This is a genomic window from Variovorax sp. J22R115 (assembly GCF_030317005.1).
GTDB lineage: Bacteria > Pseudomonadota > Gammaproteobacteria > Burkholderiales > Burkholderiaceae_C > Variovorax.
In genome coordinates, this window is record NZ_JASZYM010000007.1 from 170,014 (window position 1) to 225,216 (window position 55,203).

Below are 55,203 nucleotides of genomic sequence, written 5' to 3' on the forward strand. Positions count from 1 at the left end.
GCATCGGCAGCAGCGCGCTGGTTCCGGCGGCGTGCGCCGCGGTCTCCGGCGCCACGACACCTTCCATCTCGCCGGTGCCGAACTTGGACCCTTTGCGCGACATCTTCTTCGCCAATCCGTAGCTCATGAACGAAGCTGGCGTGGCGCCACCCGGCGTGATGCCCATCCAGATGCCGACCAGGGCGCTGCGAAGGGAGGTGACCCAGTACTTCGGGAGCTGCTTCCAGGTCTCGAGCACGACCTTGGGGTCGATCTTGGCGGTCTTGCCGGAGAACTTCAGCCCTTCTTCCATCGACAACAGGATCTCGCCGATGCCGAACAGGCCGATCACGGCGATCAGGAAGTCGAAGCCGCGCATCAGCTCGGACTGCCCGAATGTGAGCCTCAACTGACCCGTCACGGTATCCATCCCGACACTGGCCAGCGCGAAGCCGAGCGCCATCGACGCCAGGATCTTGAAGGGCGATCCCTTTCCCATGCCGACGAAGCTGCAGAAGGTCAGGAGGTACACGGCGAAGAACTCGGGCGAGCCGAACTTGAGCGCGAACTTGGCCACCAGCGGCGCCATGAACGTGATCATCACCACCGCGAGGAAGGCACCCACGAACGACGAGGTGAATGCAGTCGTCAGGGCAGCGCCGGCGCGTCCATCCTGGGCCATCGGATAGCCGTCGAAGGTGGTCGCCACCGACCACGGCTCACCGGGGATGTTGAACAGGATCGAGGTGATGGCCCCACCGAACAATGCACCCCAGTAGATGCACGACAGCATGATGATGGCCGAGGTCGGCGACATCGTGAATGTGAGAGGAAGCAGGATCGCCACCCCGTTGGCACCGCCCAGGCCGGGCAGCACGCCGATGAGTACCCCGAGAATGATCCCGACGAACATCAGGAGGATGTTCATGGGGGTGAGGATCACCGAAAAGCCCTGCATCAGGGCACTGACTTCTTCCATGGTGTGCGTTCTCCTAGGAACTCAGTAGCCGAGAAAACGAAGGGGGTCGAGCGAGCCTTTGAAGAGTGGCACCTTGAACCAGACCTCGAACATCAAGAAGAAGACCACGTTGACGGCCACCGCCACCAGCGTGCTCTTCAGGGGCGAGTAGTGGCCCAGGAAGATCATGAACAGCGCGATGTAGATCGCCGATGCAACGTACAACCCGAGGAAGGTGACAGCGAGTACATACACCGTCGCCGGCACCAGGACCGACATCACCCGCTTCAACTGCACCGGATCCACGAACACCTCGGTGTTCCTGTTCTTGCCGAGCAAGGCCTGGTAGAGGATGCCCACGGCCGACACCGATACGATCACGCCAATCCAGAAGGGGAAGTAGCCCGAACCCGGACCGTCGCTGGTCCAGCCGGCGCCGAGCCTGCGACTCTCGACGATCACCACGATGCCGATGACCAGCAGGACCACCGCGACGGCTGCGTCGACCACATAGGTCGCGATGCCTGTGCGCGGGGCGGCAACGGACTCTTCGCTCTGCTCCATGGAGCCTCCAATCAATTTGTGGCGGGATGAGGGGCGGGCGGCCTTGACACGCGCCCCTCTGAACGATCGATGGAAAGCAGGGGCTTACTTGCTCGCGCCCGCCATGAATCCGGCTTCGGTCATGAGCGTGCGGTGGGCGGCCTCGGCCTCGCCAAGCCACTTGGTGAATGCATCACCGGTCATGAACGTCGGATTGAACGCGCCCTTCTCCATGTACTCCTTCCAGTCCGGCGTCGCGGTGATCTTGGTCAGCAGATCGACGTAGAAGGCCTTCTGATCGGCCGTCACGCCGGCAGGCATGAAGATGCCGCGCAGCATCGTGTAGTCGGTCGGAACGCCGGCTTCCTTGCAGGTCGGGATGTCGTTCCAGGATTGGGTATCGGTGACCTTGCCCTTGTACGGCATGCGCTGGGCGTCGAAGACACACAGCGGACGAAGCTGGCCGGCCCGCCACTGGGCGACCGCTTCGATCGGATTGTTCACGGTCGAATTCACGTGATTGCCCACCAGTTGCACTGCGACTTCGCCGCCGCCCTTGAAGGGGACGTAAATGAACTTGATGCCGGTGGCCTTCTCGAGTGCAACCGTGATGATCTGGTCTTCCTGCTTGGAGCCCGTGCCGCCCATCTTGAACTTGTTCGGCCCCGCCGCCTTGACTGCCGCGACGTACTCGCTGGCGTTCTTGTAGGGCTCGCTTGCGTTCGTCCACAGGACGAACTGGTCGAGCGCCATCATCGCAACCGGGCTCATGTCCTTCCAGTTGAAAGGCACGCCGGTCGCCATGGGCGTCGTGAACAGGTTCGACAGCGAAATGACGATCTTGTGGGGGTCGCCCTTGGCTTCCTTGACCGCCAGGAAGCCTTCTGCGCCGGCGCCTCCCGACTTGTTGACGACGATGAGCGGTTCCTTCATCAACTTGTGCTTGACGATGATGCCCTGCATCAGGCGCGCCATCTGATCGGCTCCACCGCCTGTCCCGGCGGGAACGATGAACTCGACGGGTTTGGTGGGCTCCCAGGCCAAGGCAGGCGCTGACACCGCAAGCAGTGCCGCCGCAACCGAGACGGCGACGGCGGAAGTCCTTGCGGCGCCGGAAAACGAGCGCGAAAAAAGGTTCTTGATCATGTTGTCTCCTGTAGGTCGTGGATTCACACGTTGTTCTTTTTGGCGGAACCTGATCTCAAGTTCCGGTGGGTAGTGATGCTGCGACGCCAACGTGGAAACGCGGCTTGACCGTGGTCAATTTTCCGAAGAATCGGCATCGGGGTTACCCGCAGCAATGTGGCGCCCGAGAGTCGCGCCCTCCCGCCTGTCGGGCGCAGAATGTTCGCGCGCGGATTCCCCGCCCAGAACATCGGAGACGACCATGGCATTCAACGGTTCGACCATCGCGGCACTACTGGACGGCGCCGTATCGAAGGGCGCCTTGCACGGCGTTGCGGCGGTGGTGGTCGACCGCAACGGCCAGCTGTTCCAGCACGCTGCCGGCGAAGCGAGCGCGCGCACCTTGTTCCGCAACGCGTCGATGACGAAGGCCGTGGCCACGACGGCAGCACTGCAACTCGTGGAGCAGGACGACTGAGCCTCGACGCCACCGTTCAGTCCATCCTCCCGGAGTTCGGCCGTCATCGAGACGCTGATCGGTTTCGAGATGGCGGTGTACCAGCAGGTGGGTGCCGCGGTGCCCGCGGCCTGAGTTGAGATCCCCCAAGACGACTACGCCGCGACGTCGAAGAACGCCAGCTTCCTGGCGCGCGGCAGCGCCTTGAGCCTGGCTTCTGCTCGCAGTGCATCGCCCTTGGTGGGATATTCGCGGGCTGCAAGCACCCGCACCGGAGGCCGCGCGCGTGTGAACCTGGCGCCCAGTCCGAATACGTGCCGAAAGAAGCGCTGCTCCACGTCGAGCGCGATCCCCGCGTAGTACACGCCGTCCTCGCATTCCAGGAGGTAGAGCCAGTAGGGCTTGGGTGGTGGGTCAGGCAGTGTTCGAGGCACGCGTCGATTGTGCAGGGCGGTTCGCGAAGCCATCCCCACAAGCCTGCTGTATGAGCATGCAGTATTCCTTCCCGCATATCGCTTCAGGCGCCTTCCCAATTTCTGCTGCAAACCTAAACTGGCCCCATCAAAATTGAGAACCTATTTCGTACATGGAGGTGTCATGAATCCGTTCAACGACGATGCAGCCCAGTTGAGGGCCGAGGCAACAAGAGCCGATGCGCTGGCCCGACGGGCACAGCGTGCAGCCAACGAGGCATTCAGAGTGTTCCTGAAGGACGATGGCGCTCCGGCGCCCGATCAGGCCATCGAAACGGCAAAGACGAGCGCCCGGGCCGCCCAGGAGGCGTGGCGCAAGTACGTGCAATACATCGCGCTGAACGGCGGGCACCTGCACCTCTGCTAGCTACGTTTTCGCACCCGCTGCCTGCTGGGTGAAGGAAAGCGCCAGGAAGTCGACGAAGGCCCGGACCCTCGCCGCCAACTGGTGGCGCTGCGGATACACCGCGTAGATGTCCGCGTCCGGTGTGAAGTACTGCGGCAGGACCTGCACGAGCCGACCGTTGCGAAGGTAGCGTTCGATATCCCACTCGGCCCGCATGAGGATCCCGTGGCCGTCCAGGGCCCAGTTCACGGCGATCTCGCCATCGTTGGTGGCCAGGTTGCCCCGCGTCTTCACCGCCTCGGTGTTCGCATTGCGGCCTCTTCCGCTCGCCAGGCGCCACACGCCAAAGGCTTCCTCGCCCTGGCGGATGCCGATGCAGTTGTGCTTCGTCAAGTCGTTCGGAACCTTCGGAATACCCCGCTTTGCCAGATAGGACGGAGCCGCGCACAGCAGGCGGCGGTTGGCCGCGATGTTCCTGGCGATGATCCGGCTGTCCGGCGGAGCGCCGAAGCGCACGCAGACATCGAACAGGTCCTCGGTCGGCGATGGCGGATTGACCGACAACTGGAGCTGCACCTCCACCTGCGGGTACTTGCGCACGAAGCGCGAGATCAGCGGCGCCACATGGCTGCGGCCGAAGCCCAGCGTGGCATTCACCCTCAGCAGACCTTTCGGCGTCGCCTTCGAGAGCCCGAGCAATTCCTCCATGCCGTCGATCTCGCCGAGGATGCGTCGCGCATGCTCCAGGTACAGCTCGCCTTCGGGCGTGAGGCTCATGCGGCGCGTCGACCGGTTGACCAGCAGCACACCGACACGCGACTCCATCAGCGCGAGGTGCTTGCTTACGGCGGGGGTCGTGATGCCGAGTTCGCGTGCCGCGGCGCTCAGGCTCCCGGCGCTGGCAAGCGTTGAAAAGAAGCCGAGGTCCGCTGGCTGGATTCCGCTGCTCATGGGTGCGCCTCCACTGTTGAGTTCAGGTTAACAATGGATTCACTTTAGCGCCGTGCCAAGGGGGCGTCGAGTTCTTACAGTACCCATACCCCTTCACCACCCACCCAACGGAGACAAATTCATGAAGACGTACAAGATCGCGACCATTCCCGGCGACGGCATCGGCAAGGAAGTCGTTCCGGCGGGCCAGCAGGTCCTCGAGGCCCTGGCCTCGGCCAGCAGCAGCTTCAAGTTCGAGTTCGAGGACTTCGACTGGGGCGGCGACTACTTCCGCGAGCACGGCGTGATGATGCCGGACGACGGCCTGAACGCCCTGCGCGACAAGGACGCGATCCTCTTCGGCTCCGCCGGCGATCCGCACATCCCCGACCACATCACGCTCTGGGGCCTGCGCCTGAAGATCTGCCAGGGCTTCGACCAGTACGCCAACGTGCGCCCCACCCGCATCCTGCCGGGCATCGACGGCCCCCTCAAGCGCTGCGGCCCGGACGACCTCAACTGGGTCATCGTTCGCGAGAACTCCGAAGGCGAATACTCTGGCGTCGGCGGCCGCGTGCATCAAGGCCACCCGATCGAAGCCGCGACCGACGTTTCGATGATGACCCGCGCCGGCGTCGAGCGCATCATGCGCTTCGCCTTCAAGCTGGCGCAGTCCCGCCCCCGCAAGCTGCTGACCGTCATCACCAAGAGCAACGCCCAGCGCCACGCAATGGTGATGTGGGACGAGATCGCGCTGCAGATCTCGAAGGAGTTCCCGGACGTTACCTGGGACAAGGAACTGGTCGATGCATCGACGGCCCGCATGATCAACCGCCCGGCTTCGCTCGACACCATCGTGGCGACCAACCTGCACGCCGACATCCTGAGCGACCTGGCGGCCGCGCTCGCCGGCAGCCTGGGCATCGCGCCCACCGGCAACATCGACCCCGAGCACCGCTATCCATCGATGTTCGAGCCCATCCACGGCTCGGCCTTCGACATCATGGGCAAGGGCCTCGCCAACCCGGTCGGCACCTTCTGGTCGGTTGTGATGCTGCTGGAGCACCTCGGCGAGACCGACGCCGCCCAACGCGTCATGAAAGCAGTCGAAGCGGTGACGGCCGACGTCTCGCTGCACACCCGCGACCTCGGCGGCACGGCAACGACGGCGCAAGTCACCCAGGCCGTGTGCGACCAAGTCACCGGCCGCGCGCAACGCAAGGCGGCCTGACGGCCCCTGACCCCGGCCACCACGCGGCGGCCGGGTCTTCCTTCCTGTACTGAGTGGCCGCGCGGGCACGCGCCGCCTCTCCACCCAAAGCAGCCGCCTAGCGCTGCCGGGGCGAACTCGTGCCCACACATCCATCAGGAGACAAACCATGCGCCGCTTCTTCGGAAAGCTGTACGTCCAGGTACTCATCGGCGTGTTCGCCGGTGCAGCTCTCGGCGTCTTCATGCCCAACACCGGCAGCGACTTCAAGCCCTTGGGCGACATCTTCATCAAGCTGATCAAGATGGTGTTCGCACCAATCATCTTCGCCACCGTGGTGCTGGGCATCGCCCGGATGGAGAACATGAAGGAGCTCGGCCGCGTCGGCGTCCGGGCCCTCATCTATTTCGAGATCCTCTCGACCTTCGCCCTCGCGCTGGGGCTGATCGTGGTCAATGTCGTGGGCCCGGGCAAGGGCATGAACATCGATCCGACGCAGCTCGACACCAAGGCGATCGCAAGCTACACGGCCGCCAGCGCCAAGCCCGAAGGCTTCGTCGACTTCGTCCTGCACCTGGTGCCGACCAGCGTCATCGATGCTTTGGCGCGCAACGACATCCTGCAGATCCTCGTCTTCGCCACGATGTTCGGCGTCGCGCTATCCCACATCGGCCCGCGCGCCAAGCCGGTGGTGGACTTCCTCGACTCGTTCACGCATGGCGTTTTCGCGATCGTCGGGATGATCATGCGGCTGGCCCCCTTGGCGGCGTTCGGCGCCATGGCCTTCACGGTGGGCAAGTACGGCCTCGGCTCCGTCGTCTCGCTCGGCAAGCTGATGGGCACGATGTACCTCACCTGCTTCCTGTTCATCGCGCTGGTGCTGGGAGTGATCTCGCGGCTGTCGGGATTCAGCCTGTGGAAGTTCCTGAAGTACATCAAGGACGAACTCTTTACGGTGCTCGGCACCAGCTCGTCGGAATCCGTGGTGCCGCAGTTGATGCGCAAGCTGGAGCACGCCGGCGTCTCGAAGCCGGTGGTCGGCCTGGTCGTGCCCTCGGGCCTGACCTTCAACCCGGACGGCCAGTGCATCTACTACACGATGGCGGCCATCTTCATTGCCCAGGCCACCAACACGCCACTGACGTTGACGGACCAGCTCGTGGTGCTGGGCGTGCTGATGCTGACGTCCAAGGGTTCCGCCGGCGTCACCGGCTCCGGATTCATCACCCTGGCGGCAACGCTCGCATCGATGGGCAAGATTCCCGTCGCCGGCATGGTGCTGCTGCTCGGCGTGGATCGCTTCATGTCGGAAGCGCGCGCCATCACCAACACCATCGGCAACGCGGTGGGCACCATCGCCATCGGCCGCTGGGTGGGGGCAGTCGATCGTCAACGCCTGGCACAGGTGCTCGACGGCAAGAGCGATCCGGAAGACCTGGACGCGCTGTACGAAGGCGACGACGAAGCTGCCAACGACGTGAAGCCAGTGCACCCCGTGGGCGGCGTGCGGATCGCGGCTTGATCCCGACGAGTGCAGCCATGAATCCGAACGACTCCCGCAACGTGCTTCGCGCCATGTTCGACGCCGCGATCGCTGCCGCCCAACCCGCGCTGTGCGTTCCGCGCCATCTGCCGGCGCCGCCGAAAGGCAGGCTGTTGGTGATCGGCGCCGGCAAGGCCTCCGCGGCGATGGCCCGGGCCGTCGAGGACCACTGGCACGGGCCGCTCAGCGGGCTCGTGGTGACGCGCTACGGGTACGCGGTGCCATGCGAACGCATCAAGATCGTCGAAGCGGCGCACCCGGTGCCGGACGCAGCCGGGGAAGCCGCGGCCCGTCGCATGCTGGAGATCGTCCGGGGCCTCACGAGCGACGACCTGGTGCTGTGCCTGATCTCGGGCGGCGGCTCGTCGCTGCTGCCGCTGGCGCTGCCGGGCCTCACGCTCGAAGACAAGCAGGCGCTCAATCGGGCATTGCTCGCGAGCGGCGCCAGCATCAGCGAGATGAATTGCGTGCGTCGCCACTTGTCCGCCATCAAGGGCGGCCGGTTGGCGGCGGCGTGTCATCCCGCACGGGTGCTGAACCTGCTGCTGTCCGATGTGCCAGGCGACGATCCCGTCGACATCGCCTCCGGGCCCACGGTGCCCGACCACACCACCTGCGCCGATGCGCTGGAGATCCTTCGCCGGTACGAGATCGACGTGCCGCCGCGAGCGCTGGCGCTGCTCGAAACCGGCGAGGGCGAGACGCTGAAAGCGAACGACCCACGCCTGCCGCGCATCGAGACCCGTTTCATCGCGACGCCGCAAATGGCGCTGGAAGCCGCAGCGGCGGTTGCCCGCGACGCGGGACTGAAGACCTGCATCCTCGGCGACGCGATCGAAGGCGAGGCGCGCGAGGTCGCACGGACCATGGCCGGCATCGCGCGGCAGGTGGCACGCCATGGCCAGCCGGTGGCCGCGCCGTGCGTGCTGCTGTCCGGCGGCGAAACCACCGTCACCCTGCGCGGCCGCGGCCGAGGCGGGCGCAACGTCGAGTTCCTGTTGGCCCTGGGCATCGCGTTGAACGGCGAGCCTGGCATCCACGCATTGGCCGGCGACACCGACGGCGTCGATGGACAGGAGGAGATCGCCGGCGCGCTGCTGGCGCCCGACACGCTGGCCCGCGCCCGGGCGCAAGGCTTGAGGCCGCGCGAGCGCCTCGACGACAACGACGGACACGGCTTCTTCGAGGCGCTCGGCGACTCGGTACTGACCGGGCCGACGCTGACCAACGTGAATGACTTTCGCGCGATCGTGATCGCTGCCGAGCCCGGCAGCACCGACCGCGCCACCAGGAGAAACTGAGATGCGAAGAAACAAGCACGCGAAGATCGTCGCGACGCTGGGCCCGGCGAGCGACGAGCGGCAGACCATCCAGGCGCTGTTCGACGCCGGCGCCGATGTGTTCCGGCTCAACTTCAGCCACGGCACGCACGAGGACCACAAGCGCCGACTCGACCTGATCCGCGAAGTCGAGCGCGAAAGCGGACGGCCCATCGGCGTGCTGCTCGACCTGCAGGGGCCGAAGCTGCGCATCGGCACCTTTGCCGATGGCCCGGTGAACCTCGTCGAAGGCAAGGCCTTCCGGCTCGACCTGGACGCGAAGACACCGGGCAACGCGACGCGCGTGGCGCTGCCGCATCCCGAGATCTTCGCGGCGCTCGAAACGGGAACCGACCTGTTGCTGGACGACGGCCGGCTGCGGCTGAGGGTGGAGAAGTTCGGCAAGGATTTCGCCGAGACGCGGGTGGTGAACGGCGGCAAGCTGTCGGACCGCAAGGGCGTGAACGTGCCCGGCGTGGTGCTGCCGCTCTCGGCCATGACGGAGAAGGATCGCGCCGATCTGGCCTATGGCTTGACGCTCGGCATCGACTGGGTCGCCTTGTCATTCGTGCAACGACCCGAGGACGTCGTCGAGGTTCGCAACATCGTGGATGGCCGAGCGGGCATCGTCGCCAAACTCGAGAAGCCGGCGGCCATCGCATCGCTCGACGCCATCGTCGTGGAGACGGATGCGGTGATGGTCGCCCGGGGCGACCTGGGCGTCGAGATGCCTGCCGAGCAGGTGCCCTCGATCCAGAAGCGGATCATTCGCGCCTGCAGGCGGGCCGGCAAGCCGGTGATCGTCGCGACCCAGATGCTGGAGTCGATGGTCACGGCGCCGGTGCCCACGCGCGCCGAGGCCTCGGACGTCGCCACCGCGATCTACGAAGGCGCCGACGCGGTCATGCTGTCGGCCGAATCGGCCAGCGGACGCTATCCGGTCGAAGCCGTGAAGATGATGAGCAGCATCATCGCGCACACCGAGAGCGACCCGAACTATCGCATCGCGATCGACTCATCGCGCGCCGAGCCGCTGGCCCGCACCGCCGACGCCATCGGCGCGGCCATGCGCGACATCACGGGCCTGCTCAACGCCGCAGCCACCGTTGCCTACACGAGCTCGGGCTATTCCGCGCTGCGCATGGCGCGCGAGCGGCCGCGCGCTCCCATCATCGGCATGACGCCACGGCTTGCCACGGCACGCCGACTGGCGCTCGCCTGGGGCGTCCACGCCGTGCTCTGCCACGAGGTGGTGGATGTGCCGGAGATGAGCGATCTCGCCAGTCGCACCGCCCTCAGGGAAGGCTTCGGCGCAGCGGGCCAGACCATCGTGATTTCGGCGGGCATGCCCTTCGGCACTTCCGGCACCACCAACCTCCTGCGCATCGCGCAAATCTGAGCGGAGCAACCATGGCATCGATCCAGCAAATCCGCGGCTTCGAGATCCTGGACTCTCGCGGCAATCCCACCGTCGCCGCCGAAGTCCTGTTGTCCGACGGCTCCCGCGGCCTGGCCGCGTCCCCTTCCGGCGCTTCGACTGGCGCACGCGAAGCCATCGAGCTGCGCGACGGCGATCCGAAGCGCTATCTCGGCAAGGGCGTCCTCAAGGCGGTCGGCCACGTCAACGGCGAACTGAGCAAGGCTCTGGTCGGCCGTGCCGCCGAAGACCAGGGCGCGCTCGACCGCCTGATGATCGAACTGGACGGAACGTCGACCAAGTCGCGGCTCGGCGCGAACGCGATCCTCGCGGTGTCGCTCGCGGCGGCCAAGGCCGCTGCGGCTTCCGGCGGCAAGGCCCTGTATAGCCACATCGGCGGTGACCGCAAGCCGGTGCTCCCGTTGCCCATGATGAACATCATCAATGGCGGCGCGCATGCCGACAACAACGTCGACATGCAGGAGTTCATGATCGTCCCCGTCGGCGCGCCGAGCTTCTCGGAGGCCATGCGCTGGGGCGTCGAGGTCTTCCACTCGCTCAAGGGCCTGCTCAAGGGCCGCGGCCTGTCGACCGCCGTGGGTGACGAGGGAGGCTTCGCGCCGGACCTGCCGTCGAACGAGGCGGCCATCGAGGTCATCCTTGCCGCGATCGAACAGGCGGGGTTCAGGGCCGGAGCGGACATCGCCCTCGGACTGGACGTTGCAAGTTCGGAGTTCCACAAAGGCGGCCGGTACGAACTGGCATCGGAGGCCAGGCACTTCGACTCGGCGCAGTTCGTGGACTACCTGGCTCGCTGGGTGGCTGCCTATCCCATCGTGACGATCGAGGACGGCATGGCCGAAGACGACTGGGATGGCTGGGAACTCCTCACCGCGAAGCTCGGCCGCAAGGTGCAACTGGTCGGCGACGACCTGTTCGTCACGAACACGGAGATCCTGCAGCGCGGCATCGCGCGCGGTGCGGCGAACTCGATACTCATCAAGCCGAACCAGATCGGCACCTTGACCGAAACGCTCGCCGCCATCGCCATGGCCGACAAGGCCGGGTACTCGGCGGTGGTTTCGCATCGCTCCGGCGAAACGGAAGACACCACCATTGCCGACCTCAGCGTGTGCACGGCAGCGGCGCAAATCAAGACCGGCTCGCTATGCCGCTCCGACCGCATGGCCAAGTACAACCGCCTGCTTCTCATCGAGGCCGAACTCGGCCGCGATGCCGTCTTCGCGGGTGGAGCGGCCATTTCTTCCGGCCGTTGAGCCGGCTTTCGATTATTGAATTCAAGTTAACGCCGGATTGAATTCCGACCCACGTCGAACACCCCGCGGCTGCCTACAGTCGCATCACACCCATAAGGAGACAAACCGTGAAGCCATCGAATTTCCGCCCCCGCACCGCCCTGACGGCCATCGCTTTCGGCTTCGCCGCATCGCTCGCCGCCGCGCAAGCCTGGCCCGCCAAGCCGATCACCCTGGTCGTGCCGTTTCCGCCAGGCGGCAGCTCGGACGCACTGGCGCGTGCCATCACCACGCCGCTGTCGCAAAGCCTTGGCCAACCCGTGATCGTCGAGAGCAAACCGGGCGCCGGCGCGACCGTCGGCGCCGACTACGTCGCCAAGGCCAAGCCGGACGGCTACACGCTGCTCATGGGTGCGGTGCACCACACCATCGCCACCAGCGTCTACAAGAAGCTGCCCTACGACTTCGAGAAGAGCTTTGCGCCGATCGCCACCGTCGCGATGGTGCCCAACGTCCTGGTGGTCAATGCCAAGTCGCCGGCGACCGACGTGAAGAGCCTGATTGCAATGGCAAAGGCTTCGCCGGGCAAGCTTTCGTACGGATCCAACGGCAACGGAACGGTCCAGCACCTGATCGGCACCCAGTTCTCGACCTTGGCCGGTGTCGAACTGCTGCACGTGCCCTACAAGGGCAGCGCACCCCTCACGACCGACCTGCTGGGCGGTCAGGTCGACATGTCCTTCGACACGCTCACGCCGCTGGTGCAGCACATCAAGGGCGGCAAGCTGCGTGCGCTGGCCGTGACCACGGCGAAGCGCTCCACCACCTTGCCCGATGTGCCGACGCTGGCCGAAGCGGGCATCAAGGACTTCAACCAGGGCACCTGGTTCGGCATCCTCGCGCCGGCGGCAACGCCCAAGGAGGTGGTCACGAAGCTGAACACCGAGATCGTGAAGATCATCCAGTCGCCGGAGTTCAAGAAGCGCATGGAAGAGATCGGTGCCGAGCCGGTCGGCGACACGCCGGCGCAGATGGCGGCTCAGATCAAGGACGACACCACCAAGTACTCGAAGCTGGTCAAGGACGCCAAGGTCGCCATCGATTGAGTCAGTGGCCGTGCGGGTTGGCGAGCACGAAGTCGGCTACCTGCATCAAGCCGGGAAAGATGCGCTGCGGCTGCGAATCGGCAATCGGCACGCCTGAGTTGTAGCCATAGGGCACGGCCCAGGCGGCCACGCCAGCGTTGCGCGCTGCGTCCACGTCGGTGCTCGAGTCACCCACATGCGCGGCGCGGCGCGTGTCGCCGTCAAGCGTCTCGACTACGTGGCGCAGCACGCTCGCATGGGGCTTCTTGTGCGGCAGGGAGTCGCCGCCGACCACGAGCTCGAACAGGCTTTCGAGCCGAGTGGCCTCGAGCACACGGCGTGCGTGGCGCAGTTCCTTGTTGGTCACGCAGGCGAGCCGGACGCCGGCTTGACGGAGCCGACTCAGCGCCTCGTGCGCGCCAGCGTAGGGCGCGCACATGCTGCCGATCGTGGCGTTCAGGAGGTGCTCGAAGCGTTCCAGCACGGCTTCGACGCGGACCGTCTCCGCCAGCGCCGGCTGCTCGCGGTACAGCCGTGCCAGCAGCTTGAGCATCAGTTGTCGGGAGCCGTCGCCGATGAGATGGGTGATCTCCGCCGTGGGGCGCCGCGCCACGCCGTGCACGTCGAGCGAGAGATTCACCGCCTCCGCGATCTCGGCGGCGGTGTCGACGAGCGTGCCGTCGAGGTCGAAGCTGACGATGTCGTAGACCATGCCGGGATCGGTTCACAGGGCGCTCAGGGCCGCCTTGCGCCGCTCCATCATTCGCCAGATGAAGGGCGTGAAGATCAATTGCATCGCCAACTCCATCTTTCCGCCTGGCACCACGATCGTGTTGGCGCGCGACATCCAGGAGTTGTTGATCATGTTGAGCAGATACTGGAAGTCGATGCCCTTCGGATTGGCGAAGCGAATGACCACCATGCTCTCGTCGGCCGACGGGATGTCGCGGGTAATGAAGGGGTTCGAGGTGTCCACGACCGGCACGCGCTGGAAGTTCACGTGCGTGTACCTGAACTGCGGACAGATGTAGTTCACGTAGTCGGGCATGCGGCGCAGGATCGTGTCGGTCACGGCTTCAGTGCTGTAGCCGCGCTGCGTCTTGTCGCGATAGAGCTTCTGGATCCACTCCAGGTTGATCACCGGCACCACGCCGATCAGCAGATCGGGATGCCGGGCGACGTTCACCTCGGGCGTCACCACGGCGCCATGAAGCCCTTCGTAGAACAGGAGATCGGTGCCCTCGGGCAGTGCTTCCCAGGGCGTGAAGGTCCCCGGCTCCTGATCGTGGGGTGCGGCCTCACCGGCGTCGTGCAAATACCTGCGGTGGCGGCCGACGCCGGTGTCCGCATAGTCGCGAAACAGTGCTTCCAGTTCCGCGAACAGATTGTTCTCGGCGCCGAAATGACTGAAGTTCCTGTTGCCCTCACGCTCGGCCTCCGCCTGCCGCAGCTTCATTTCCTTGCGGTCGTAGCGGTGGAAGCTGTCGCCCTCGATGATGGCGGCGTTGACTCGCTCGCGTCGGAAGATGTTCTGGAATGTTCGCGTGACCGACGTGGTTCCCGCGCCGGACGAACCGGTGATCGAGATGATGGGATGGCGTTCAGACATGGTGTGGCCTCGAAGCAAGATCTCTCATTCGCGGAACAAGCTGTGCCTGGCGAACAACGGACTTGCCAGTCCGCCCCTGGCGGGCTCGGTGTGATACCGCTCGATGCGCTCGACCTCGATCTTCGAGCCGAACACCAGGCCGATGCGCTGGTGAAGCGACGTGGGTTGCACGCCCAGCACGGGCTGGCGCCCGGTGCTGGCGCGTCCGCCGGCCTGCTCCACGATGAATGCAATGGGGTTGGCCTCGTACAGCAGGCGCAGACGGCCCGGCTCGGCCGGGTCCTTCGAGTCGCGCGGGTACAGGAAAACGCCGCCGCACATCAGGATTCGATGCACCTCGGCCACCATCGAGGCGATCCAGCGCATATTGAAATCCTTGCATCGGGTGCCGGTCCTGCCAGCGAGGCATTCGTCGACGTAGCGCTTGACCGGCGCTTCCCAGAAGCGGCTGTTGGAAGCGTTGATCGCAAATTCCTGTGTCTCGATCGGCACCTGGATGTGCGGATGGGTCAGCATGAATTCGCCCAGGTTCGGGTCGAGCGTGAACCCTGCCACGCCGTTTCCCACCGACAGCACCAGCATCGTCGTCGGCCCGTACAGTGCATAGCCCGCAGCCACCTGGACCGCGCCAGGCTGCAGGAAATCGGCCTCGGTCACATCGCGACCGCTGTCGACCACTTCCTGTGGAGCGCGCAACACACTGAAGACGCTGCCGACCGAGACGTTCACTTCGATGTTGCCGGAGCCGTGCAGCGGATCGAACACCAGCAGGTACTTGCCGCGTGGATGCTGCGGAGGGATCTGGTAGGGCTCATCCACCTCCTCCGACGCCATGCCGGCGCAGTGCCCTCCCCACTCGTTCATGCGGGTGAAGATCTCGTTGCTGATGACGTCCAGAGGCTTCCGGGTTTCGCCCGGCTCGCTCGCCGCGCTACCGAGCTCGCCGAATGCCACGGCGCGTGCGATCGCCTTGGCCGCGAGCGCCACGTCCAGGATCAGCGCGTTGAAGTCGCCGCTCGCCCCGGGAAAGCGCCGGCGCTGTTCGATCAGGTATTGCGTGAGCGTGGATCGGTAGGATAAAGGCATGGTCGTCTTTCGATTCGTGGACCCGGATTCAGCGCTGTGCGCTTGCGTGCCAGCTCCTCAGCTCGGCCACCGTCTTGCCCTGCAGGTCGGACAGGACATGCAGCGCTCCCGCGAAGTCGTGGTGCGTGGTGAAGGCGTTGGGGGTCACGATGGTTGGCAGTCCGGCATCGATGGCCGCCCTGAGTCCGTTGGCCGAGTCCTCGAAGGCCAGGCACTGCGCGGCGCGCACCTGCAGTCTCTGCAGCGCTTGAAGATAAGCCTGGGGATGCGGCTTCTTCCGAGGGGCGGTGGCGGCATCCTCGACGACCTGGAAGGTGTGTGCCCAGTCGAGCCCGATCGCCGATCGCAGCACGACCGCGATGTTGACCGGCGACGTGGTGGTCGCGATCGCCAGGCGCAGCCCCGCGTCGAACGCCGAGTCGATCAGATGCTGCACCCCGGGTCTAAGTTGCACGGCACCGTCGTGCACCCTGCGCTCGTAGGACGCGGTCTTGAGATCGTGAATGCGCTGCACGGTATAGGCCAGCGCGCCGGCGTCGATGACCTTGGTGTCGCCGCGCACCTGGCCCCAGTAGTGAAGGATGCGCTCCTTGCCTCCGGCGACCTCCAGCAGCTGCGTGTAAAGCGTCTCGTCCCAATGCCAATCGAGGCCGGCCTCGGCGAAGGCATCGTTGAACGCCGCGCGATGCGCGCTCTCGGTGTCGGCGAGCGTGCCGTCGAAATCGAAGATCAGGGCGCGCAAGGGTTCTGGCTTCACGGCGCATCCTTCTCGGCGTTTGCGAACACCCGGCTGGCGAGGATGTCGCCTGCCGCGATGGTGCTCAGCTCGGCCGCCCCGAGCTCGCGATCGCGGTCGGCGTACAGCCGGCTGGCCTGGCGCAGCCGCGCCCGGTCCAGCGCGTTGCGAACGCTGCGCGCGTTCGCGAAATGCGGTTGGGCGATGCGCAGGTGCAGGTAGTTGTCGAAGGCTTCGCGCGCTTCGGCGCCGAAGCGGTACCGCGTGGCCGAGAGCATGCGGTCTGCAATCTGCAGCAGCTCGGGCGTGGCGTAGTCGGGAAAGTCGAGGTGGTGCGCGATGCGCGAGCTCATCCCGGGGTTGGACTGGAAGAAGGTGTCCATCCGGTCCTTGTAGCCGGCGAGGATCACCACCAGGTCGTCGCGCTGGTTCTCCATCACCTGCAGGAGGATCTCGATCGCCTCCTGGCCGTAGTCGCGCTCGTTCTCCGGGCGGTACAGGTAGTACGCCTCGTCGATGAAGAGCACGCCGCCCATCGCCTTCTTCAAGACCTCCCGGGTCTTGGGCGCGGTGTGGCCGATGTACTGGCCCACCAGGTCGTCCCGCGTCACGCTCACCACATGACCCTTGCGCACATAGCCCAGCCGGTGAAGGATCTGCGCCATCCGCAGCGCCACGGTGGTCTTGCCGGTGCCGGGGTTGCCGGTGAAGCACATATGCAGCGAAGGCGCCTGCGCGACCAGGCCGTGCTGGGCGCGCAGCTTGTCGATCACCAGCAGCGCGGCGATGTCGCGGATGCGGCTCTTCACCGGCACCAGCCCGATCAGATCGCGGTCGAGTTCATCGATGACTCCCTCGACCTGGCTTTGCGCCAAGACCTCGGCCACCGTGCGCGCGGCCTGGGGCGGTTCATCCGGCGCGGCGGCGGCCGGGGCGCCCGGGATCGCGTACAGAGGTGCAGTCATGAGGTGCCCCGAAAGCCGTCGTTCAGGCGCCGGAGCGCTCGCCTTCGGGCTTGTCGGTCGCGTAGCTGCGCACCGTGTAGCGCATCGTGCGGCCATGGACCTCCTGGCGCACGAGGCTGAAGCCAGCCTCGCTGGCGGGCCGGTTGACGATGAAACTCATCGTGATGGTCTCGACGCCGCGTGTGGAGTCGAACGCCATCAGCCGGATGTAGTGATGAGGGAATGTCTTGCGGCACTCCTTCAGTTCGAGCACCACGCCCGCCGCGTCGCCCAAGTCGAACATCGGCATGCCGAACATCTCCCAGTAGGTGTTGCGCGGATGCGGGTCGTCGGTGTATTCGACGCTCCAGGCATAGCCCTTCTGGAGGCCGTAGTCGATCTGCAGCGCGATCTCGGCATCGGTGAGATCGGGCAGGAAGCTGAACTGGCCCTGGGTGATGCGGCCGGTCGGGTTGGTCATCATGATCGAGCCCTCTCAAGCCACCGATGCGGTGGTGGCGAAATCGCTGGTGTCGGTGGAAGCGTAGTTGAACGACACGTCTTTCCAGGTGTCGAGCGCCTGCTTGAGCGGCGTGCAGCCGCGTGCGGTGGCATGCAGGATCTCGGGGCCCTCGTTCAGGATGTCGCGGCCTTCGTTGCGTGCCTTGACGATCGCCTCGAGCGCGACGCGGTTGGCCACCGCACCGGCCTGGATGCCCGCCGGATGCCCGATCGTTCCGCCACCGAACTGCAGGATCACGTCGTCGCCGAACAGGTCGATCAGCTGGTGCATTTGCCCGGCATGGATGCCACCCGAGGCGACCGGCATCACCTTGCGCATGTCCGCCCAATCCTGGTCGTAGAACAGGCCACGCGGCAGATCCCGCTTCGTGAAGCTGTCCCGGCAGACGTTGTAGTAGCCCTGCACCGTCATCGGGTCGCCTTCGAGCTTGCCAACGGCCGTCCCGGTGTGCATGTGGTCGACCCCGGCCAGGCGCAGCCACTTGGCGATCACGCGGAAGCTCACGCCGTGGTTCTTCTGCCGCGTGTAGGTGCCGTGGCCGGCGCGGTGCATGTGCACGATCATGTCGTTGCGGCGCGCCCAGTTCGCCATGCTCTGGATCGCCGACCATCCGATCACCAGGTCGAGCATGACCACCACCGAGCCCAGTTCCTTCGCGAACTCCGCGCGTTCGTAGATGTCTTCCATGGTCGCGCCGGTGACGTTCAGGTAGCTGCCCTTGACCTCGCCGGTGGCCGCGCTGGCCTTGTTGACGCCGTCCATCACGTACAGGAACCGATCACGCCAGTGCATGAAGGGCTGCGAGTTGATGTTCTCGTCGTCCTTCATGAAATCGAGCCCGCCCTTGAGCCCTTCGTAGATCACGCGGCCGTAGTTGCGGCCCGACAGGCCCAGCTTGGGCTTGGTGGTGGCGCCGAGCAGCGGACGGCCGAACTTGTCGAGCCGCTCGCGCTCGACCACCAGGCCGGTCGGCGGGCCCTTGAAGGTCTTCACATAGGCGACTGGAATGCGGATGTCCTCGAGCCGTGCCGCCTTCAGTGGCTTGAACGAGAAGACGTTGCCGATCAGGCTGGCCGTCATGTTGGCGATCGAGCCCTCCTCGAACAGGATGAGGTCGTAGGCGACCCAGGCGAAGTACTGGCCGGGTTGGCCGGGCACCGGATCGACCTTGTAGGCCTTGGCGCGGTAGCTGTCGCAGGCGGTCAGCCGGTCGGTCCAGACCACGGTCCAGGTGGCCGTGCTCGACTCGCCGGCCACCGCGGCGGCGGCTTCGATGGCCTCGACGCCATCCTGTGGCGTGATGCGGAACAGGCAGAGAACGTCGGTGTCCTTGGGCCGGTAGCCGGGGTCCCAGTACCCCATCTGCCGGTACTTCAGGACGCCGGCGCTGTAACGCTTCTTGGCGTCGGTGATGACGCCTTGTTCGACGGGTAGGTTCACAGTGGTCTCCGGGCAGCGTTGGGTGGATGAACTCACTGTAGAAGTCGAAGCAATTAAGGTAAATTCAGACTTCTTTTGCTTTTAAGTAAGCATTTCCTTAATCATGAACATCACGTTCCGCCAGCTGCGGGTGTTCGCCGAGGTGGTGCGCCAGGGCAGCGTGCTGCGCGCCGCGGAGGCGCTGCACCTCACGCCACCGGCGGTGTCCATGCAGATCAAGGAGGTGGAATCCCAGGTCGGCCTGCCGCTGTTCGACCGCGCCGGCCGGCGGCTGTCGCTGTCCACCGCCGGCGAGTATTTCGCGGTCTACGCGCGGCGCCTGCTCGGCACGCTGAAGGATGCCGAGGACGCCATGGCGCGCTTCAAGGGCGTCGAATCGGGCGTATTGACGATCGGCATGGTCAGCGCGGCGAAGTACTTTCTCCCGCAGCTGCTGGCGCAGTTCCATGCCGAGCATCCCGCGGTCGAGGTGCGGCTGCGCCTGGGGAACCGCGAGCAGCTGGTGGCGCTGATGCAGGCGAACGAGGTGGAGGTCTCGGTGATGGGCCGGGCACCCAAGGAATGGCCCAATCGCGCCGAACCCTTCGCGATGCACCCGCACGTGCTGGTGACGGCCCCGAGCCACCCCTTCGCGAGGGCGGAGAACGTGCCCGCTGCCGCTCTGGCGCGCGAAGGATTCATCGTGCGCGAGCCGGGTTCGGGCACGCGCGCGGCGCTCGAGGAGTTTCTCGCCGTGCACCGCCTCCAGCCGATGCTGATCATGGAGATGCCGAGCGACGAGGCGATCAAGCAGTCCGTCATGGCCGGCCTGGGCGTGAGCCTGGTCTCGCTCCACACCATCGGTCTGGAATGGCGCAACGGGCTGATCGCCGCGCCGTCCGTGGAAGGTTTGCCGTTGATGCGGCGCTGGCACCTCGTGAATGCAGCAGCCAAGATGCTGTCGCCGGCAGCCGAGGCTTTTCGCTATTTCATCCTCGAGCGCGGCGAATCGCACCTGGCCGCGATGTTCAGCGAGACGGCACTGGCATGAGCCCCGTCGCGGCGCGCGCTTGCGGTTAGCATCCCCAAAGACACACGCAGTCAGGAAATCAATGCGGATCTTGCTCGTCGAGGACGACCGGGTGCTGGCGGATGCACTTTCGCGGGCGCTGGTGCAGTCCGCCCATGCTGTCGACGTCGTCACGACCGGCGAGGAGGCCGACCATGCCCTCGCCCTCGGCAAATATGACCTGGCCGTCCTGGACATCGGCTTGCCCGGGCTGAGCGGACTGGATGTGCTGAAGCGTCTCAGGGGCCGCAAGTCGACGATGCCAGTGCTGATGCTCACCGCCTTCGACACCCTCGCAGACCGTGTCCGCGGGCTTGATCTCGGCGCAGACGATTACCTGGCCAAGCCGTTCGATCTGCCGGAGCTCGAAGCGCGAGTCCGAGCGCTGCTGCGCCGCAGTACCCAGTCCACCCCCGACCTCGAACATGGTTCGCTGCGCTTCGATACCGTTGGCCGCCGTGTGTTCCACGACAAGCGGCCGCTGGATTTGTCGCCACGCGAACTCGCCTTGCTCGAACTGCTGCTGATGCGCGCGGGGCGTGTCGTGAGCAAGGAGCAAATGGTCAATCATCTCTATGGCTGGGGCGACGAGGTCGGCGACAACGCGATCGAAGTCAACGTCTACAGGCTGCGCAAGAAACTGGAGCCGCTGGGTTGCGAGATCCGCACCGTGCGCGGCATGGGCTACCTGATCGACAGCAGCGATGTGGAGGTCTGAGCCCCGGCTGCAGCGCAAGCTGCTGGCCTGGCTGCTCGGGCCGCTCACCGTCCTGCTGGTGCTCGATACGGCCGCCGCCTACTGGAACTCGCTGCGGTTCGCCAACCTGGCCTACGACCGTGCGCTGCACGAGATCGGCCGCGAGATCGCCCTGCACGTGAAGCTCGACGGAACGCGTCCCCGGCTCGAGCTCTCGGAGGCCGCGGCCAACATCCTGTTCGTGGATCCGGAAGACCAGCTCTTCTACCGGGTCATCGGCGAGAACGGCGCCGATCTGGGTGGCGATCCCCAGTTGCCTGCGGCGCGCGTTGGAAAGGCCGGCAAGCCGGACTTCTACGGCGATGCAGTGCGCGGCGAACCGGTGCGGATGATGGTGGCGTGGATGCCCGTCGGGCCGGATGCCGGGCCCCCGCAGGTTCTGGTGCAGGTGGCCGAAACGCTCAACAAGCGAGCGCGCCTGACCTGGGAAATGGTCGCGAATGTGGTGCTGCCGCAGCTGCTCCTGATCGTCATGGCGACGGCCGTGGTCTGGTTCGGGGTGTCGCGCGGGCTCGAACCGCTGCAGCGGCTGCGCCGTGCCGTATCGGACCGCTCGCACCTGGACTTGAGTCCCATCGACATTCAGGACGTCCCGGGAGAGGTGCGTCCGCTGGTGGACGACATCAACGAATTGATGGGACGCCTTGGGCGCACTTTCGATTTCCAGAACCGCTTCGTGGCCGACGCCGCTCATCAGCTGAAGACGCCGGTCAGCGGCCTGAAGGCCCAGATCGAGCTGGCATTGAGGGAAAGCGATCTGCACCGGGTGCGCCATTCGCTCGCGCAGCTCTATATCAGCGCCGACCGGCTGTCGAGGCTGGTGCGCCAGCTGCTTTCGCTGGCCCGCAACGAGCCCGGTGCGCTCGACTCCATGCAGTTGCAGCCGTTGGACTTGAACGCCCACGCCCTGGAGGTGAGCATGGACTGGGCACCCCAGGCCATCAAGCGAAACATCGACCTGGGCTTCGAAGGCGCCGAACATCCGCTGATGATCGACGCCGACCAGGACCGCTTGCGCGAGCTGGTCAACAACCTGATCGACAACGCGATCCGCTACAGCCAGTCGGGCGGTCGAGTGACCGTGCAGGCCGCCCGGATCAACGACGATCAATGTCGCCTGGCCATCAGCGACGACGGCCCCCGCATCCCCGTGGAAGAGCGCGCCCGCATCTTCGAACGATTTCACCGCCTCCTCGGTACGCAGGAGGATGGCAGCGGTCTCGGACTTGCCATCGTCAGCGAGATCGCCACGCTGCATGGCGCGCGCATCACGCTGGAGGAAGACATCGACGGCGTGGGCAACACCTTCAGCGTCTTCTTCCCTTTGCGCGCTGCCTGATTGGCGCAGCGGCACTCTGTAAGCTTGTTGACAGCTGGCAGACAACCGGCTGTCAGCGCCCCGGCAGAAAGGTGACAGGACAGGTCTCTACGCTCGAAAGGTCAGAACCGCTGTGGTTCGAACCATTGAACGAGGAGTCACCGTGTCGCTTTTTTCGAGTGCTGAATTCTGGATCGCACTGTCGCAGATCATCCTGATCAATATCGTCCTGAGCGGCGACAACGCGGTCGTCATTGCGATGGCCTCCCGCTCGCTGCCGCCCGCCCAGCAGAAAAAGGCCATCCTGTTCGGCAGCGTCGGAGCGATCGTGTTGCGCGTGGTGCTGACCTTCTTCGCCGTCTACCTGCTGACCCTGCCGTACCTCAAGCTGGTTGGCGCGGCGCTGCTGTTCTGGATCGGCATTGGCTTGCTTCAACAGGAAGACGAGGAAACGGGCCTGGAGGGCCACGCTGGTCTGGCTGCGGCCATCAAGACCATCGTGCTGGCCGATCTGGTCATGAGCCTGGACAACGTCGTCGGCGTCGCCGCTGCAGCCAAGGGAAATGTTCCGCTGCTCGTGTTCGGTCTGGTGATCAGCATTCCGCTGATCATCTTCGGCAGCACCTTGATCCTGAAACTGATGGATCGATTCCCGATCATCATCGTGCTCGGCGCCGCGCTGCTCGGCTGGGTGGCCGGAGAAATGGCCATTTCGGATCCGGCCATCGCTGGTTGGGTCGCCGATCGTCACGCGCTGCACACGATGGTCCCGGCCTTCGGTGCTCTGCTCGTGGTGGCGGTTGGCAAGTGGATGAGCAGCCGCCGCGAACAGCGCCGCGAAGAACTGCAGGCGACCAAGAAGCAGCCTGCCGTCTGAGGGTGCCGGCGTGACGCGTATCCTGGTACCCATCGACCCGGATCAGCCGGCCCGGACGCGCTCGGCCATCGAACAGGTCCTGCGCATGCGCCGGAACGACCGGGTGAGCATCCGCTTGCTGCGCGTGCAGCCCATGGTCTCTGGACATGTCGCGATGCTCTTCAACAAGCGCGAGCTGCTGGACTTGCAGCTCAGCGCGGGCGCCGAAGATCTGCAGTACGCGCAGAAGCTGCTCGATCTGGCCGGGGTGCCCTACGCCAGCACCGTGCTGGTGGGGCGCAGTGCCGAGACGATCGCCATGGCCGCACGCGACTACGGCTGCGACCGTATCGTCTTCGGCCGCGACGAACCGAGTCTGGCGGGAACGATCTTTGGCTCGCTGGCGCAGCAGGTGCGTCAACACCTGAGTGCGAGCGGTGACCCCCAGGTCATCAGTTCCTGATCATCCACCAATCAGCCAAGACCAACCACTACTCCACCGTCACGCTCTTCGCCAGGTTCCGCGGCTTGTCCACATCCGTCCCGCGCGCGCACGCCGTGTGATAAGCCAGCAATTGCAGCGGCACCACGTGCAGCAGCGGTGACAGCGCCCCGTAGTGCCCCGGCATGCGAATCACGTGAAGCCCTTCGCCGCTCTCGATGTGCGTGTCGCCGTCGGCCAGCACGTAGAGCACGCCGCCGCGCGCGCGGACTTCCTGCAGGTTGCTCTTGAGCTTTTCGAGCAGGGCGTCGTTGGGCGCAACGGCCACCACGGGCATCTCGCTCGTGACCAGGGCGAGCGGGCCGTGCTTGAGTTCGCCGGCCGCGTAGGCCTCGGCGTGGATGTAGGTCACTTCCTTGAGCTTGAGCGCGCCTTCCAGGGCGATCGGGTAGTGCAGGCCGCGGCCGAGGAAGAGCGCGTTCTCCTTGCGCGCGAAGTCTTCTGACCAGCTGATGATCTGCGGCTCCAGTGCGAGCACGGATTGCAACGCCACCGGCAGGTGCCGCATTTCCTTCAGGTATCGGGCTTCGTCGGCTTCAGGCAGGCGACCCTTGGACTGCGCCAGCGCGAGCGTGAGCAGGAAGAGGCCCGCGAGTTGCGTCGTGAAGGCCTTGGTCGACGCCACGCCGATCTCGACGCCGGCGCGCGTGATGTAGGCCAGCTTGCACTCGCGCACCATCGCGCTGGTCGCGACGTTACAGATGGTGAGGGTGTGCTCCATGCCCAGCGACCGCGCGTGCTTGAGCGCGGCCAGCGTGTCGGCGGTCTCGCCCGACTGGCTGATGGTCACGACCAGAGTCTTCGGATCGGGCACGGAGTCGCGGTAGCGGTATTCGCTCGCGATCTCGACCTGCGTCGGGATCTTCGCGATGCTTTCGAGCCAATACTTGGCCGTGCAGCCGCTGTAGTAGCTGGTACCGCAAGCCAGGATCAGCACGTTGTCGATTTCGTTGAACACGCGCCAGGCGGCCGCGCCCGGTGCGCCGTCGGTGCCGACGCCGTCGAAGAGCTCGGGCACGATACCTTCCACGCCTTCGAGCGTGTCCGAGATCGCGCGCGGCTGCTCGAAGATTTCCTTCTGCATGTAGTGGCGGTAGGGCCCAAGTTCCGCCGCGCCGCTGTGCGCCTGCACCGTGCGCACGACGCGGGTCACGGGCTTGTGGGCGCGGTCGACGATCCAGTACTTGCCGGGCTGGATGTCGACCACGTCGCCCTCTTCGAGGTAGACGATCTGGTCGGTCACGCCGGCCAGCGCCATGGCATCGCTCGCGAGGAAGTTCTCACCCTCTTCCTTGCCGGCGCCGAGGATCAGCGGTGAGCCGGCGCGCGCGCCGACCACCCGGTGCGGCTCGTCGCGGCAGATCGCAGCAATGGCGTACGCGCCCTGGAGCTGCTTGATGCTCGCCTTCACGGCTTCGAACAAGTCGCCGTCGTAGTGGCTGTCGATCAGGTGCGCGATGACCTCGGTGTCGGTCTGGCTCGCGAAGACATAGCCTTTCGCCTGCAGCGCCGCGCGCAGAGATTCATGGTTCTCGATGATGCCGTTGTGCACCAGCGCCACCCGTCCGGGCCGCGCGGCCTCCGCATCCGTGCCGGGGCCGTGGCTGAAATGGGGATGCGCGTTGTGCACCGCCGGTGCGCCGTGCGTGGCCCAGCGCGTGTGGGCGATGCCGGTGCTCCCTTCGATGTGCTCGTCACGTACCTGCGTCAGCAGTTCGGCCACGCGCGAGGTGGTGCGGGCACGTTGCAGGCCGCCCGCGTGGACGGCCACGCCGCAGGAGTCGTAGCCGCGGTATTCGAGGCGCTGCAAGCCCTGCACGAGGACGGGAACGATATTGCGCCCGGAAACGGCGCCGACGATGCCACACATATGAGCTGATCCTGCGATTGGAAGTTGGACCGATGGTAGGCCGACATCCGTGAAATTTCAGGTCAGTTTTTTCATATTATTTAACCCTTAATTTCTCGTTCATTGAATGATGGACTTTTATTCCACTATTATCTTTGTTGTGAAATTTTCAGACCTAGACGACATCGACTTGCGCCTACTCGACGCGCTGCAAGATGACGCGTCCCCAAGCAACCAGTCGCTCGCCGAGCGCTTCAACATCTCGCCGCCCACCTGCCTGCGACGCCTGCGCCGCCTGCGCGAGGCTGGATGGATCGAAAGCCAGGTCGTCATCCTGAGCGCCGACCGCATCGGCCCCCTGCTCACGGCCGTGGTCGAGGTCTCGCTGGACCGGCAGGACGCCTCCGCGCTCGACGCCTTCGAGCAGCGCGTCGCGCCGGACGATGCCGTGCAGCAGTGCTACCGCGTCTCGCCCGGCCCGGATTTCGTTCTGGTTGTCACCGTTCGCGACATGCCCGCCTACCAGGCGCTCGCGCAACGCCTCTTCACGAACGACGCCAACGTGCGCAACGTGAAGGCCTTCTTCAGCATCAAGCGCGCGAAGTTCGCGCCCCGCGTGCCTCTGCCGTCACTCGCCTGACCTCACCTGAGCGCGGCGCAACCGCCAATTGCCTGGATCCAGGAACACCGCGGAACCGGCTCCGCCGGGCCGCCGGTGTTGCCCCCGGCAGGGGGTGAGCGGCTACACGAAGTGAGCAAGCCTGGGGCGAGCTACTTTTTCGGTCGCTGCCAGTTCGGGAAGCTGGTTTGACGCGCCCGCGAGATGGTCAGCGCACCCGGCTCCGTGCTCTTGGTGACCGTCGAGCCCCCGCCGATCGTGCCACCGGCACCGATCGTGACGGGCGCGACCAGCACGCAATTGCTGCCCACGTGCACGTCGTCACTGATGATCGTGCGGTGCTTGAAGGCGCCGTCGTAGTTGGCCGTGATGCTGCCGGCGCCATAGTTGACGCGCTGGCCGACCGTAGCATCACCCAGGTACGCGAGGTGGTTGGCCTTCGCACCCGCGGCGAGGGTCGAATTCTTGACCTCCACGAAGTTGCCGATGTGCACCTCCGCGCCCAGGCGAGCGCCGGGGCGCAGCCGCGCGAAGGGCCCGACCAGCGAGCCCGCGCCCACCGTCACGCCGGCCTTCTCGCCGTCGATGTGGGTGAACGGATGGATCACCGCACCGGTCTCGATGCGCGCGTTGGCGATCACGCAGTTCGCCCCGATGCGCACGCCGGCGCCCAGCGACACCGCGCCTTCGAACACGCAGTTGACGTCGATCTCGACATCCGATTCGCAGGCCAGCGTGCCGCGCAGGTCGAAGCGCGCCGGGTCGGCCAGCCGCACGCCCTGCACCATCAGCGCGTCGGCCTGGCGTCGCTGGTAGGCGCGTTCGAGCGCCGCGAGCTGGGTGGGGCTGTTGACGCCGGCCACCTGCAAAGCATCGTCGGTTCGGTGCGCGACGACCGGAACGCCATCGATGGTCGCAAAGCCCACCACGTCGGTCAGGTAGAACTCGCCCTGCGCGTTCTTGTTGTCCAGCCGCCCGAGCCAGGACTTGAGCAGGCGGGTCGGCACCGCCATGACGCCGCTGTAGACCTCCTGGATGGCGCGCTGGGCCTCGTTCGCGTCCTTCTCTTCGACGATGGCGAGCACTTCGCCCTCGGCTTCGTGCCCCGGCGCACGGATGATGCGGCCGTAGCCGGTCGGCTCGTCGACACAGATCGTGAGGAGCGCCAGGCGCCGGCCGGCGCTCTCGGCCACCAGCGCGCGCAAGGTGTCGTCACCGATCAGAGGCACATCGCCCGAGAGAACCACGACCGTGCCATCGTCGGGAAGGAGCGGCGCCGCCTGCTGCATGGCGTGGCCCGTGCCGAGTTGCGGCACCTGGCGCGCGAACTGGGGCGTCACGCCCGCCACGGCGCCCTCGAGCGCGGTCTCGACATCCGTCGCGCCATGGCCGGTCACGACGACGACGTTGCGCGCGCCGATACGTCCCGCGGTGTCGATCACGTGCGCAACAAGTGCACGCCCACCCAAACGATGCAACACTTTCGGCAAGCTGCTCTTCATGCGCGTGCCTTTTCCGGCCGCCATGATGACGACGTCGACGGGTTCCTGGTTGTTGTCCTGCGGAGTCTGATTCATGCCTTTTTCTCTGATTCGTTGCGCAAAGCTGGCGCGAATTATCGGCGTGCTGGTTCTCGGCGCCACTCTGGCGGCGTGCAGCGCCGTCAAGCTGGCATACAACAATCTGCCGGAAGTCAGCTATTGGTGGCTCGACGGCTACCTCGATTTCGACGGCACCCAGACCCCCCGTGTGCGCGACGAGTTGGACCATCTGCTGGCCTGGCATCGCCAGAACGAACTGCCCAGGGTCGTCGCCATGATGCAGAAGGCGCAGACGCTGGCGCCCAACGACGTCACGCCCGAGCAGACCTGCGACATGGTGAACGAGATCCGCAACCGGCTGCTCGCCCTGGCGGAGCGAGCGGAAACGGCCGGCGCCGAACTTGCGGTGAGCCTGACCGAATCGCAGTTGCAGCAGCTCGAACGCAAGTACACGAAGATCAACGCGGACTACCGCAAGGATTGGCTGGAGCGCAGCATCGAAAAGCAGCAGGAGATGCGCTACGAGAAATTCGTCGAACGCAGCGAGGATTTCTACGGGCGGCTCGATGCGCAGCAACGCGATCTCCTCAGGCTGCAGGTGGCGCGGTCCGTGTTCGATCCGCGCGAACTCGATGCGGAGCGCAAGCGGCGTCAGCGCGAGGCGCTGACGCTGCTGCGCCGCTTCAACGCACAGAAGACCCCGCCGCCCGAAGCGCAGGCGGCGATCCATGCCTACGTGCTGCGCATCGCCAGTCCGCCGCCGGGTCCCTGGCGCGACCGGCAACAAGCGCTGCAGCGGGAGGCCTGCCACGACATCGCCGAGTTCCACAACCAGACCAGCCCGGCCCAGCGCGACAAGGCGGTGCGGCGGTTGCAGTCGTACGAGAACGATCTACGCGACTTGGCGACGTCGCAGTGAACTCCTGGAATACGCCAAACGGCACATGAAAAGTGCGGCGACAAAGTACAACATTTGTTTACACTTGGGAGCGACTCACCAGATCACCCATGAACATCTCGCTCTGCACGCTCTTCGAAGGAAACTACCATTTCGGCGTCGCGGCGCTGTCGAATTCACTGATTGCCGCGGGCTATGAGGGCGACCTGTGGGTCGGCTATCGCGGTGCGCTGCCGGGCTGGATCGTGGATTCGCCGGCCTTCGATCGCGCCACGGGCCAGCTGCAGGTCGCGCCGACCCTGAAGCTGTGCATGGTCGAACTCGACACGCCGCTGCACTTCACCTACTACAAGCCCACCTTCATCCGCGAGATGTTCGAGAAACATGCGCCGGCTTCCACCATCGTCGCCTACATCGATCCGGACATCGTCCTGAAATGCGACTGGCCCGCCTTCACGGGATGGTTCACCGAAGATGGCATTTCGCTCGCGGAAGACGTCAACTGGTGCTTTCCGGCACGGCACCCCAAGCGCCTGCTGTGGAACCGCTTCTTCGAGCCGCACGGCGCGACGCCGCGACGCACGCTCGATCGCTACTACAACGCCGGCTTCATCGCGGTCTCCCGCCAGCACCTGGACTTCCTGGACCTGTGGCGCCGCCTGTGCGACCTGGTGGTGGCCTACAACGCCAACTCCAAACAACTGAAGGCTGGAGGCTCGGCGGCCCTGTTCCATTCGACGGACCAGGACGCTCTCAACTTCGCCCTCACGGTCTGCGAGGCGCCGCTCAACACCGCCGGCCCCGAGGCCATGGATTTCGCGCCCGGCGGCTACTACCTCTCGCACGCCATCGGCTCCGTCAAGCCCTGGCACGGCGGCCACATCCGCCAGGCCCTGCGCGGCCGCCCACCCACTGCCGCCAGCAAGTGGTACTACCGCTTCGCCAATGCGCCGATCAAGGTGTATTCGGACGGCGAACTCGCCAAGCGCCAGTTCGCGCTCAAGCTGGCCGCCGCCATCGGCCGTGTCTACAAGCGCAGCTAGCCAAAACTCCAGAGACACCGCGGAACCGGCTCCGCCGGGCCGCTGGCGAGTCACATCTTCCGCCCGCGCAAGATGAGCAGGGAGTATTGATAGACGAAGTTGGCCACGCTGGTCGCGATCGCAAAGCCCAGCACCGAGCGCAGGTCGCTCACGCCGACGATCGCCAGATAAGCGACCTGCGTCAACAGCGTCACCGGGATGCTGTAGGTCTGGCCCGCCGTCACGCCGCGCACCGTCATCGTCCGGAAGGCGAAGCCCGACGCGTTCTGGAGGATCGAGGCCAGGAACACCATCCACACCAGCGGTTCCATGCTGCGGTACTTCTCGCCCAGCAGCAGGATCCAGTACTGCGGAAGGTAGATCGAGGTCAGCAGCACCAGCGCCATCAGGAAGAGATAGACCAGGTGGCCCTGGAGCAGCATCCTGCGCAGCCGCTCCCCCTCCGGCGCACGCGCGATGACGGGGAACAGCAGGATGTTGGTGACCCGATCCACCACGATGAGCACCATGGCCAGCCGGCCGAAGGCCCCCACCTCGGCCACCATGCTCGAGGTGCCGAACATCGAGACCAGGAACACGGTGATCACGCCCTGCACCTGGTAGAAGATCGCCGGCAACACCAGGGGCTTGGCGATCTGGATCACCTGCGCATCCACGCGTCGGGCGTCGTCGCCTTCCAGCCGGGAATTCACGATTTCGCGAGACCTGAATTCGTTGCGGTAGAGCACGACGCTCACCAGGCTCGCGGCGGCCGTGGCCGCCACGATGCCGGCCACGGACCACGAGGTCATCGGCAGCAGCAGCACCGCGCCGACGAAGGCGATCCGCACGAAGTGCGACGAGAACCCGATCCGGTTCAGGGTGGAGATGTGGCCCAGGATCAGCAGCACCGTGCTGGCGAAGTGCTCCCGCAAGGTCAGGAGCACGATCACGATCATGAACGCCGACGCCAGCAGATAGCCTCCCCCGCCCCAGCCATGCTCGCGCGAGGTGATGAACCAGTAGGGCGCCACGATCGCCAGCCCCAGGCCCAGCAACAGCCAGCGCTTGCGGAAGACCTGCTGGCAGGCGCCGACCACCCAGGGAATCTCGTTCGTGCGCTGCCCGACGACCGGAAGACAGCAGTGCGCGAGCCCCAGGTCGGTCACGCCGAGGATGAGCGTGATGCAGGCCACCAGGAAGGTGTAGGCGGCGTACTGGTCCTTCGGCAGCACGTTAACGATGAGCAGGCCGGCGATGCCGCCGACGGCCACGCCAAAGGTTTCGACACCGCCAACCATGGCGATCTGGCGCAAACGGGCAAGGAGCTTCACAGGCAGGCGGCGTCGGTCATGTGAATGGCCGGCGGTCGCCGGGCTGGCTGGGAGCCGCGGATTATCCGGGCAGGGCCTCTACGATAAGCGATGGCGTTCGGAAGCCGCGTCAGATCAGCGGCGTCGGCCGCATGGGCCGTTCGAAATAGTCGCCCAGGCGCTCGAGCGCATGCGGCTCCATGATGCGCAGCCACCCACTGTCGAGCTTGTGCAGCCCGAGGCGCTCGAGGCGCCGCAATGTCTTGTTGGTGTGCACCAGCGACAAGCCGAGCGCATCCGCGATGTGCTGCTGGTTGAACGGAAACTCCGCCCAGCCGTCGCGCACCATGCCGACGCGCTCCGCCCGGCGATAGAGGTGCATCAGCAGCATGGCGACGCGCTCGCTGGCATTGCGCCGGCCCGCGGTGACGAGGTTGTCGTCCACCATCTTCTCCTCGCGCGCCGTGAGCCAGGTGATGTCGTAGCCGAGCTTGGGGTGCGAGCGGAACAGGTCCCAGAGCTTGTCGCGATCGAAGGCGCAGAGCGTGACGCCGGTCACGGCTTCCACGCCATGGGTCTCGCCGTCGGCGAATTCCTCCTGCAAGCCCATGAAATCGCCCGGCAGCAGGAAACTGAGGATCTGCCTGCGGCCGTCGCTGAGCGTCTTGTAGCGAAAGGCCCAACCGGAATAGAGCGTGAAGAGTTGGGGGCTAGCGCGCTGTTCGGCAATGATGGGCCGACCGGCTTCGACGATGCGCGTACCGCTGCGAAACGATTCGATCACGCGCACTTCCTCCGCAGACGCGGGCACGAAGGCGGGGTTCTTGCGCAGGCCGCATTCGTCACACGGATGTGCACAGCGAGGCGGAGAGACGGGAGCTGGATAGTCCTCGAACTTCACCTGAACACTATAGGCCACACGCGTGTGTCTTTTGACATTTTCCGCCGCGTTGCCCGCTCCTAAACTGCCGACGCTTCTTCCCCCTGAACGTCGATGCAACTCCACGAAATCCTGTATTCCAGCCTGCTTGCGCCAGACCAGCCCACCACGGTGGTCGGCCGGATCGTCACCCGGGCACGAGCCCGCAATGCGGAGACCGGGATCACGGGCTTGCTGGTGTTCGACGGCATGCGCTTCTGCCAGCACTTCGAGGGGCCGAGCGAACAGGTGCTCTCGCTGATGCGCCGTCTCCAGGCAGACCCCCGCCATGCGGAGGTGCGCGTGCTCTTCGAGGGTTCGCTGCTGCAGCGCCGCTACCAGCGCTTCGAGATGGGCTTTGCCGAGGTCGAGGAACGCGACGACCTGGCAGACGTTCTTGCCCTGCAAGGCGCCGAGGCGCTGCAGCGCTTTCTGGCGCTGCGCCCCCGGTTCGACATCGCAGGCTGAACTCAGGCAGCGCGGGCGACCGCGGCGACATCCCACGTGTAGGTCGCGCCGTTGCCGTCCCACGGCTCCATCACGATGCGCTGGCCACGGTCCACGGCCAGCGATTCGCCCGGGGCCAGCACGAGATCCTCGCTGCCCGAGTGGACGGTGGCATCACGCGTGACCCACACCCTGCCCTGCCGGACGCGCAGGACACTGGCGCTGGAAGCCTTGAGACTGATCGCATGGCCGGCTTCCAGCTGCCAGGCACCGCGGCGCACTGCCGGCGGCACGGCGGCCGGACGGGCCAGTGCAACGGAGGGAAGCGAAGAAGAGGTGCAAACGGCAGACATGGTGGACTCCTGGGAGGGATTTGAAAGTGCGCAAATGGCGCGCTTCGGGAATGAATGATCCGCCCGCCCTCGTTGGCAGTCCAATGAAAACGCGGTAGCCTACTGATTCCGGTTTCGCATCAATCGCCAGACCGTCCGAAGCCCTCCACATGCTCCATTCGCAAACCCACCTCCGTTCCCGGCCGATCTCCGCCGGCCATCTGCGTGCGTTCGAGGCGGTCGCCCGCCACCTGAACTTTCGCGCCGCAGCCGAGGAAATGGCCCTCACCCAATCCGCCGTCAGCCGGCAGATCCAGTCCCTGGAAGAAGAAGTGGGCGTGCCGCTGTTCCTGCGCCACACGCGGGCGGTCGAACTGACGAGCGCCGGTGCGCATCTGCTGCTGGCCGTCCAGCAGTCGCTGCCGCGCATCGACGGCGCGGTGCGCCTGATTCGCCAGAACGCGGGGCGCAAGAGCGTGTCGCTGACCACCTTCGCCTCCTTCGCCTCGATGTGGCTGATTCCGCGGCTGGAGGCCTTCCAGCGCGACAACCCGGAGATCGACATCCGGATCGACGCCAGCGACGTCGCGCTCGACCTGGACATCGCGGACGTCGACATCGCCCTGCGCTACGGCCCGCGGGAAAACATGCCGCCGGGGGCGATGCGGCTCTTCGGCGAGACGATCACGCCGGTGGCCAGCCCCTGGCTGATCAAGAGCAACCCGCAGATCAAGGAACCGGCCGACATCGCCCGCTTCACGCTGATCGAGGCCGGCGACGCACATCGCACGCACCTCGAATGGCTGACCTGGCGCCGCTGGTTCGAGGTCAACAACCTGTCGCGCGCCGAGCCGCGGCGTTGGCTCTATTTCAACTACGCCTACCAGATGGTCCAGGCCGCACTCACCGGGCAGGGCGTGGTGCTCGCGCGCAGCTCGCTCATCGCGGAAAGCCTGGCCAACGGCGACCTGGTGGAAGTGCTGCCGCACTACCGCATGGATTCACCGATGGCCTACTGGCTCATCACCGGCCCGCGCAGCGCGCAACGCTCCGAGATCCAGGCCTTCAACGAATGGCTGCTGAGCCAGGCCGTGACCACCCGCGAAACCATCGGCGAAGTCCCCGACCCCGACACCATCGATCAGATGGACTGATGCCCCGGCGGTCAGGCCCGTTGGTGAAACACCGCGGAACCGGCTTTGCCGGGCCGCAGGTGTTGCCCCCGGTAGGGGGTGGGCGGCTACACGAAGTGAGCAAGCCTGGGGGCGAGCCTTACCCCCTGGGCCAGACTACGCCATCGTCATTCAGGATGGCGTCCAGCGGCACGTCGTGCGCCTCGGGCTCGAAATTCGCGACGAGGCCGTTCGCGAAACCGAGCCCCACCGTGAAGGGCCGCGGCTCCAGCGCCGCGAGCGTGCGGTCGTAGAAGCCGCCGCCGTAGCCGAGCCGATAGCCGCCCTCGCTGTAGCCCAGGCAAGGCACGAAAAGCAGCGTCGGCACGATCAGTTCGGTGTCCTTCGGCTTCGGGATGTCGAAGGCATCGTTCTCCATCGGGCAGCCGGGATACCAGGAATGGAAGGTCAGGGTCTTGTGCACCCGGTCGACCACCGGCAGTCCGATGCGCCGGCGGTGCGGTTCGTCGAGCAGCTCGCCGTCCTCTTTCCAGCGGTGCAGCGCGGGCAGCGGATCGAATTCGCCCTTGATCGGCCAGTAGGCGCCGATCACCGTGTCCGGCCGCCCGACCAGCCAGATGCGCATCACGCGCTGCAGCAGATCGGCGCGAGCGAGACGGTCGGGCATGGCGAGGCGCTGTTCGATCAACGCGGCACGCACTTGGCCCTTGAGAAATGTGGCAGTTGCCGAGGTGTCGGCACCCTTTGACTTGTCCATAATCCCCCGATGCAGTTCGCAAGCATTTTGGCATCCGCGCGCCGCCAGCCGCGCGCCTCCCTTTCCACCCTTTCTCTTTCGCTCGTGCTGGCGGCTGCAGCGGTGCTCCAGCCCGCCCGCGCGCAAAACGGCAACGACGACGTGCTGCTGCAGATGAAGCAGGCCGCCCAGCGCGGCGACAAGGCCCGCCTCGCGGCCCTGCTGCCGCAAGCGCGCGGCCACGCGCTGGAGCCCTGGGCCGCGTACTGGGAGTTGAAGGCCCGGCTGCAGGAGGCGAGCCCGCAGGAGGTGCAGGACTTCCTCACACGCTACGCCGGCACCTACCAGGAAGACCGCCTGCGCAACGACTGGCTGCTGCTCGCGGGCCAGCGCCGCGACTGGGACAGCTTCATGACCCAGCACCCGGCCTATCGCATGAACGACGATGCCCAGGTGCGCTGCTACGCGATCCTGGTCGACACGCTGCGAAACGGCAGTGCCACGCAGGCGCAAGCCGACGAGGTGCGCCGCGCCTGGCTCGGCCAGCGCGAACTGGACGACGGCTGCCTGACCGCCGCCGACCGCATGATCGGCGCGCGCCTCATGTCGCCCAACGACGCCTGGAAGAAGGCCCGCCTGTCGATCGAGGCCAACCGACCGCAGGCCGCCCGCGCGGCAGTGATGCTCGTGGCACCCGATGCGATCCCGATGTTCGACGAGATGAACGCCAGCCCCGCCAAGTTCCTGACCGGTCGCGGCTTCGCCGTCGCCAAGTCGCGCAGGGAGCTGGTGGTGCTCGCGCTGATCAAGATGACCGTCGCCGATCCGGAAGTGGCCGCATCCCAACTCGAAAGCAAATGGTCCACGATGCTTTCCGCCGAGGAGCGCAACTGGCTCTGGGGCGCCATCGGGCGGCAGTTCGCCACCAAGCTCTCGCCGATGGCCAATACCTATTTCGCGAACGTCACGAAGATCGGCGACCTGTCCGACGACATGCTCTCGTGGAAGGCCCGCGCCGCCTTGCGCGCCGGCGCATGGAAGCAGGTGCTGGCCGCCATCGACGCGATGAGCGAAGTGCAGCAGCTCGATCCGACCTGGGTCTACTGGAAAGGCCGCGCGCTGACGGCCATCGGCGGCGACGATCGCCGGGCCGAGGCCCGCACGCTCTTCGAAAGCATCGCAGGCACACGCGGCTTCTACGAACTGCTGGCCCTCGAGGAGTTGGGCCAGCGCGCCGCAGTGCCCACGCGCCCCGATCCGCTCACGCCCGAGGAGAAGGCCGCGGCACGCAACAACCCAGCGCTCCAGCGCGCGCTCTACGCCATCTCCATCGGCCTGCGGCCCGAAGGCACGCGCGAGTGGAACTACGCGACCAACCTGCACGACAAGGGCGGCATGAGCGACCGCGATCTGCTCGCCGCCGCCGACCTCGCCTGCCAGCGTGAGGTGTGGGACCGCTGCATCAACACCAGCGAGCGCACCAAGGGCGTGATCGATATCGACCAGCGCTTCCCGATGCCTTTCCGCGACACCGTGGTGCGCAAGAGCCAGGAGATCGGCCTCGACCCGGCCTACGTCTACGGCCTGATCCGCCAGGAAAGCCGCTTCATCATGGACGCGCGCTCGGGCGTCGGTGCCTCCGGCCTCATGCAGGTGATGCCGGCCACCGCGCGCTGGACCGCCAAGAAGATCGGCATGTACGACTTCACGCCCGGCCAGATCAACGACCGCGAGACCAACATCACGATCGGCACCAACTACCTGAAGCTCGCGCTCGACGACTTCGACGGCTCCATGGCGCTGGCCGCTGCGGCCTACAACGCCGGCCCCGGCCGGCCGCGCAACTGGCGCAACGGGCCGGTGATGGACGCGGCGATCTGGGCCGAGAACGTGCCCTTCACCGAGACGCGCGACTACGTCAAGAAGGTGCTCGCGAACACCACGAACTACGCAGCGCTGATCTCCGGCCGGCCGCAGTCGCTCAAGGACCGTCTCGGTCGGGTCGGGCCGCGTGATGCCGCGCTGCCGGAACCCAACAAGGATCTGCCCTGATCCGCATCCTGCAGAACCTGCGCGCCCGGTTGCCCGACTGGGCCAACGAAACGCTGGACATCGCCATCCCCTTGATACAGGTGGCGCTGATCCTGCTGGCGGCCTGGCTGGTGTACCGCTTCGTGCGCCGAGTGATCGAGCGCGTGACCACGAGCTACGCGCTGCCCGAGGATGTGGCCCTGATCACGCGCCGCACCGTCGGCTTCCTGCTTTATGGTGGCGCCCTGCTGTGGGGCCTGGAGCGGCTGGGCGTCTCGGGCACCGTGCTCTGGGGCGCCTTCACCGGCTTTGCTGCCGTCGGCGCCGTGGCCTTCTTCGCGGCGTGGAGCGTGCTGTCGAACATCTTCTGCGCGCTGCTGATCTTCACGACCCGCATGTTCTGGCGCGGCGACACGGTCGAGGTGCTGGAGAACGGCGAAAAGCCGGGTCTCAAGGGCCGCGTGATGGACATCAACCTGGTCTACACCACGCTGCAGGAGAGCGGCAGCGCAGAGGAAGGCACCACGCTGAAGATCCCCAACAGCATGTTCTTTCAGCGCGCGGTGCGCCGCTGGCACGGCAGTTCCCCTGCGCTGCCGCGGACTGTGGATCTCACTTCACCGCGCTCCCCGGACACCCCGCCCGGCTGATCTTCGAAAAAGTGCCGGCGTCCTACAGTCGGTTGCGCAGCCCGCGGCCAAACTGCGGCCTCTCCCCTTTCCTCCTGCAGCATGGCCGCCTCTGTCTGGGCCGCGACCACCGAGGTGCTCGCCGCCGAGTTCTCCGACGTTCCGGATCTCCCGCAAGTACTGCGCATCCTCGTACGCCTGTTGCTGGCCGCGGTCCTGGGATTCATGCTGGGCTTCGAGCGCGAGCACCAGGGCAAGGCCGCCGGCGTGCGCACCCACATGCTGGTGGCGATCGGCTCGGCCCTCTTCGTGCTCGTGCCGCAGCAGGCCGGCATCCAGCCGGCCGACATGAGCCGGGTGATCCAGGGCCTGGTGGCGGGCGTGGGCTTCCTGTGCGCCGGCACCATCCTCAAGCAGGGCCGGGACGAGCAGAACGTTCAGGGCCTGACCACCGCGGCCGGCCTCTGGATGACCGCGGCGATCGGCATGGCCTGCGGACTCGGCCGCGAAGTGACCGCGGTGCTCAGCGCTCTGCTGGCGCTGGTGGTACTGGCGCTCGTGCCGCGGCTGGTGACACTCATCGAGCGGCTGGCGGGCCCGCCCGCGCCGGAAGCGACGCCACCGCGCGTGATCACCAAGCCGGACGACGCTCCCCCGCGCTAAGCATCAATTCCGGGCCGCGATGGCATCAATGGCCCCGGCCGACGCCGCTAGCATCGAAGGCTTTGCATCACTTCCGAGAGGCCCGCATGATCAAGCTTTACATCGGCAACAAGAACTACTCGTCCTGGTCGATGCGACCCTGGGTGCTCATGAAGCAGGCCGGCATCGCGTTCGAGGAAGTGATGGTCCGCTTCGATTCCTTCGACGAGCACTCGAAGTTCAAGCACACCATCCTGCCGCTCAACCCGACGGGCACGGTGCCGGTGCTTCAGGACGGCGACATCGTCGTCTACGACACCCTCGCCATCTGCGAATACCTCGCCGAGACGCATCCCGATACCAAGCTCTGGCCCGCCGACAAGGCCCGGCGCGCCCAGGCACGCAGCGCATGCGCCGAGATGCACGCGGGCTTCCGCGCGCTGCGCAGCCACTGCGGCATGAACATCGAGGCCGACCTGAGCCTTCAGGGCCGGTTGATCCTGCGCGACCAGCCCGCCGTGCGCGCCGACCTCGACCGCATCGTGCAACTCTGGAGCGGCCTGCTCGATGCCCATGGCGGCTCGATGCTCTTCGGCGAGTTCAGCACCGCCGACGCCTACTTCGCGCCTGTCTGCATGCGCATCAAGACCTTCGCCCTGCCCGTGCCTGCCGCCATCTCTGCCTATGTCGCGCGCGTGCTGGCCTTGCCGGGCGTCGAGGCCTGGATCGCCGAAGCGCTTGTCGAGAAGGACTTCGTTCTCAGGGACGAGCCCTACCGCCTGGAGCGCTGAGGGAATCGGGGCGCCCTACACTCCGCCCCATGCAAACCTATCTCGTCGGCGGCGCGATCCGCGATGCGCTGCTGGGCAGGCCCGGCAGCGATCACGACTGGGTCGTGGTCGGCGCCACGCCCGAACAGATGGTCGCGCGCGGCTTCCTGCCCGTGGGGCGCGACTTCCCCGTCTTCCTGCACCCCGAGACGCGCGAGGAATTCGCGCTCGCCCGCACCGAGCGCAAGAGCGCGCCGGGCTATCGCGGCTTCGTCGTCCATGCGGCGCCGGACGTCACGCTCGAACAGGACCTCGCGCGACGCGACCTGACCATCAACGCCATCGCGCTGCCCGAAGCGCGGATCAACGCCTCCGACCGGCTCGACCTGGACCCGGCCGATCTGATCGACCCCTTCCACGGCCGGCGCGACCTGCAGCAGAAGCAACTGCGCCACGTGACCGAGGCCTTCCGCGAAGACCCGGTGCGCATCCTGCGCGTCGCGCGCTTCGCCGCGCGCTTCGCCGACTTCCACGTCGCCCCCGAGACGATGGTGCTGATGCGCGAAATGGTCGAAGCCGGCGAAGCCGATGCACTGGTGCCCGAGCGTGTCTGGCAGGAACTCACGCGCGGCCTGATGGAAGACAAGCCCTCGCGCATGTTCGAGCTGCTGCGCGAATGCGGCGCGCTGGCCGTGCTGCTGCCCGAGGTCGACCGCCTCTGGGGCGTGCCTCAGCCGGAAGCCCACCACCCCGAAGTCGATACCGGCGTGCACCTGATGATGGTGCTCGACATGGCAGCGCACCTGCACGCGCCGCTGGCCGTGCGCTTCGCATGCCTGGTGCACGACCTCGGCAAGGGCACGACGCCGGCCGATGTGCTGCCGCGCCACATCGGGCACGAGCAGCGCAGCGCGAAGCTGCTGCGCGCGGTGTGCGACCGATGGCGCGTGCCCGTCGACATCCGCGAACTCGCCGACGTGGTCGCACGCGAGCACGGCAACATCCACCGCAGCGGCGAACTGAACGCGGCGGCGGTCGTCCGCCTGCTGGAGCGCTGCGATGCCTTCCGCAAGCCGGAGCGCTTCGACGAGGCCCTGCTGGCTTGCGAATGCGATGCGCGGGGACGCCTCGGCCTCGAAGACGCGCCCTATCCGCCGCGCACGCGCCTGCTGGCGGCCCTGGCCGCCGCGCAGTCCGTCGCCACCGAGCCCATCGCACGAGAAGCGCAGCAGGCCGGCGCGGCAGGACCGAAGATCGGCGAGGCCATCGCGCGCGCGCGCATCGCTGCGGTGGACGCGGCCCTGCAACCCTCCTCCTGAAGGTGGATTGATGGCTTTGGCCGACGCGCCGCGCGGCGTGAGTCTGCTATGGTTTTCCCTCCATGCTGCAGACGCCCCCCCGACTCACGCCCGACGCGGCCCTCTTCCTCGACTTCGACGGTACTCTGGTGGCGATCGCCGAGACACCGGAGGCCGTCCACGTCCCCGCCGCCATGGTCCCGCTGCTCAGCGACCTGCATGATCTGCTGGGCGGTGCGCTGGCGGTCGTCTCGGGCCGGCAGATCGACGTGCTCGACCGCTTTCTCGCGCCGCTGCGCCTGCCTGCTGCCGGCGAACACGGCGTACAGCGACGCGACGCCGAAGGCCAGATGCAGGAGCAGCGCGCACTGGATCTCACTGCGGTGCTCGCAGTGGCCAACGAACTTGCCCGCGTGTACGAAGGGCTGCTGGTCGAGCGCAAGCACGCCGCCATCGCCCTGCATTACCGGCTTGCGCCACAACTCGAGGCCGTCTGCCGCGATGCCATGGCGCGCGCGATCGACGGCCAGCCGCAGTTCGAACTGCTGCACGGCAAGTTCGTGTTCGAAGTCAAACCGGCGGGCATCAACAAGGGTGTCGCGATCGACGCCTTCCTGCGCGAAGCGCCGTTCGCGGGCCGCGTGCCGGTGTTTGCCGGCGACGACACCACCGACGAAAGCGGCTTCGCCATCGTGCAGCCGCGCGGTGGCGTGGCGATCAAGGTCGGCTCCGGTCCCAGCCTGGCGCTGCATCGGCTCGATTCGCCGCGCGAGGTGTTCGAATGGCTGGTGGCAGCGCGGGACCTGCTCGCGGCATCGCCACCCGCAACCCCAAGGAAACCGGCATGACCATTCTCCAGAAAGAGGTCGACGCGCCTGAAGACCGCGCCGGCCAGTCCGTCGCGGGCGCAGCGGGCGCCAGCGACAAGGCGCCCGCCCATCCCGAGGCCATCACCGATCCTTCCGCGCGCACCGGCTTCGGACCGCCGGCCGAGGCCTCGCTCAACGTCGGCGTCATCGGCAACTGCGCCTACAGCGCGCTGATCGACGGGCGCGGCCGCGTCGTGTGGAGCTGCCTGCCGCGCTTCGACGGCGACCCCGTCTTCAACGCGCTGCTGCACACGGGCGAGGATGCGAGCGCCTGGGCCATCGAGATCGAGGACTTCGCATCGTCGAAGCAGTGGTACGAGCCGAACACCGCCGTGCTTCGCACCCAGCTCTTCGACTCTGCCGGCCAGGGCATCGAGATCACCGACCTGGCGCCGCGCTTCCACAGCCGCTCGCGCTACTTCCGGCCGCTCACAATGGTGCGTCGCGTCAAGCCGATCAAGGGCACGCCGCGCATCCGCGTCACGCTCGCGCCGCGCTTCCAGTGGGGCACCATGGCGCCGACCATCACGCGCGGCAGCAACCACATCCGCTACGTGGGGCCCGACTTCACGCTGCGGCTGAACACCGACGCGTCGGTCTCGCACATCCTGTCGCGCCAGGCTTTCGTTCTCTCGCGCGAATACAACTTCGTGCTGGGTGCCGACGAGACGCTGACCGACGGCATCGCCGACACGGCCCGCCATTTCGAGCAGGAGACCATCGCCTACTGGCGCACCTGGAGCAAGCGGCTCGCGATTCCCTTCGAATACCAGGACGCGGTGATCCGCGCGGCCATCACGCTCAAGCTCTCGCTCTACGAGGACACGGGCGCGATCGTCGCCGCGATGACCACCAGCATCCCCGAGGCGCCGGGCAGCCAGCGCAACTGGGACTACCGCTACTGCTGGCTGCGCGATGCCTTCTTCGTGGTGCGCGCGCTCAACAGCCTTTCCGAAGTGGGCACGATGGAGGACTACCTCCGCTGGCTGTCCAACGTGGTGATCGGCTCGCGCGGCGAACACATCCAGCCGCTCTACGGCATCGGCCTGGAGGGCGAGTTGCCGGAGTCCTTCGTCGAGGGCCTCAGCGGCTATCGCGGCATGGGGCCGGTGCGCGTCGGCAACCAGGCGCAGGAGCACTTCCAGCATGACGTCTACGGCAACATCGTGCTCGGCGCGGCGCAGGCCTTTCACGACCATCGGCTGTTGAGCCGGGCCGGCGTGGCGGAGTTTCCATACCTGGAAGCTGTCGGCGAGCAGGCGATCCGCGTCTACGGCACGCCGGATGCGGGCATGTGGGAGCTGCGCACACGCGCACGCATCCACACCAGTTCGGCGCTGATGAGCTGGGCCGCCTGCGATCGCCTCGCCAAGATCGCCCGTGCGCTTGGACTCACGGAGCGCGCTGCCTACTGGCATGGGCATTCGTCGCGCATGCGAGAAGAGATCCTCAGCCGGTCGTGGTGCGAGGAACGTCAGGCCTTTGCCGAAAGCTTCGGCGGCCACGAACTGGATGCGAGCATCCTGCTCATGGCCGAGGTCGGCCTGATCGACGCACGCGACCCGCGCTTCGTCTCCACCGTCGAGGCGATGGAAAAGTCGCTCTGCGACGGCCCCTACATGCGCCGCTACGAAGCCGCCGACGACTTCGGCAAGCCCGAGACGGCCTTCAACATCTGCACCTTCTGGCGCATCGACGCGCTGGCCAAGATCGGCCGCAAGGCCGAGGCGCGGCAGATCTTCGAGACCATGCTCGCGGCGCGCAATCCGCTGGGACTGCTGTCCGAGGACACGCACCCGGTCACCGGAGAGATGTGGGGCAACTTCCCACAGACCTACTCGATGGTGGGCATCATCAACGCGGCCGTAAGACTGTCTGCACCCTGGGACTCCTGCATATGAGTCGACTGGTGGTGGTTTCCAACCGGGTTGCCGATCCACGCAAGCCGGCAGCCGGCGGATTGGCCGTTGCACTCGGCGAGAGCCTCCAGCAAAGCGGCGGCCTGTGGTTCGGTTGGAGCGGCGCCATCGTCGAGGAAGGGCCCACCGGCGAAGGCGAGATGCACAAGCAGCAGGCCGGCAAGGTCACGCTCGCCACCATCGACCTGAGCCGCGATGACCACGACAGCTACTACCTCGGCTACAGCAACGACGTGCTCTGGCCGGTGTTCCACGACCGGCTCGACCTCGCGCATTTCGAGGCGGCCTTCATCGGCGGCTACCGGCGCGTGAACCAGCTCTTTGCCCGCAAGCTGATGCCGCTGCTGCAGGACGACGACATCATCTGGGTGCACGACTACCACCTGATCCCGCTGGCCGCCGAGCTGCGCGCGATGGGGTGCCGGCAGCGCATCGGCTTCTTCCTTCACATTCCACTGCCGCCGCAGATCATCATGGCGGCAATCCCGCAGCATGAGTGGCTGGTGCGCTCGCTGTTCGCCTATGACCTGATCGGCTTCCAGTCGCACCAGGACGTGCAGCACTTCGAGCACTACGTAAAGAACGAGGCCCACGGCGAGAAGCTGGACGACCAGCACTATCGCGCCTATGGCCAGACAGTACGCTGCGACGCCTTCCCGATCGGCATCGACGTCGACGAGTTCGCCGCGCTCACTCACGCGAAGGAGTCGCGCGACATGTTCGAGACCATGCGGCGCGAGTACTCCAGTCGCCGTCTGTTGCTGGGCATCGACCGGCTCGATTACTCCAAAGGCATCCCGCAGCGGGTGCGCTCGTTCCGCGAACTGCTGGCCAACTACCCCGAGAACCGCCGCAGCGCCACGCTGATCCAGATCGCATCGCCCACGCGCGAGACGGTCGACGCCTATGCCGACATCCGGCGCGAACTCGAATCGCTGTGCGGCGCCATCAACGGCGACTACGGGGAGCTCGACTGGATGCCCGTGCGCTACATCCACCGCATGGTGGCGCGCAAGCGCGTGCCGGGCTTGTGCCGCGCCGCGGCCGTCGGCCTCGTCACACCGCTGCGCGACGGCATGAACCTTGTCGCGAAGGAATACATCGCGGCGCAGGACCCGGCGGACCCCGGTGTGCTGGTGCTGTCACGCTTTGCCGGCGCCGCCGAGCAACTCAGAGAAGCGCTGCTGGTGAATCCCTACGACACGCATGGCACCGCGGAGACGGTGCAGCAGGCGTTGCAGATGCCCCTGGACGAGCGCCGCGAGCGCCACCAGAAACTGCTGGCGCGCATTCGCGAGCAGGATGTGCACTGGTGGCGCGAAGGCTTCCTGAACGCGCTGCGCGAAGCGGAGAGCGTTCGCTAAGGCTATTCGAAGCGAACTTCCGCAACGGTCGGTGCGTCCGGCGACATCGTGTCGGCGTTGGCCAGCGAAGTCGCCGTGCGGAACCAGTACCGGCACACCGTGCGATTCACCATCGTGACGCACATCCGCCCATCGTCCTGGATTGCCCACGTACCGGATGCCCTCCCGAGCCCGGTGCGGCTGGCCTCGACGGTGCCGTCGCGACGGAATTCCCAGTGCGACATGGACCCGCTCGCCAGGTTCTTCGACAGCACCGGCTTGCCGACCAGCCCGGCTTCGATGTCGGCCCGGTTCAGGTAGACGCGATCTGCCGCGGCAGCCGCACCCGGGTTCAACAGCGCCGCCACGGCGGCCACCACGGAGATGAGGTAGATCACGTGAACGACGAAGCGGGTCATGAGCGGGCTCCCTTTGGGTGTCCGGGGCGCCCGGCAGGTTCGCGCGCCCCATGCCCGTCAATGTAGGCAGAGACCGCGCCGGCGACGAGTAAGCAGTTCGCGTCGGCGATGTGACGCAGTTCACACGACCGTCAGGCCGCCTTGCCGACCAGCAACTGCACGAGCCGCGTGACGCGGGAAGGCGCCGGCGGCGCCACGGTCGCAGCGCGGGGCAAGCCGCGCACCTGCGCCGGCGACAGGGCCGAGACCTCCAACCAGCCACCATGCTCGGCCACGTAGGCCTCGCCCTCGTCCAGCGTGGCCTTGGCAGTGAACACCGTTTCACCAAACCACGAGGGCGGCGATACCACGCTCACGCAGCCTCGCGTGACCAGCAGCGCAGAGCCCGCGTCGACGGCCACGCGCAGGGTCTGGCCCGGTTGAAGACATGTGATTTGGAGACACTCGCTCGTCATCGGAACACCTCTTTGAGACTGATCGGGATGACTTCATCGTAGGCAGCCTGCTGCCGGAAAAACAGGCACAGCAGCGGGCATTCGCAGGCAGAACAGTGGCGCTCGACGCGCATCTGTTATGGTCGTTTCCCACTAATCTGCATCTGTTTCCGCCGCCCCGGCTGAGGGAGCATCGACCGCATGGAATCGCCACCGCTCTACCGGCAACTGGCCACGCACTACCTGGACGCGATCCGTGCGGGCTCACTCAGGCCGGGCGACAAGCTGCCCTCGCTGCGCAGCCTGATGCGGCAGCACGGCATCAGTCTTTCGACGGCGCTGCAGTTCTGCCGCGCCCTGGAAAGCGAGGGATGGGTAGAGGCCCGCGATCGTTCGGGCTACTTCGTGCGGCGGCCGCGCCGGCTCGCGATCGCGACCATGGACGAACCTGCCGCCGACGTGGCGCCCGACCCCGCGCAGTACGTAGGCATCCATTCCAAGGTGTCGGACTTCGTGGCGCGCCGGCGCCAAGGCGAGGTGCAGGTCGACTTCTCGATGGCGCGCGGCGCGCCCGAGCTGTATCCCGCCGAGGCCCTGCGCGCCATCATGATGCGCATGCTGCGCCAGCGGCCCAACCTGCTGACGACGGCCGCACCCTCGCGCGCTCGCACGCCCCTGCGCGAAGCGGCGGCACGGCGCGGCCTGCGCGTGGGCATGACCCTCGCACCCGAGGAAGTGCTGGTGACCAACGGCTGCATCGAGGCACTGAACCTCGCGCTGCGTGCCGTGGCCCAGCCGGGCGACACGGTGGCGGTCGAGTCACCGACCTTCTACGGCCTGCTCCAGGTGCTCGAAAGCCTGGGCATGCGCGCCCTGGAGATTCCGACCAGCCCGCAGACCGGCCTGTCGGTCGAGGCGCTGGAGATGGCGATCGAGGCCTACGGCCACATCAAGGCGGTGGTCGTCGTGCCGCATCTGCAGAACCCGCTGGGCAGCGTGATGCCCGACGCGCACAAGCAGCGGCTGGTCGAGCTGTGCGAGCGTCATGCCATTGCGCTGATCGAGGACGACACCTACAGCGAACTGCTCGATGCCGACGCGCCACCACGCGCCATCAAGTCGTGGGACCGCACGGGCAACGTGATCCACTGCGCCTCGCTGCACAAGGTGCTGGCGCCCGGGCTGCGGCTGGGCTGGATCTCGGCCGGCCGCTGGCACGGGCGGGTCGAAATGCTCAAGTACACCCAGACCCGCAGCAACGAGGAACTCGCGCAGCACGCAGCCGGCGAGTACATGGGCACGGGCGCCTACGACCGGCATCTGCGCCGCCTGCGCGAACGGCTCCAGGTGCAGCGCGAGCGCACGGCCGATGCGATTGCGGCGCACTTTCCGTCCGGCACGCGGCTGAATCTGCCGCCCGGCGGCTTGCAGCTGTGGGTGGAGCTGCCCGAGCGTCTCTCGTCCGCCACGGTGTTCGATGCGGCCCTGCGGGAGCGGATCCTGGTGGCGCCGGGGACGCTCTTTTCCAACTCGTCGCGCTTCGACCATTACCTGCGCATCAACTGCGGCTGGCCATACGACGATGCCATCGATGCGGGGTTGCGCAGGCTGGGCGCGATCATCGGGGAATGCGCGGCTGCGCAGGCTGTGTCGGTACGCAAGGCGGCCTGAGCCGGCCTCAGTCCAGCAGGGCCAGGGCGCCGTAGTCGCCGACCGTGTCCCCCAGGCCGGCGGGCACCAGCACAGCGCCGCGGGTGAGTGCAACCAGCTTGCCGTCGATCTGCGCCTGAAGTCGGGGCAAGAGGAAATCGCGGTTGTTCCAGAACACGCTCCCGCCGAGGGCGATGCGTTCGAGGTCCAAGGTCGCGATCAGGTTGTAGAGCATGCGCCCCATCACGCGGCACAGCGCGTCGGTCGTCGCCAGCGCCTGCGGCTCCCCACGCGCCGTGGCTGCGAACAGCTGGGCAGCAGGCTGGCCGAAACGCCGCGCGATCGCATTGCCAGCAGCCAGCCCTTCGACGTCGCCGACGTTGCCGCAGCCGCACAGCGCGTTGGTGTCGTCGTCGACGACGAAGCTGTGCCCGGCATGCCCCGCATTGCCGTTCTTGCCGCGCAGTACGCGACCTTCGACGCACAGCCCGACACCGACACCGGTGCTCCATGTGACATAGGCGCAGTGGTCGCTTCCCTGGAGCGCCCCCCAGCGCCGCTCGGCTTCGAGCGCGGCGACGGCGTCGTTCTCGACACGGACGTGGGCGAAGCGGCGGGCCAGCGGCGCCTCCAGCAGCGCGGTCATCCACTGGTTGGGCAAGCCGCGCGCCGGTCCGGCGATGCCGCCGCAGATGTTGGGGGTGGCGAGTTCCACCAGGCCGTCGCGCAGCTCGAACGGCCCTGCGGACGACACGCCGACGCGTTCGATCGTGGCGCTGTCGATGTGCTGCTCGGCGCAGATCTCATCGACGAGCCGCATGATCTGCACCGCAACTGCATCGTTGTCGCCGGTCTTGGCGGTCGGCTCGCTGCGGCGGCCGATCAGCGGCGACGCGCTGTCGGCGGAAAGGCTCACGGCCACCTTGGTGCCGCCGATATCGACGCAGGCTCTCATCCGGTCAGATCCATCGTGCAATCAGTGCCGCGATCATGCTGAGCACGACCGTGCTCGCGATCGGCAGCTGCCACTCACGCCCGAAGGCTCGGAACTCGAAATCGCCCGGCAGCCGCCCGAAGCCGAAGCGCCGCAGCCAGGCGGTGAGCCCGCTCATCAGCACCAGCGCCAGGACAACGACGATCAGCCAGCGAATCATGGGTGGAGTTTAGGCCGCAAGAATGGCCAGCGCCTGTCGGTGAAGTTCGGGCGTTGCGGCCGCGACGACGCGCGCGTTGGCCTCCAGGCCGAGCGGACGCCCTTCCCAGTCCGTAACGACGCCGCCGGCGGCCTCGATCAGACCGGCCGGGCCGAGGTAGTCATAGGGCTGCAGGCCGGTCTCGACCACCAGGTCGATCGTGCCGCCGGCCAGTTGGGCGTATCCGTAGCAGTCGCCGCCGAAACGGCGCATCGCGCATCGGCGGCTCAGCCGGTCGAAGGCCTGCCAGTCGGCTGCGTTGAAGATGTCCGGCGACGTGGTGACGATGCGCGCCTCGGCGATCGTCTTGCAGTCCCGCACGTGCACGGGCTGCCCGTTGCGTTGCGCCCCGATGCCGGCCTGGCCGATCCAGCGCTCGCCGAGCACCGGCATGTCGACCATGCCCAGCTCGACGCGGCCGCCGCGCACCAGCGCGATCAGCGTGCCCCAAAGCGGCGAGCCGGTGATGAAGCTGCGCGTGCCGTCGATAGGGTCGAGGACCCAGATGCGCTCGGCATCGACGCGCTCCTCGCCATGCTCCTCGCCGAAGATGCCGTCGGCAGGGCGCTCGGCGGCGAGGATCTCGCGCATCGCCGTCTCGGCAGCGCGGTCGGCCTGGGTGACCGGGCTTTCGTCGGCCTTGGCAATGATGTCGAGCGGGGTGCGAAAGAGGCGCAGCGAATGTGCTGCCGCGGCGCCAGCCAGCGCGTGGGCGACACGCAGGTCTTCTTCGGGCGAAAAGTGGAAGCTCATGGGGAGGGATTAGAACTCACCCCCCAAGGCTCGCTCACGCACTAGCGTTGTTGGCCCCAACGCCGGACGGTCAGGCGCTCCAGGGTGGCAAACCCCAGGTTCTCGACCAGGAGACCGATCAGCACGACCATCGCCAGGCCGGCGAACACGCGATCTGTATAGAGCTCGTTGCGGTTCTGGAAGATGTACCAGCCCAGCCCGCCCTGCCCGGACGACGCGCCGAACACCAGTTCGGCCGCAATCAGCGTGCGCCAGGCGAAGGCCCAGCCGATCTTTAGCCCCGACAGGATCGACGGCAGCGCGGCCGGCACGAGGATCTGCAGCACGTAGCGCAGCCCCTTCAGGCCGTAGTTGCGGCCGGCCATGCGCAAGGTCTCCGGCACGCCCTGGAAGCCAGCGTAGGTATTGAGCGCCAGCGGCCACAGCACCGAATGGATCAACACGAACACCAGGCTGCCGCGGCCCAGGCCGAACCACAGCAGCGCCAATGGCAGCAGCGCGATGGCCGGAAGTGGGTTGAACATCGAGGTGAGGGTGTCCAGCAGGTCGCGTCCGATACGCGTCGACACCGCGAGCGTGGTCAGCGCGAAGGCCAGCACCACGCCAGCCACGTAGCCTTGCACCAGCACGACCAGCGAGATGCGGACCTTGTCGATCAACTCGCCGCTGGCCAGTCCCTGGACCAGCGCCTGCACGGTGGCGGTGAAGGTGGGCAGCAGAAGATCGTTGTCCTGCCAGCGCGCGGCAAGCTCCCAGAGCGCCGCGAGCACGCAGAGGATCAGCCCCTTGCGCAGCCAGCCCTGCGACCACAGGCGCGACGCGGCCGGCAGCGGCCGTTCGACGGCCACTGCGGTGAAGGGCTCGAGCGGCAGCTCGTATTCGGGCCGGATGGGGGGATTGGCGCTCGTCATGCGGCCACCGCCTCGTCGAACAGCAGGCGGTGGATGCGCTGCGCCGTCGCCTGGAAGTCGCCCGCGCCCAGGCTGTCCTGGGTGAAGCCGTGGCTGTTGATCTCGGCTCGCATGCGGCCCGGATGCGGCGACAACAGCGCCACGCGGTTGCCGACCACCAGCGCCTCCTCGATCGAGTGCGTTACGAACAACAGGGTGAAGCGCACTTCCTCCCACAGCGCAAGCAACTCCTCCTGCATCTTGCGGCGGGTGAGCGCGTCGAGAGCGGCAAAAGGTTCGTCCATCAGCAGCACGCGCGGCTGCATCGCCAGCGCACGCGCAATGGCCACGCGCTGCTTCATGCCCCCTGAGAGCTGGTGCGGATGCACGTCGGCAGACTTGGCGAGGCCGACCTTGTCGAGGTAGTGCATGGCACGTTCCCCGGCTTCCTTCCGGCCGAGCGTGCCGGATGCCCGCAGCGGGAAGATCACGTTCTCGCGGACGGTCTTCCAAGGCGGCAACTGGTCGAACTCCTGGAACACCACGATGCGGTCCGGGCCCGGCTGCGTCACGCGCCGGCCGTCGAGCCGGATCTCACCTTCCACCGGCGGGATGAAGCCAGCGACGGCTTTCAGCAGCGTGGACTTGCCGCAGCCCGAGGGGCCGAGCAGCACGAAGCGGTCTGCCTCGTGCACATCGAAGCTCACGCGGTGCGTGGCCCGGACCAGCCGTTCGGGAGTGCGGTATTCGAGACTGACGCCATCCACCCGCAGCAACGGGTCGAGCCGGCCGTGCAGCCCGGAAGACGCCGACCGGACGGATGCCGGATGGCGCGACGGCGTGTCCGCGAAAGTCCGGCGCAGGGTGATTCCCGCCGAGGTCGACGACGAGGCCACGCTCAGTTTCCCGTCGTGTTCTGGGCGTCGTCGAAGAAGTAGTCCTTCACCGAGGCCGGCTTGTTCTTGATGGCACCCACCCGGTGCATGAATTCGGCCAGCACGTAGGTGTTCTGCGGCGTGGTCTTGAACTGCACTTCGGGGTTCTTGATGATCTTCAGCAGCAGGTCGCGGTCGATCTTCGCGTTGCCGACCTTGAGATAGATGTCTGCGGCCTTCTCCGGATTCGCTGTGACGAATTCCGCGGCCTCGTTGAGCGCGTCGAGGAAGGCGCGGTAGGTCTTCGGGTTCTCGTTGCGGAATTTCTCGGTGGCGTAAAGCACCGTGGCCGAGGCCGGGCCGCCCAGCACCTGGTAGGAGTTGAGCACGATGTGCGCGTTCGGATTGCCCGCCAGCTCCTGCTCCTGGAACGGCGGGTTGCCGAAGTGCGCGCTGATCTCGGTGCCGCCCTTGATGATGGCCGCCGCGGCGTCCGGATGCGGCACGGCCACGCTGATCTTGTCGAGCTTGTTGAACTCCTTGTCGCCCCAGAGCTTGGCGGAGGCCAGTTGCAGCACGCGCGACTGCACCGAGACACCGACGGCCGGCAGGGCAATGCGGTCCTTGTCGGTGAAGTCCGCCAGCGTCTTCACGCTCGGGTTGTTGCTGACCAAGTAATACGGGAAGTTGCCGAGCGACGCCACGCCGCGCACGTTCTGCTTGCCGTGGGTGCGATCCCACAGCGTCAGCAGTGGCCCGACGCCGGCGCCCGCGATCTCGATGTTGCCCGAGAGCAGCGCATCGTTGACCGCTGACCCGCCCGAGAGCTTGACCCACTCGACCTTGGCGTCGACGCCCGCTGCCTTGGCGTGCTTCTCGATGAGCTTCTGCTCCTGCGCGACGTTCAGCAAGAGATAGACGATGCCGAACTGCTCGGCGATGCGGATGCGGCCTTCGGCGTGCGCTGCGATGCTGCCGAGGGTCAACCCGATGCCTGCAATGAGTGCGGCAGTGTTGCGTGTGAAACGGTTCATGGTTTTTCTTGTTGCGTATTGCTTCTTGGGATGAGTCCCGATCAGAACGGCGTGTCGCCTTCGATCGTGGTGCGGTAGAGCTTGCGGCGGAGTTCGTCGGGCGTGCCGGCCGCCAGGTGCATCAGCGAACGGTTGTCCCAGAACACCAGGTCGTGCGGCGCCCAGTGGTGGCGGTACACGAACTCGGGCTTCACGCTGTGCGCGAACAGTTCGGCGAGCAGCGCATCGCTCTCGTCCTGCGGCAAGCCGACGATGCGCGTCGTGAAATGCTCGCTGACGAACAGCGCCTTGCGGCCCGTTTCCGGATGCGTACGCACCACCGGCTGGATGGCGGGCGCAACCTGGTCGATCTGCGCCTGCGAGAGCTTGGGCCGCCACGGGTTCTTCGAACGCAGTTCCTCGTACTTGGCGAGATAGCTGTGCTCCGCCTTCAGAGGCAGAACGCGCTTCTGCAAGTCGGGGCTGAGCGCCTCCCACGCAAGATGCTGGTCGGCGAAGAGCGTGTCGCCACCCTGGCTCGGCAGTTCCTGCGCGTGCAGCAGCGAGCCGAGGCTGGGCCTGGGCTTGTACGAGATGTCGGAGTGCCAGTACACGCCCGCGTCGCCCAGGCCGATGGGTTCGCCGTTCTCCTTGATGTTCGAGACGATCAGGATCTCGGGATGCCCCTTGAGTTGGAACTGGTGGAGCACGTGGATTTCGAGTGCGCCGAATCGGCGGCTGAACGCGATATGGTCCGCGGGCGTGACCTGCTGGTCGCGGAACACGACCACGTGATGGTCGAGGTGCGCGCGGTGGATGCGCGCGAAATCCACATCGTTGATCGGCTTCGAGATGTCGAGGCCGACGATTTCGGCCCCCACCGGCGCGTCGAAACGGCGCACTTCGAAATGCTGCGCCGGCGCGTTGCGCGTACCGGCGTCAGAAGAGAGAACAGCAGTCATCCAAACAATCCATCGTGGAGCCCGCCCATCCGGATGAAGGGCAGCGAGCCGGCCACTTTAGGAGCCGGCCCGTTGATTTCCAACGAATTGTTTGTTGCTAGCTTATTCGGGCGGCTCCGCAGCCTCCGGGCCTTACAACGTGTGCATGCGGTCGCCCTCGGCGAACCCGATCGCGTCCCAGGGCTCGCCCGCCACGAAGCCGATCACCTTGAACAGTTCGCCCATCTCGTGCTCATGGATCAGCCGCGCCGCCAGCGTGCGCTCGGCGAGCGTGGCCTGTTCCAGCAACGGAAGGATGCCGGCATTGAGCAGGAACCTCGCCTGACTGCAGTAGCCCAGCACTTCGAGGCCGGCGTCCTGGCCCGCCACGGCCACGCCGGTGAAGTTCACGTGCGCGGTGATGTCCTTCTGGCCAACGTCAGCCAGCGGATCAGGGTCGGCCAGATGACCGCGATGGCACATCACCGTGCCCATGTGGCGCTGCGGGTGGTAGTACTCGGACTCGGGAAAACCGTAGTCGATGAAGAAGGCCGCGCCCTGTTTCATGCGATCGGCCAGGGTGGCGATGAAGGCCTCGGCCTGCGGGTGGATCTCGCTCAGGTAGTCGTGCGCGCCCTGGACTTCGACCGGCGGGCGCAACTCGGTGGGGCGGTCTTCCCACACAAGACCATCGCCGTGCCGCACCACGCCGCGCTCGAACCATTCGCCCTTTGTGCGCACCAGCAGTTGCACCGGCATCGCATCGAGCACTTCGTTGCCAACCACCACGCCGCGGAGGGTTTCGGGCAGTTCGGACAGCCATTCGACCTTGCCGGAATGCTTTGCCAATGTCTGCTGCTGGCGCTCGCGCAGCGTGCCGGAGAGGTCGACGATGCGGTAGCGCGCCACGCGGTCGCCCAGCGCGTCGAGCAACTGGAGGGCGAGCGCGCCCGATCCGGCGCCGAATTCCCAGACTTCGTCCGTTCCAGTCTTGTCGAGGGCCTCCGCCACCTGGATCGCCAGGGTCCGGCCGAACAGCGGCGTGAGTTCTGGCGCGGTCACGAAGTCGCTGCCGGAGTCCGGCATCTGGCCGAACTTGCGGCTCGTGTTGGCGTAGTAGCCCAGTCCCGGTGCGTAGAGAGCCATGGCCATGAAGCGGTCGAAAGGCAGCCAGCCACCGGCGCGCTGCAGCGCGGCATCGATAATCCGGGTCAAAGGGGTGGCGCGATCGGCGCCCTGCTCCAGGTTCATACGGGAAATCTATCAGGATGGCTGAATCAACCCCACGCCACGGCGTGCTCGTGACGGGCGGCGGCCAGCGGCTCGGCGCCGCTGTCTGCGAGGCTTTCGCGCGCGCGGGCTGGCGGGTGTGGTGCCAATACCGCGAATCGCGGGATCAGGCGCAGGCATTGTGCGCGCGCCTGCGCGATGAAGGCCATGACGCCACGGCTGTCGAAGCCGACATCGGCGCCGAAGACAACCGGTGCGCGCTGGTCGAGCATGCGTCGGCCGATGGCCCGCTGGCGTGCATCGTCAACAACGCCTCGGCCTTCGAGCCCGACACCGGACTGGACTTCGAGGCCGACGCGGCCATGCGCCAGATCGGCGTGAACCTGCTCGCCCCGCTCTCCTTCGCGCGGCTGCTGGCCCGAAGCGCGAAAGCGGGCGACGGCGTCGACCGGTCGGCCATCCACGTGCTCGATCAGAAGGTCTACAACCTCAACCCCGACTACTTCTCCTACACCGTGTCCAAGCTGGCGCTGGAGCGCGCCATCGCCCTGCAGGCCCAGTCGCTGGCGCCGGCGGTGCGCGTGTGCGGCGTAGCGCCGGGCATCCTCTACAGAAGCGGACCTCAGACCGAGGACAATTTCGCGAGGGCCTCGCGCGCTAACCTGATGCGTCGGCCCATCGATCCGGCCGACGTCGCCAGGACCTGCGTCTTCCTTGCCGGCACGCCCAGCGTGACCGGCACCACCCTTTGCGTCGACAACGGCCAGCACCTCGTGCCGCTGCCGCGCGACATCATGTTCGTCGTCGACGACCTGCTGAAAGCCTCTCCCCCATGACCACTGCCGCTCTCGACCCCTTGCTGCTCTCCTGCCGGCGCGTTTTCCTGCGCGACTACGAGGTCTGGATCAACATCGGCGTGCATGAGTTCGAGAAGCGCGCCGAGCAGCGCGTGATCATCAACGTCGACCTCTACGTGCCGCTCGACGTCTCGACGCCGAAGTCGGACGAGCTCGACGAAGTGGTGGACTACGACTTCATCCGCCGCACCGTCGCCACGCGCCTGAGCAAGGGCCACATCCACTTGCAGGAAACGCTGTGCGACGACATCCTCACGCAGGTGCTGGCGCATCCCAAGGTGCAGGCCGCCCGCGTGTCGACCGCCAAACCCGACGTCTACCCCGACTGCGACGCAGTAGGCGTTGAAGTCTTTCGGAGCAAGTGAAATGAGTGCCGTATGGATCGACGAGACGCCCTCGTCCACCAACAACCTGAAGATCGAACGCGAGACCCACAAGCTCGAGAAGCGGCTGTGCCGCGAAGTGGGCCGCGCCATCGTCGACTACAACATGATCGAGGAAGGCGACAAGGTCATGGTGTGCGTCTCGGGGGGCAAGGACAGCTATGGACTGCTCGACATCCTGCTCAAGCTGCGGGCCCGTGCGCCGATCCACTTCGACATCGTCGCGGTCAACCTCGACCAGAAGCAGCCCGGTTTTCCGGAGGACGTGCTGCCGGGCTACCTCACGGCGTTGGGCGTGCCCTTTCACATCGAGGAGCAGGACACCTACTCGATCGTCAAGCGCGTCATTCCGGAAGGCAAGACCACCTGCGGGCTGTGCAGCCGCCTGCGGCGCGGCATCCTGTACCGCGTGGCGGACGAACTCGGCGCCACCAAGGTCGCGCTGGGCCATCACCGCGACGACATGCTGCAGACCTTCTTCCTCAACATGTTCTTCGCGGCCAAGCTCAAGTCGATGCCGCCCAAGCTGGTGAGCGACGACGGCAAGCACATCGTGATCCGTCCGCTCGCCTACGTGGCCGAGAAGGACCTGATCCGCTGGGCGCAGCACCGAGAATTCCCGATCATCCCGTGCACCCTCTGCGGCAGCCAGGAGAACCTGCAGCGCAAGCAGGTCGGCGAGATGCTGCGCGAATGGGACCGCAAGTTCCCGGGCCGCATCGAGAACATGTTCAGCGCGCTGCAGAACGTCGTGCCCTCGCACCTGCTGGACGGAACATCGTTCGACTTCAAGGG

Annotated in this window: 58 protein-coding genes (2 of these 58 cut by a window edge); 30 read left to right on the forward strand and 28 right to left on the reverse strand. The window is 66.5% G+C overall.

Features of this window, described 5'->3' with window-relative positions; all coding sequences use genetic code 11:
• The 3 genes from QTI04_RS14280 to QTI04_RS14290 form a co-directional block, all read right to left on the reverse strand.
• A protein-coding gene (locus QTI04_RS14280) for a tripartite tricarboxylate transporter permease (protein WP_286602952.1) crosses the window boundary here: on the reverse strand, positions 1–958 show its 5' portion. Its footprint begins 572 nt before the window's first position; 958 of the gene's 1,530 nt are visible here — the first part of the coding sequence; it begins with the start codon at positions 956–958; the stop codon falls past the left edge of the window.
• A gap of 21 nt (positions 959–979) precedes the next feature.
• Complete coding sequence (locus tag QTI04_RS14285) at positions 980–1,501, reverse strand: tripartite tricarboxylate transporter TctB family protein (RefSeq protein WP_286616222.1); 522 nt, start codon at positions 1,499–1,501, stop codon at positions 980–982.
• 84 nt (positions 1,502–1,585) lie between these two features.
• Complete coding sequence (locus QTI04_RS14290; protein WP_286602955.1) at positions 1,586–2,626, reverse strand: tripartite tricarboxylate transporter substrate binding protein; 1,041 nt, start codon at positions 2,624–2,626, stop codon at positions 1,586–1,588.
• Positions 2,627–2,867: 241 nt separating this feature from the next.
• On the opposite strand from QTI04_RS14290, the gene QTI04_RS14295 reads away from it, so the two are divergent.
• Complete coding sequence (locus tag QTI04_RS14295; protein ID WP_286616223.1) at positions 2,868–3,083, forward strand: serine hydrolase; 216 nt, start codon at positions 2,868–2,870, stop codon at positions 3,081–3,083.
• Positions 3,084–3,217: 134 nt separating this feature from the next.
• Here QTI04_RS14295 and QTI04_RS14300 read toward each other — a convergent pair whose 3' ends face one another.
• Complete coding sequence (locus QTI04_RS14300) at positions 3,218–3,496, reverse strand: GIY-YIG nuclease family protein (RefSeq protein WP_286616224.1); 279 nt, start codon at positions 3,494–3,496, stop codon at positions 3,218–3,220.
• A 163-nt stretch (positions 3,497–3,659) separates the two neighbouring features.
• Between QTI04_RS14300 and QTI04_RS14305 the strand changes: the two genes are divergently transcribed.
• A complete protein-coding gene (locus QTI04_RS14305; protein WP_286601919.1) occupies positions 3,660–3,902 on the forward strand; it encodes a hypothetical protein in 243 nt (80 codons plus the stop codon).
• Here the strand turns inward: QTI04_RS14305 and QTI04_RS14310 are convergent, their stop codons facing one another.
• Complete coding sequence (locus tag QTI04_RS14310; RefSeq protein WP_286616225.1) at positions 3,903–4,832, reverse strand: LysR substrate-binding domain-containing protein; 930 nt, start codon at positions 4,830–4,832, stop codon at positions 3,903–3,905.
• 121 nt (positions 4,833–4,953) lie between these two features.
• Here QTI04_RS14310 and QTI04_RS14315 point away from each other — a divergent pair, with 121 nt between their 5' ends.
• The 6 genes from QTI04_RS14315 to QTI04_RS14340 all read left to right on the forward strand — a co-directional run bounded on the left by QTI04_RS14315 (position 4,954) and on the right by QTI04_RS14340 (position 12,662).
• Positions 4,954–6,042, forward strand: coding sequence for a tartrate dehydrogenase (locus QTI04_RS14315; RefSeq protein WP_286616226.1), 1,089 nt, complete (start codon positions 4,954–4,956; stop codon positions 6,040–6,042).
• 148 nt (positions 6,043–6,190) lie between these two features.
• On the forward strand, positions 6,191–7,543 hold the full coding sequence (locus QTI04_RS14320; protein ID WP_286616227.1) for a dicarboxylate/amino acid:cation symporter: 1,353 nt from the start codon (positions 6,191–6,193) through the stop codon (positions 7,541–7,543).
• Positions 7,544–7,560: 17 nt separating this feature from the next.
• Positions 7,561–8,865: a glycerate kinase gene (locus QTI04_RS14325; protein WP_286616228.1), complete on the forward strand. Its 1,305-nt coding sequence runs from the start codon at positions 7,561–7,563 to the stop codon at positions 8,863–8,865.
• A 1-nt stretch (position 8,866) separates the two neighbouring features.
• Positions 8,867–10,282, forward strand: coding sequence for a pyruvate kinase (gene pyk, locus QTI04_RS14330; RefSeq protein WP_286616229.1), 1,416 nt, complete (start codon positions 8,867–8,869; stop codon positions 10,280–10,282).
• Positions 10,283–10,293: 11 nt separating this feature from the next.
• Positions 10,294–11,577: a phosphopyruvate hydratase gene (gene eno, locus QTI04_RS14335; protein WP_286616230.1), complete on the forward strand. Its 1,284-nt coding sequence runs from the start codon at positions 10,294–10,296 to the stop codon at positions 11,575–11,577.
• A 107-nt stretch (positions 11,578–11,684) separates the two neighbouring features.
• Positions 11,685–12,662, forward strand: a complete 978-nt coding sequence (locus QTI04_RS14340; protein WP_286601910.1) for a tripartite tricarboxylate transporter substrate binding protein — start codon at positions 11,685–11,687, stop codon at positions 12,660–12,662.
• A 1-nt stretch (position 12,663) separates the two neighbouring features.
• Here the strand turns inward: QTI04_RS14340 and QTI04_RS14345 are convergent, their stop codons facing one another.
• The 7 genes from QTI04_RS14345 to QTI04_RS14375 are packed head-to-tail and all read right to left on the reverse strand — an operon-like array spanning position 12,664 to position 18,979.
• Positions 12,664–13,353 carry an HAD-IA family hydrolase gene (locus tag QTI04_RS14345; RefSeq protein WP_286616231.1) on the reverse strand — a complete coding sequence of 230 codons (690 nt, stop codon included), beginning with the start codon at positions 13,351–13,353 and terminating at the stop codon, positions 12,664–12,666.
• Positions 13,354–13,365: 12 nt separating this feature from the next.
• Positions 13,366–14,250: a phosphoribulokinase gene (locus tag QTI04_RS14350; protein ID WP_286616232.1), complete on the reverse strand. Its 885-nt coding sequence runs from the start codon at positions 14,248–14,250 to the stop codon at positions 13,366–13,368.
• Positions 14,251–14,274: 24 nt separating this feature from the next.
• A complete protein-coding gene (locus QTI04_RS14355) occupies positions 14,275–15,336 on the reverse strand; it encodes a class 1 fructose-bisphosphatase (RefSeq protein ID WP_286616233.1) in 1,062 nt (353 codons plus the stop codon).
• A gap of 28 nt (positions 15,337–15,364) precedes the next feature.
• Complete coding sequence (locus tag QTI04_RS14360; RefSeq protein ID WP_286616234.1) at positions 15,365–16,093, reverse strand: HAD-IA family hydrolase; 729 nt, start codon at positions 16,091–16,093, stop codon at positions 15,365–15,367.
• Complete coding sequence (gene cbbX, locus QTI04_RS14365; RefSeq protein ID WP_286616235.1) at positions 16,090–17,037, reverse strand: CbbX protein; 948 nt, start codon at positions 17,035–17,037, stop codon at positions 16,090–16,092. The genes QTI04_RS14360 and cbbX overlap by 4 nt, the downstream gene beginning before the upstream one ends.
• Before the next feature lie 22 nt (positions 17,038–17,059).
• On the reverse strand, positions 17,060–17,500 hold the full coding sequence (locus QTI04_RS14370) for a ribulose bisphosphate carboxylase small subunit (RefSeq protein WP_286616236.1): 441 nt from the start codon (positions 17,498–17,500) through the stop codon (positions 17,060–17,062).
• A gap of 12 nt (positions 17,501–17,512) precedes the next feature.
• Complete coding sequence (locus QTI04_RS14375; protein ID WP_286601903.1) at positions 17,513–18,979, reverse strand: ribulose-bisphosphate carboxylase large subunit; 1,467 nt, start codon at positions 18,977–18,979, stop codon at positions 17,513–17,515.
• A gap of 103 nt (positions 18,980–19,082) precedes the next feature.
• Between QTI04_RS14375 and QTI04_RS14380 the strand changes: the two genes are divergently transcribed.
• The 5 genes from QTI04_RS14380 (at position 19,083) to QTI04_RS14400 (ending at position 23,421) form a co-directional block, all read left to right on the forward strand.
• Positions 19,083–20,009: a LysR family transcriptional regulator gene (locus QTI04_RS14380; RefSeq protein WP_286601902.1), complete on the forward strand. Its 927-nt coding sequence runs from the start codon at positions 19,083–19,085 to the stop codon at positions 20,007–20,009.
• Positions 20,010–20,070: 61 nt separating this feature from the next.
• The gene (locus QTI04_RS14385) at positions 20,071–20,745 is read left to right on the forward strand and encodes a response regulator transcription factor (protein ID WP_286601901.1); all 675 of its coding nucleotides are present in this window, start codon (positions 20,071–20,073) and stop codon (positions 20,743–20,745) included.
• Positions 20,732–22,123, forward strand: coding sequence for a sensor histidine kinase (locus tag QTI04_RS14390; protein WP_286601900.1), 1,392 nt, complete (start codon positions 20,732–20,734; stop codon positions 22,121–22,123). Before QTI04_RS14385 ends, QTI04_RS14390 begins: the two co-directional genes overlap by 14 nt.
• Before the next feature lie 142 nt (positions 22,124–22,265).
• A complete protein-coding gene (locus QTI04_RS14395) occupies positions 22,266–22,979 on the forward strand; it encodes a TerC family protein (RefSeq protein WP_286616237.1) in 714 nt (237 codons plus the stop codon).
• Between the two features lie 10 nt (positions 22,980–22,989).
• Complete coding sequence (locus tag QTI04_RS14400) at positions 22,990–23,421, forward strand: universal stress protein (RefSeq protein WP_286601898.1); 432 nt, start codon at positions 22,990–22,992, stop codon at positions 23,419–23,421.
• 28 nt (positions 23,422–23,449) lie between these two features.
• Here QTI04_RS14400 and glmS read toward each other — a convergent pair whose 3' ends face one another.
• Positions 23,450–25,330 (reverse strand): glutamine--fructose-6-phosphate transaminase (isomerizing), encoded by a 1,881-nt coding sequence (gene glmS, locus QTI04_RS14405; protein WP_286616238.1) that lies wholly within the window; start codon positions 25,328–25,330, stop codon positions 23,450–23,452.
• A 106-nt stretch (positions 25,331–25,436) separates the two neighbouring features.
• Between glmS and QTI04_RS14410 the strand changes: the two genes are divergently transcribed.
• Positions 25,437–25,949 carry an Lrp/AsnC family transcriptional regulator gene (locus QTI04_RS14410; RefSeq protein ID WP_286616239.1) on the forward strand — a complete coding sequence of 171 codons (513 nt, stop codon included), beginning with the start codon at positions 25,437–25,439 and terminating at the stop codon, positions 25,947–25,949.
• Between the two features lie 131 nt (positions 25,950–26,080).
• Here the strand turns inward: QTI04_RS14410 and glmU are convergent, their stop codons facing one another.
• Positions 26,081–27,505 (reverse strand): bifunctional UDP-N-acetylglucosamine diphosphorylase/glucosamine-1-phosphate N-acetyltransferase GlmU, encoded by a 1,425-nt coding sequence (glmU, locus tag QTI04_RS14415; protein ID WP_286616240.1) that lies wholly within the window; start codon positions 27,503–27,505, stop codon positions 26,081–26,083.
• On the opposite strand from glmU, the gene QTI04_RS14420 reads away from it, so the two are divergent.
• Both QTI04_RS14420 and QTI04_RS14425 read left to right on the forward strand, forming a co-directional pair.
• Positions 27,504–28,388, forward strand: a complete 885-nt coding sequence (locus QTI04_RS14420) for a DUF6279 family lipoprotein (RefSeq protein WP_286616241.1) — start codon at positions 27,504–27,506, stop codon at positions 28,386–28,388. The genes glmU and QTI04_RS14420 overlap by 2 nt on opposite strands.
• An 89-nt stretch (positions 28,389–28,477) precedes the next feature.
• Positions 28,478–29,410 (forward strand): hypothetical protein, encoded by a 933-nt coding sequence (locus tag QTI04_RS14425; protein ID WP_286616242.1) that lies wholly within the window; start codon positions 28,478–28,480, stop codon positions 29,408–29,410.
• A 50-nt stretch (positions 29,411–29,460) separates the two neighbouring features.
• On the opposite strand, the gene QTI04_RS14430 is transcribed toward QTI04_RS14425, so the two are convergent.
• Both QTI04_RS14430 and QTI04_RS14435 read right to left on the reverse strand, forming a co-directional pair.
• Positions 29,461–30,723 (reverse strand): hypothetical protein, encoded by a 1,263-nt coding sequence (locus QTI04_RS14430; RefSeq protein WP_286616243.1) that lies wholly within the window; start codon positions 30,721–30,723, stop codon positions 29,461–29,463.
• 109 nt (positions 30,724–30,832) lie between these two features.
• Positions 30,833–31,513, reverse strand: coding sequence for a Crp/Fnr family transcriptional regulator (locus QTI04_RS14435; RefSeq protein WP_336621890.1), 681 nt, complete (start codon positions 31,511–31,513; stop codon positions 30,833–30,835).
• Between the two features lie 183 nt (positions 31,514–31,696).
• Between QTI04_RS14435 and QTI04_RS14440 the strand changes: the two genes are divergently transcribed.
• Positions 31,697–32,089 (forward strand): BLUF domain-containing protein, encoded by a 393-nt coding sequence (locus tag QTI04_RS14440; protein ID WP_286616244.1) that lies wholly within the window; start codon positions 31,697–31,699, stop codon positions 32,087–32,089.
• A gap of 2 nt (positions 32,090–32,091) precedes the next feature.
• Here QTI04_RS14440 and QTI04_RS14445 read toward each other — a convergent pair whose 3' ends face one another.
• Positions 32,092–32,421 (reverse strand): DUF2917 domain-containing protein, encoded by a 330-nt coding sequence (locus QTI04_RS14445; RefSeq protein WP_286616245.1) that lies wholly within the window; start codon positions 32,419–32,421, stop codon positions 32,092–32,094.
• A 149-nt stretch (positions 32,422–32,570) separates the two neighbouring features.
• Here QTI04_RS14445 and QTI04_RS14450 point away from each other — a divergent pair, with 149 nt between their 5' ends.
• Positions 32,571–33,554 carry a LysR substrate-binding domain-containing protein gene (locus tag QTI04_RS14450; RefSeq protein WP_286601885.1) on the forward strand — a complete coding sequence of 328 codons (984 nt, stop codon included), beginning with the start codon at positions 32,571–32,573 and terminating at the stop codon, positions 33,552–33,554.
• A 118-nt stretch (positions 33,555–33,672) separates the two neighbouring features.
• Here the strand turns inward: QTI04_RS14450 and QTI04_RS14455 are convergent, their stop codons facing one another.
• The gene (locus QTI04_RS14455) at positions 33,673–34,290 is read right to left on the reverse strand and encodes a 5-formyltetrahydrofolate cyclo-ligase (RefSeq protein WP_286601884.1); all 618 of its coding nucleotides are present in this window, start codon (positions 34,288–34,290) and stop codon (positions 33,673–33,675) included.
• Between the two features lie 9 nt (positions 34,291–34,299).
• Between QTI04_RS14455 and QTI04_RS14460 the strand changes: the two genes are divergently transcribed.
• From QTI04_RS14460 to otsA, 8 genes are all read left to right on the forward strand, one after another.
• A complete protein-coding gene (locus tag QTI04_RS14460) occupies positions 34,300–36,321 on the forward strand; it encodes a lytic transglycosylase domain-containing protein (protein ID WP_286616246.1) in 2,022 nt (673 codons plus the stop codon).
• Between the two features lie 29 nt (positions 36,322–36,350).
• Positions 36,351–36,950, forward strand: a complete 600-nt coding sequence (locus QTI04_RS14465; RefSeq protein ID WP_286616247.1) for a mechanosensitive ion channel family protein — start codon at positions 36,351–36,353, stop codon at positions 36,948–36,950.
• Positions 36,951–37,031: 81 nt separating this feature from the next.
• A complete protein-coding gene (locus tag QTI04_RS14470; RefSeq protein ID WP_286616248.1) occupies positions 37,032–37,592 on the forward strand; it encodes an MgtC/SapB family protein in 561 nt (186 codons plus the stop codon).
• An 86-nt stretch (positions 37,593–37,678) separates the two neighbouring features.
• A complete protein-coding gene (locus QTI04_RS14475; protein ID WP_286616249.1) occupies positions 37,679–38,362 on the forward strand; it encodes a glutathione S-transferase family protein in 684 nt (227 codons plus the stop codon).
• A 29-nt stretch (positions 38,363–38,391) separates the two neighbouring features.
• Positions 38,392–39,660, forward strand: coding sequence for a multifunctional CCA addition/repair protein (locus QTI04_RS14480; RefSeq protein WP_286616250.1), 1,269 nt, complete (start codon positions 38,392–38,394; stop codon positions 39,658–39,660).
• A gap of 62 nt (positions 39,661–39,722) precedes the next feature.
• The gene (gene otsB / locus QTI04_RS14485; RefSeq protein WP_286616251.1) at positions 39,723–40,487 is read left to right on the forward strand and encodes a trehalose-phosphatase; all 765 of its coding nucleotides are present in this window, start codon (positions 39,723–39,725) and stop codon (positions 40,485–40,487) included.
• 2 nt (positions 40,488–40,489) lie between these two features.
• Positions 40,490–42,409 (forward strand): glycoside hydrolase family 15 protein, encoded by a 1,920-nt coding sequence (locus QTI04_RS14490; RefSeq protein WP_286601955.1) that lies wholly within the window; start codon positions 40,490–40,492, stop codon positions 42,407–42,409.
• Entirely contained in the window at positions 42,406–43,791 is a 1,386-nt protein-coding gene (otsA, locus tag QTI04_RS14495) for an alpha,alpha-trehalose-phosphate synthase (UDP-forming) (protein ID WP_286601873.1), read from the forward strand. The genes QTI04_RS14490 and otsA overlap by 4 nt, the downstream gene beginning before the upstream one ends.
• A gap of 2 nt (positions 43,792–43,793) precedes the next feature.
• Here the strand turns inward: otsA and QTI04_RS14500 are convergent, their stop codons facing one another.
• Both QTI04_RS14500 and QTI04_RS14505 read right to left on the reverse strand, forming a co-directional pair.
• Complete coding sequence (locus tag QTI04_RS14500; RefSeq protein WP_286601871.1) at positions 43,794–44,189, reverse strand: hypothetical protein; 396 nt, start codon at positions 44,187–44,189, stop codon at positions 43,794–43,796.
• A 131-nt stretch (positions 44,190–44,320) separates the two neighbouring features.
• Positions 44,321–44,644, reverse strand: a complete 324-nt coding sequence (locus QTI04_RS14505) for a hypothetical protein (RefSeq protein ID WP_286616252.1) — start codon at positions 44,642–44,644, stop codon at positions 44,321–44,323.
• A gap of 180 nt (positions 44,645–44,824) precedes the next feature.
• Between QTI04_RS14505 and QTI04_RS14510 the strand changes: the two genes are divergently transcribed.
• Positions 44,825–46,294 carry a PLP-dependent aminotransferase family protein gene (locus QTI04_RS14510; RefSeq protein ID WP_286616253.1) on the forward strand — a complete coding sequence of 490 codons (1,470 nt, stop codon included), beginning with the start codon at positions 44,825–44,827 and terminating at the stop codon, positions 46,292–46,294.
• A 7-nt stretch (positions 46,295–46,301) separates the two neighbouring features.
• On the opposite strand, the gene QTI04_RS14515 is transcribed toward QTI04_RS14510, so the two are convergent.
• The 8 genes from QTI04_RS14515 to QTI04_RS14550 all read right to left on the reverse strand — a co-directional run bounded on the left by QTI04_RS14515 (position 46,302) and on the right by QTI04_RS14550 (position 53,189).
• The gene (locus tag QTI04_RS14515) at positions 46,302–47,228 is read right to left on the reverse strand and encodes an ROK family protein (protein ID WP_286601868.1); all 927 of its coding nucleotides are present in this window, start codon (positions 47,226–47,228) and stop codon (positions 46,302–46,304) included.
• 4 nt (positions 47,229–47,232) lie between these two features.
• Positions 47,233–47,427, reverse strand: a complete 195-nt coding sequence (locus tag QTI04_RS14520) for a DUF2905 domain-containing protein (RefSeq protein WP_028251900.1) — start codon at positions 47,425–47,427, stop codon at positions 47,233–47,235.
• A 9-nt stretch (positions 47,428–47,436) separates the two neighbouring features.
• Positions 47,437–48,219: a histidinol-phosphatase gene (gene hisN, locus QTI04_RS14525; protein ID WP_286616254.1), complete on the reverse strand. Its 783-nt coding sequence runs from the start codon at positions 48,217–48,219 to the stop codon at positions 47,437–47,439.
• Positions 48,220–48,260: 41 nt separating this feature from the next.
• Positions 48,261–49,130: an ABC transporter permease gene (locus tag QTI04_RS14530; RefSeq protein ID WP_286601865.1), complete on the reverse strand. Its 870-nt coding sequence runs from the start codon at positions 49,128–49,130 to the stop codon at positions 48,261–48,263.
• Positions 49,127–49,906 (reverse strand): ABC transporter ATP-binding protein, encoded by a 780-nt coding sequence (locus QTI04_RS14535; protein ID WP_286616314.1) that lies wholly within the window; start codon positions 49,904–49,906, stop codon positions 49,127–49,129. Before QTI04_RS14535 ends, QTI04_RS14530 begins: the two co-directional genes overlap by 4 nt.
• Positions 49,907–50,007: 101 nt before the next feature.
• Positions 50,008–51,018, reverse strand: a complete 1,011-nt coding sequence (locus tag QTI04_RS14540; RefSeq protein WP_286601863.1) for an ABC transporter substrate-binding protein — start codon at positions 51,016–51,018, stop codon at positions 50,008–50,010.
• A gap of 41 nt (positions 51,019–51,059) precedes the next feature.
• Positions 51,060–51,959 (reverse strand): TauD/TfdA family dioxygenase, encoded by a 900-nt coding sequence (locus tag QTI04_RS14545; RefSeq protein WP_286601862.1) that lies wholly within the window; start codon positions 51,957–51,959, stop codon positions 51,060–51,062.
• A 132-nt stretch (positions 51,960–52,091) separates the two neighbouring features.
• A complete protein-coding gene (locus QTI04_RS14550) occupies positions 52,092–53,189 on the reverse strand; it encodes a class I SAM-dependent methyltransferase (RefSeq protein ID WP_286616255.1) in 1,098 nt (365 codons plus the stop codon).
• Between the two features lie 17 nt (positions 53,190–53,206).
• Here QTI04_RS14550 and QTI04_RS14555 point away from each other — a divergent pair, with 17 nt between their 5' ends.
• The 3 genes in view from QTI04_RS14555 to ttcA are tightly spaced (at most 1 nt apart) and all read left to right on the forward strand, a layout consistent with a single transcriptional unit that may run on beyond the window.
• Entirely contained in the window at positions 53,207–54,004 is a 798-nt protein-coding gene (locus QTI04_RS14555; RefSeq protein WP_286616256.1) for an SDR family oxidoreductase, read from the forward strand.
• Positions 54,001–54,390 (forward strand): dihydroneopterin aldolase, encoded by a 390-nt coding sequence (locus QTI04_RS14560; RefSeq protein ID WP_126837247.1) that lies wholly within the window; start codon positions 54,001–54,003, stop codon positions 54,388–54,390. Before QTI04_RS14555 ends, QTI04_RS14560 begins: the two co-directional genes overlap by 4 nt.
• A 1-nt stretch (position 54,391) precedes the next feature.
• On the forward strand, positions 54,392–55,203 hold the 5' portion of the coding sequence (gene ttcA, locus QTI04_RS14565; protein ID WP_286601857.1) for a tRNA 2-thiocytidine(32) synthetase TtcA. Its footprint extends 100 nt past the window's final position; only the first 812 of its 912 coding nucleotides appear in the window; the start codon lies at positions 54,392–54,394; its stop codon lies beyond the right edge, outside the window.

Bases quoted from the DNA above. Each gene is read 5' to 3' on its own strand.
- QTI04_RS14285 (WP_286616222.1), bottom strand. From the start codon at position 1,501: ATGGAGCAGAGCGAAGAGTCCGTTGCCGCCCCGCGCACAGGCATCGCG.
- QTI04_RS14290 (WP_286602955.1), bottom strand. From the start codon at position 2,626: ATGATCAAGAACCTTTTTTCGCGCTCGTTTTCCGGCGCCGCAAGGACT.
- QTI04_RS14295 (WP_286616223.1), top strand. From the start codon at position 2,868: ATGGCATTCAACGGTTCGACCATCGCGGCACTACTGGACGGCGCCGTA.
- QTI04_RS14305 (WP_286601919.1), top strand. From the start codon at position 3,660: ATGAATCCGTTCAACGACGATGCAGCCCAGTTGAGGGCCGAGGCAACA.
- QTI04_RS14310 (WP_286616225.1), bottom strand. From the start codon at position 4,832: ATGAGCAGCGGAATCCAGCCAGCGGACCTCGGCTTCTTTTCAACGCTT.
- QTI04_RS14315 (WP_286616226.1), top strand. From the start codon at position 4,954: ATGAAGACGTACAAGATCGCGACCATTCCCGGCGACGGCATCGGCAAG.
- QTI04_RS14320 (WP_286616227.1), top strand. From the start codon at position 6,191: ATGCGCCGCTTCTTCGGAAAGCTGTACGTCCAGGTACTCATCGGCGTG.
- QTI04_RS14325 (WP_286616228.1), top strand. From the start codon at position 7,561: ATGAATCCGAACGACTCCCGCAACGTGCTTCGCGCCATGTTCGACGCC.
- pyk (WP_286616229.1), top strand. From the start codon at position 8,867: ATGCGAAGAAACAAGCACGCGAAGATCGTCGCGACGCTGGGCCCGGCG.
- eno (WP_286616230.1), top strand. From the start codon at position 10,294: ATGGCATCGATCCAGCAAATCCGCGGCTTCGAGATCCTGGACTCTCGC.
- QTI04_RS14345 (WP_286616231.1), bottom strand. From the start codon at position 13,353: ATGGTCTACGACATCGTCAGCTTCGACCTCGACGGCACGCTCGTCGAC.
- QTI04_RS14350 (WP_286616232.1), bottom strand. From the start codon at position 14,250: ATGTCTGAACGCCATCCCATCATCTCGATCACCGGTTCGTCCGGCGCG.
- QTI04_RS14355 (WP_286616233.1), bottom strand. From the start codon at position 15,336: ATGCCTTTATCCTACCGATCCACGCTCACGCAATACCTGATCGAACAG.
- cbbX (WP_286616235.1), bottom strand. From the start codon at position 17,037: ATGACTGCACCTCTGTACGCGATCCCGGGCGCCCCGGCCGCCGCCGCG.
- QTI04_RS14370 (WP_286616236.1), bottom strand. From the start codon at position 17,500: ATGATGACCAACCCGACCGGCCGCATCACCCAGGGCCAGTTCAGCTTC.
- QTI04_RS14380 (WP_286601902.1), top strand. From the start codon at position 19,083: ATGAACATCACGTTCCGCCAGCTGCGGGTGTTCGCCGAGGTGGTGCGC.
- QTI04_RS14385 (WP_286601901.1), top strand. From the start codon at position 20,071: ATGCGGATCTTGCTCGTCGAGGACGACCGGGTGCTGGCGGATGCACTT.
- QTI04_RS14390 (WP_286601900.1), top strand. From the start codon at position 20,732: ATGTGGAGGTCTGAGCCCCGGCTGCAGCGCAAGCTGCTGGCCTGGCTG.
- glmS (WP_286616238.1), bottom strand. From the start codon at position 25,330: ATGTGTGGCATCGTCGGCGCCGTTTCCGGGCGCAATATCGTTCCCGTC.
- QTI04_RS14410 (WP_286616239.1), top strand. From the start codon at position 25,437: ATGATGGACTTTTATTCCACTATTATCTTTGTTGTGAAATTTTCAGAC.
- QTI04_RS14420 (WP_286616241.1), top strand. From the start codon at position 27,504: ATGCCTTTTTCTCTGATTCGTTGCGCAAAGCTGGCGCGAATTATCGGC.
- glmU (WP_286616240.1), bottom strand. From the start codon at position 27,505: ATGAATCAGACTCCGCAGGACAACAACCAGGAACCCGTCGACGTCGTC.
- QTI04_RS14425 (WP_286616242.1), top strand. From the start codon at position 28,478: ATGAACATCTCGCTCTGCACGCTCTTCGAAGGAAACTACCATTTCGGC.
- QTI04_RS14440 (WP_286616244.1), top strand. From the start codon at position 31,697: ATGCAACTCCACGAAATCCTGTATTCCAGCCTGCTTGCGCCAGACCAG.
- QTI04_RS14445 (WP_286616245.1), bottom strand. From the start codon at position 32,421: ATGTCTGCCGTTTGCACCTCTTCTTCGCTTCCCTCCGTTGCACTGGCC.
- QTI04_RS14450 (WP_286601885.1), top strand. From the start codon at position 32,571: ATGCTCCATTCGCAAACCCACCTCCGTTCCCGGCCGATCTCCGCCGGC.
- QTI04_RS14455 (WP_286601884.1), bottom strand. From the start codon at position 34,290: ATGGACAAGTCAAAGGGTGCCGACACCTCGGCAACTGCCACATTTCTC.
- QTI04_RS14460 (WP_286616246.1), top strand. From the start codon at position 34,300: ATGCAGTTCGCAAGCATTTTGGCATCCGCGCGCCGCCAGCCGCGCGCC.
- QTI04_RS14470 (WP_286616248.1), top strand. From the start codon at position 37,032: ATGGCCGCCTCTGTCTGGGCCGCGACCACCGAGGTGCTCGCCGCCGAG.
- QTI04_RS14475 (WP_286616249.1), top strand. From the start codon at position 37,679: ATGATCAAGCTTTACATCGGCAACAAGAACTACTCGTCCTGGTCGATG.
- QTI04_RS14480 (WP_286616250.1), top strand. From the start codon at position 38,392: ATGCAAACCTATCTCGTCGGCGGCGCGATCCGCGATGCGCTGCTGGGC.
- otsB (WP_286616251.1), top strand. From the start codon at position 39,723: ATGCTGCAGACGCCCCCCCGACTCACGCCCGACGCGGCCCTCTTCCTC.
- otsA (WP_286601873.1), top strand. From the start codon at position 42,406: ATGAGTCGACTGGTGGTGGTTTCCAACCGGGTTGCCGATCCACGCAAG.
- QTI04_RS14500 (WP_286601871.1), bottom strand. From the start codon at position 44,189: ATGACCCGCTTCGTCGTTCACGTGATCTACCTCATCTCCGTGGTGGCC.
- QTI04_RS14505 (WP_286616252.1), bottom strand. From the start codon at position 44,644: ATGACGAGCGAGTGTCTCCAAATCACATGTCTTCAACCGGGCCAGACC.
- QTI04_RS14510 (WP_286616253.1), top strand. From the start codon at position 44,825: ATGGAATCGCCACCGCTCTACCGGCAACTGGCCACGCACTACCTGGAC.
- QTI04_RS14515 (WP_286601868.1), bottom strand. From the start codon at position 47,228: ATGAGAGCCTGCGTCGATATCGGCGGCACCAAGGTGGCCGTGAGCCTT.
- QTI04_RS14520 (WP_028251900.1), bottom strand. From the start codon at position 47,427: ATGATTCGCTGGCTGATCGTCGTTGTCCTGGCGCTGGTGCTGATGAGC.
- hisN (WP_286616254.1), bottom strand. From the start codon at position 48,219: ATGAGCTTCCACTTTTCGCCCGAAGAAGACCTGCGTGTCGCCCACGCG.
- QTI04_RS14530 (WP_286601865.1), bottom strand. From the start codon at position 49,130: ATGACGAGCGCCAATCCCCCCATCCGGCCCGAATACGAGCTGCCGCTC.
- QTI04_RS14540 (WP_286601863.1), bottom strand. From the start codon at position 51,018: ATGAACCGTTTCACACGCAACACTGCCGCACTCATTGCAGGCATCGGG.
- QTI04_RS14545 (WP_286601862.1), bottom strand. From the start codon at position 51,959: ATGACTGCTGTTCTCTCTTCTGACGCCGGTACGCGCAACGCGCCGGCG.
- QTI04_RS14550 (WP_286616255.1), bottom strand. From the start codon at position 53,189: ATGAACCTGGAGCAGGGCGCCGATCGCGCCACCCCTTTGACCCGGATT.
- QTI04_RS14555 (WP_286616256.1), top strand. From the start codon at position 53,207: ATGGCTGAATCAACCCCACGCCACGGCGTGCTCGTGACGGGCGGCGGC.
- QTI04_RS14560 (WP_126837247.1), top strand. From the start codon at position 54,001: ATGACCACTGCCGCTCTCGACCCCTTGCTGCTCTCCTGCCGGCGCGTT.